We start from the raw sequence: 56,488 nt of genomic DNA on the forward strand, positions 1-56,488 counted from the left end.
TTATTCATCAAAAAAAGTCTGCAAAAAATACTAGTCAAATAGTCTTTACTTAGAGTAACCTAACTATTTATATTAATCGGCTTGTAGGTCAATAAATATCGAATATTAATTAAACTAATCAATTGAATATGTTTTTCTAAAGATTAACTCATAATATTTTTAACTTCTAATAAAAATCAAAAAATCATTATTAGTGTTATTGGAATCATGAAATTGCTCAAACATATTAAGATTTAAAACCGTTAATAGCATCCAAAAAATGATAATTTCATTATTAATAATGGTTCATTTAATATACGTTTTCCCTATTGACCATTTTATATTTCAACACTCTGAAGAAAATCGTTTTCCAACAGGAAACGATTTTTTTATTTTAATTTTAGATAGGTAAAAAGAGCTAAAATAAAATCCCCCTATAGCAGAGCATCTATCCTAATTTACAGATAGGCCTTTTATCTACTATAAGTAGGATATAAAGTATAACTTTCAATTTAGATAATCAGATTCTTTACAAGCAAGAAAATAGAGAAATGAAAAACTTAAGCTTCAATGTAAATACCAAAACCGGCATGTCATTAGAATGCCGGCAGTATGTTGGTTTGTAGAATTGTTTCTACAAAATAACTACAGTTCAAGCTCTCCCATACGAAGAAGCTCAATAACTGCTTGTGATCGCCCCTTAACCCCAAGCTTCTGCATTGCATTTGAAATATGATTTCTCACAGTTTTTTCACTTATAAAAAGTTCTTCAGCAATTTCTCTTGTAGTCTTATCTTGAACAAGAAGCTCGAATACTTCTTTTTCACGCTTTGTGAGTGTGTGCTTTGTTTGATAGTCTCTATCCTTCAACTGTGCTAACCCTCCTTGCTTGACCGAGCTGTTCTTCGGATGGGTATTCATTTAGTCTTTTTATCATATGAACGATAGGTCTTTTAGGTGAATATTTCCAGTAAATTTAGAGCTAGATTTAAATTATTTATTTTTTTCTATTTAGCTTGTTCTAAAAAATGTACAGGCTCGTATAAATAGTAAAAAAGCGTGGGGGGAGTATGGTGATGAAAAAAAGATTGTTAGTAACAGCGGCAGCGGTATGTGGAATTGCAACAATGAGTGGATGTAGTTTACTTCCAACGAAATCTTCAACTGACATTGATCCACCTAAAACGGTAGTTTATAAAAGTGATCAACCTTCAAAAGAAGTAGCAAAGAAAGAGGAAACGGTAAAAAGGGAATTATATTTAATTGACCGTAACGGGTATGTTGTACCACAAACATTCCAATTACCTAAGTCTACTAGCTTGGCTAAACAAGCGTTAGAGTACTTAGTAAAAGATGGTCCTGTTACAGATGAATTACCGAATGGTTTCCAAGCAGTTTTACCTCCGAATACTGAAGTTTTAGGTGTTCAAACTCAAAAGGATGGTACGATTATTGCTGATTTTTCACCAGAATTTAAGCAATACCGTGCTGAAGATGAATTAAAAGTGTTTCAAGCTATTACTTGGACGTTAACTCAATTTGATAATGTGACAAAGGTAAAAATTCGAGTAAACGGAAAAGAGCTTGCATCGATGCCAGTAAATAAAGCTCAAATTGGTGATGGGTTAACAAGAGATGATGGAATTAACTTTGATAAAGGTGACATTGTAGATATTATGAACTCCAGACCTGTTACGCTATATTATGTTTCTCAAGGAGAAATGGGAGACACTTATTATGTACCTGTAACGACTAGGATTTCAAATGCAGAGAAAGATTCATATTCAGCAATCGTAAATGAACTTGTAAAAGGTCCATCTGAATATTCAAATTTAGTATCTGATTTTGGAACTGATACGAAACTAGTTAGTCAACCTGTTTTCAAAGGTGGTAAGCTAGTACTTAATTTTAACGATGGTATCTATGGAAATATTGCAAAAAACATGATCAATAATGATGTACTACAACCACTTGTACTTTCATTAACTGAGCAAAAAGGTGTTAAGTCCATTGAAATTCAAATCAATGGGAAATTAACTGCGCTAGACCAACAAGGCAAGCCTTTAAGTCAACCTGTTTCAAGACCTAAGGATGTAAATACGAAAAAATTGTAAACCTGTGGTTATGAAAAGTTAATAATTTGCCTTTTAATAAAATGGTTTTAATATTAACCTTGTACAAAAATTGTGATGATTTTTGTACAAGGTTTTTAATTTTATCTTTAAATTAAACTTAATAAGTAGAAATGAAATCACATTTTTGTCTATACTAGTATTTGGAAGATTTTGTAGGAGGAACAATCATGACAAGAACAGATGGAAGATTAAATAATGAACTTAGACCAATCGAGATTATTACTCACTATACAAAGCATGCAGAAGGTTCAGTGCTGATCAGTATTGGTGATACGAAGGTAATTTGTAATGCAACAGTTGAAGACCGTGTACCACCATTTTTGAGAAACAGTGGAAAAGGTTGGATTTCAGCTGAATATTCAATGTTACCTAGAGCTACTCAAGAGCGCACAATACGTGAATCATCTAAAGGTAAAGTTACTGGTCGAACAATGGAAATTCAACGATTAATAGGAAGAGCGTTAAGAGCAGTAGTTGATTTAGAGGCACTTGGTGAAAAGACAATTTGGATCGATTGTGATGTAATTCAAGCAGATGGAGGAACACGAACTACTTCAATTACTGGTGCATTTGTTGCAATGATGCTTGCTTTTGATAAGTTAATTAAAATGGATAAATTGAAATCGTATCCTGTAAAAGATTATTTAGCAGCAACTTCAGTTGGTATTTTAGATGACCTTGGACCAGTACTAGATTTATATTATGTAGAAGATTCAGCTGCAAGTGTTGATATGAATATTATTATGACTGGAAAAGGACAGTTTGTTGAACTTCAAGGAACTGGTGAAGAAGCAACATTTTCAAGAGAAGAATTAAATGAGTTACTATCTTTGGGTGAATTAGGCATTAAATCTCTAATTGAAAAACAAAAAGAAGTGTTATTACAAGAAGGTATTAAATTTCAATAATCATTTCGAGGAGAGGCTTTAGGGATGGAAACAATCATTATTGCGACAAATAATAAAGGCAAAGTGAAGGATTTTGAAGCACTTTTTAACCCGATGGGATTTCAAGTTAAGTCTTTAAAAGACTTTCCTGAAATTCAAGAAATTGAAGAAACAGGAACTACCTTTGAAGAAAATGCGGTTTTAAAAGCTGAGTATTTAGCGAGTGAGTTAAATACGCCAGTCATTGCAGATGACTCGGGTTTAATAGTGGATGCACTTGAAGGTAGACCAGGCGTTTATTCTGCTCGATATGCTGGATTACATAAAAGTGACGAAGATAATTTACAAAAAGTATTAAGTGAACTAGAAGGTGTTTTTCCTGGAAAAAGAACTGCGCGATTTTATTGTGCTTTAGCTTTAGCGGTTCCAGGTAAAGAAACAATCACTGTTTATGGTACAGTTGAAGGATATATTGCCAATGAAAAAAGAGGAACAAATGGTTTTGGCTACGATCCAATATTCTTTTTGCCAGAATTAGATAAAACGATGGCTGAATTAACAACAGATGAAAAGGGTGGCTTAAGTCATCGCGCAAATGCAATTAAATCATTAATGAATGTTATAAATAAAGAAGATAAAGATTTTTTATTTAGAGGATCAAATTAATGAAAGTACTAATTGTAAGTGATAGCCATGGATTGACAAAACCATTGCAAGAAATTGCCGAACGATATCGTGACAATGTAGATTTAATGATACACTGTGGAGATTCGGAATTAGAAGTAAATGCTAAGGAACTAAAGGATTATAATGTTGTAAGAGGGAATTGTGATTTCAGAGGAGAATTCCCTGAAGAATTTATTCACCGTGGGAATGAATATACAATCTATGCAACACATGGTCATTTACATGGAATAAAACAGTCATTACAAAAGCTGTATTATCGTTGTAAAGAAGTTGGAGCAACAATTGCTTGCTTCGGTCACTCACATGTATTAGGAGCCGAAGTAATTGATGGTGTGCTTTTTATTAACCCTGGCAGCATTTTATTACCGAGAATGCGAAAAGAAAAGACATATGCTATTCTTGAAACAGTTGATAAGAAAGCTAATGTTACTTTTTATAATACAGATGGAACAGTGCTTACTACTACTTCATTTAAATTATAATGAATTAATGGGGGTTAGTAGCTCATACGCTACTAACCTTATCTAAAACAAAAAAATTCGGAGTACTAAAAGCCGGAAAACCTTAATAAACTAAGGTAATTATACAACTTTAAAATTTCTTCCTTTATTTTGGAAAAAAAGTTTTAAAAAAGTGTTGACTTTAATTTTCATAACGACTATACTAAATTATGTCGACAGGGTGATGTCACAAAGAAACGAAAAAGAAATAACAAATATGCGGGTGTAGTTTAATGGTAAAATAGAAGCCTTCCAAGCTTCGGTCGTGGGTTCGATTCCCATCACCCGCTCCATATGTCCTGGTAGCTCAGCAGGATAGAGCAACGGCCTTCTAAGCCGTCGGTCGGGGGTTCGAATCCCTCTCAGGACGTCCAAAAGACACTTGTTTTACGAAATGTAAAATAAGTGTCTTTTTTTGTATTTTAATTACTTTTAATTAAGGACCTTAGAAATAATATGATGATTTACGCTTACTATATAAATTAGGATGGATTCTTATTAATTAATAGAAGTCTTAGGTCATCATTAAATTTATACTAGTTATGTTATTCTAGTATAAATAAAAGAGTGGAGTGATATAAATGAATGAAAATGAATTTTGGAGCTTAATATCCAAAATGCATATTGTTGAAGAACCGTATGAATGGGTAATAAATCATTTAGCTAAACAATCAGAGGAAGAGATAGCTAGTTTTGAAATTCATTTTGAAACTTATTTTTCCAAAGCGTATACTACAAATCTTTTAGGAGCTGCATGGATCATCATGGATGGCTGTTCTGAGGATTCATTTGCACATTTTAGAGCTTGGTTAATTGGACAAGGAGAACAAGTTTACAAGAAAACGTTAAATGACCCAGATTATTTAGCTGAATACATCTTTCCAATTTATGAAGAAGAAGGACTTACGCCAGAATTGGAAGATATGTTAGATCTAGCTTTACAAGCGTATACAATCAAGCGTAAAGGCGATGATGATTGGGATGATCAATTGTGGAATGAGTTCAATTCCATAATTGAGAGTAAAGGCTATGATTATCCTGAACAACAATTAACGATCGATTGGAAATCAAAAGACGAACTAAAAGCTAAGTTTCCAAAGCTATGGAAAAGATTTGGCAATAAACCGTTAGGGTACTAAAGCTAAAACAGATTCATTCATACACGTATCTTTAATATTTTAAATAATTTTAATTCATGATACACTTTTTCATAACTAGTTTGTGCAGGAAATAACAAATGTTAGGGGAGAGTAACATGGAAGACAATATTGTCTTTTTTCCTAAACTGAAGGATCGGATAATAAATTTAGGCAAAAAAGCATTAGAAGAAAAAAATTTCAGTAAAGCTTTAATGTTATGTAATCAATTAAAAGAAATGAATGAGCATAATTCACAAACAGAGCTTGCTGCAGTCGCGTGTCTTTTAGAAGGAAATCAGGCTAAAGAAGCTAAGGAAAGATGTGAGGATTTAGTTTTCGGGCCTTTTGAGAGTGATGAAGCAATTGAAGTGTACATAAGCATTTTGTTTCAATTAAAAGAATATGAAGAATTACAAAAAAATATAAAAAAATTACTCACTCAAAAACGGATTGATGAAAATCAGATGGATAAGTTTCAAGCGATGCTCTCATTATCAAAGAAAGTAATTTCAGATCGTGAAGGCATTAAGGGTGAAGTTCTTAATTTACATAAAATCGTTGAAAATTCTGAGCCGATTGATAAGCAACTTGAATTAATTAATGAATTAAGAAGTTTAGATTGTAATCTTGTTATCGATCAAATTAGCGAAATATTAAAAAGCACCAAAGCAAATCCATTAATTCAAAGTTTTATTTTGTTTATTTTACAAGAACAATCAATAGATAAAGATTTTGAACTAAACAAAGTAAACCAAAGGATGATTTGGAATACATCGGTTTCAGTCGATGAACATAAAATCTTTGTAGATGCTATATTAAAAAAATTAAGTGACGTATTAGAAAGTGAAGACCCTTCTGCTTTCGAAATCGCAAAAACACACTTCCAACACTTTATAACAATTTACTTTCCGTTTATCCCAATGCCAGCGGATATAAATACATGGGCAGCTTGTTTTTATTGCATCGTCCAACAATTTTTTGATCGTAGTGTAGATCAAGAGGAACTAAAAGACTTATTTAATGTAGAATATTTTCCTGTAATAAGTGCAATTGCTTTAGTAAAACGGTTTGAAGATGAAGGATACTTTAATTTAAAATGAAATAGTTGGAAAAAACATAGATGTTCCATTTGGGCTTCTATGTTTTTTATGTAAAAAAAGGTATTTTAAAGTGATGGAAGCGGAGATAAAACCGATTTTTATTTTTGATCGAATTCGAAGAGGGACTTAGGTCACGCCTTACGGAAAGCGAGCAATAAGGAATGGAAGTCATCGTTTTATTTTTTAAAGGAACTAAACTGATTTAAAATTCAAAATTAAAAAAACCTAATATTTTCTCCTTATAAAAATAGGAAATATTGAAACAAAAAAGGAATGTGTTATAATAGAATGGTTGTAACGACTATTTACTTAATTATACATGCATTTTCTTTATTAAAAATGGACAGGCATGTATAGTACGAAAATACGTAAACACATATATTTTTTTAGATAATTTTGGAGGGAACTAACAATGACTGCTAAATGGGAAAAATTAGAAGCTAACGTTGGTCTATTAACTGTAGAAGTTGAAGCTTCTGAAGTAGATAAAGGTTTAGATGCAGCTTTCAAAAAAGTTGTTAAAACTATCAATGTACCGGGATTCCGTAAAGGTAAATTACCTCGCCCAATTTTCGAACAAAAATTTGGTATTGAAGCACTTTACAATGATGCTTTAGATGTAATTTTACCAGAAGCTTACAGCAAAGCTGTTGTAGAGGTTGGTATTGAGCCAGTTGATCGTCCAGAAGTTGACGTTGAGCAAATGGAAAAAGGTAAAACTTTAATCTTCAAAGCAAAAGTTACTGTAAAACCTGAAGTAAAATTAGGCGAATACAAAGGCTTAGAAGTTGAAGAAATGGATGCTACTGTAACTGACGAAGACGTACAAGCTGAATTAACTACATTACAAGAGCGTCAAGCTGAGTTAGTAGTTAAAGAAGATGGTACTGTTGAAAACGGTAATACAGCTGTAATTGATTTTGAAGGTTTCGTTGATGGCGTAGCTTTCGAAGGTGGAAAAGGTGAAAACTATCCACTAGAAATCGGTTCAGGTTCTTTCATTCCTGGATTTGAAGAAGCGTTAATTGGCGCTAAATCTGGTGTGGAAACTGATGTTAATGTAACATTCCCAGAAGAATACCACAGTGCTGAATTAGCAGGAAAATCTGCTACTTTCAAAGTAACTGTTCATGAAATCAAAGCGAAAGAACTTCCTGAGTTAAACGACGAGTTTGCTAAAGACGTAAATGACGAAGTAGAAACTTTAGAAGATCTTAAAGCTAAAATTAAAAATGACTTAGTTGAATCTAAAAAATCTCAAGCTGAAGGTAGCTTACGTGATGCTTTAGTTCAAAAAGCAGCTGAAAATGCTGAAATCGAAATCCCAGACGTAATGTTCGAAAGCCAAGTTGACCGTATGGTTAAAGACTTTGAACAACGTATTGCACAACAAGGATTAAACTTAGAGCTTTACTACCAATTCACTGGTACTAAAGAAGAAGATCTTCGTGCTCAAATGCGTCAAGATGCTGAAGCTCGTGTAAGAATCGACTTAACAATCGATGCGATCATCGAAGCTGAAAAAATCGATGCAACTGAAGAAGAAATGAACGAAGAATTAGCTCGTTTATCTGAAATGTACAATGTTCCTTCTGAGCAATTAGTAACTATGCTAGGTGGAACTGACGCTGTACGTGATGATATTCAAATCCGTAAAGCTGTTGAATTATTAGTAGATAGCAGAAAAAAATAAGCGTTAAATAAACATATATTGACTTAAACAAGGCGCGAGATTTTTCGTGCCTTGTTTTTAAATAAAGAAATATTTGGTAAAGTGAACTGTTTCCTTTAAAATATACATATACATATGTTAGAATCTGTTATACAGATTTTAAAAAATAATTGTGGCTATACTAAAAATAATTCTTCAAAAGAAGGATTATTAGCTTTAGATTAGAATATATATATTCTAAAAATTTAAACAATTTTAGAGTAGTAATTAATTGCTTTGTTTATTTTGTATGCTATTATATAGCTACAAGATACATATTTTTTTCGATTACATACATATTGAGTGTTTTTAGAAATTTTTAGAGGGAGTGAACATATGTTCAAATTTAACGAAGAAAAAGGACAGCTAAAATGTTCGTTCTGTGGGAAGTCACAGTCTCAGGTTAGAAAATTAGTTGCAGGACCTGGTGTATATATTTGTGACGAGTGTATTGAGCTTTGTACTGAAATTGTTCAAGAAGAGCTAGCAAAAGAAGAGGAAGTAGAGTTTAAAGACGTTCCGAAACCGAAAGAAATTTGCGAAATTCTTGATGAATACGTTATTGGACAGGACAATGCGAAAAAAGCGTTATCTGTTGCTGTATATAATCACTACAAACGTATTAATTCAAATAGCAAAATTGATGAGGTTGAGTTATCAAAAAGTAATATTGCAATGATTGGGCCAACTGGTAGTGGTAAAACATTATTAGCTCAAACTTTAGCACGAATTTTAAATGTACCATTTGCGATTGCAGATGCAACTTCATTAACTGAAGCTGGATATGTTGGGGAAGATGTTGAAAACATTCTTTTAAAATTAATCCAAGCAGCTGATTATGATGTAGAACGCGCTGAAAAAGGTATTATTTATATCGATGAAATTGATAAAGTTGCTCGTAAGTCTGAAAACCCTTCAATTACACGTGATGTGTCAGGTGAAGGTGTTCAGCAAGCACTTTTAAAAATTCTTGAAGGAACAGTTGCAAGCGTACCTCCTCAAGGTGGTCGTAAGCATCCACATCAAGAATTCATTCAAATTGATACGACAAATATTTTATTTATTTGTGGTGGAGCATTTGATGGCATCGAACAAATTATCAAACGCCGTTTAGGTAAAAAGGTAATTGGTTTCAGTGGTGATTCTGAAAAGAGTGATTTAAGCTCAAAAGAAATCTTAAACCACGTATTACCAGAAGACTTATTACGCTTTGGTTTAATTCCGGAGTTCATCGGCCGTTTACCAGTTTTAGCTAATTTAGAGCAACTTGATGAAGCATCATTAGTTGAAATTTTAACTAAACCAAAAAATGCTTTAATTAAGCAATATCAAAAATTACTAGAGCTTGACCAAGTTGAACTTGAGTTTGAGGATAACGCATTAACTGAAATTGCTAAAAAAGCAATTGAGCGTAAAACTGGAGCTCGTGGACTACGTTCGATCATTGAAGGGATTATGTTAGATATTATGTTTGAATTACCTTCACGCGAGGATATTCAAAAATGTATTATCTCAGCAGAAACTGTTAAAACTGGTGCAGCTCCTAAGCTTGTACTAGAAGATGGAACAGAATTAGAGTTAAAGAAAAAAGTAAATAAATTAGCTTAAGTAAAGAACCAAATGCATTTGCATTTGGTTTTTTTTTTTGTCTTTTTTAAGTGATTTTTTTTAAATCTTTCTTAAATGCATAGGAACTTTACTCGGTAAACCTTTTCTTTAATTTTTAAAATTTGGTTTATCCTTCCATTTAGAGGGCGATACTAAAATTAATTTCTACTTCAGTGGAGGGGTAAAGAATGAGTTTAACAACTATTATCTTATTAGCTCAATTAGCATTAGGTACAATCGTTGCATTGTATTTTATTCATTTATTAAAAGGTCAACGAACAACTAAAGTTTCGATTGACAGGGAATCTAAAAAAGAAATGGAGCAGTTACGTAAATTAAAGTCAATCTCATTAACTGTTCCGTTAGCAGAGAGAGTTAGACCAACAACTTTTGATGATATAGTTGGCCAAGAGGATGGAATAAAAGCGTTAAAAGCTTCACTGTGCAGTGCTAATCCTCAGCATGTAATCATTTATGGACCGCCTGGTGTCGGAAAAACGGCAGCGGCTAGACTGGTATTAGAAGAAGCGAAAAAGAGCCCCAATACACCTTTTAAACAAGATGCAGTATTTATAGAATTAGACGCTACAACTGCTCGATTTGATGAAAGAGGAATTGCGGATCCTTTAATTGGTTCAGTTCACGATCCAATCTATCAAGGTGCAGGTGCGATGGGGCAAGCAGGTGTTCCTCAACCTAAAAAGGGAGCAGTAACCGATGCGCATGGAGGGATTTTATTTATTGATGAAATTGGCGAGCTTCATCCAATTCAAATGAATAAAATGCTAAAGGTACTTGAAGACCGTAAAGTAAAATTTGAGAGTGCTTATTACCAAGAAGAAAATCCTTCTATACCAGCACATATTCATGAAATTTTTAAACACGGTTTACCAGCAGATTTCAGATTAGTTGGTGCAACAACAAGATCACCAGAAGATATACCACCGGCAATTCGTTCACGTTGTTTAGAAATATTTTTCAGAGAATTAGAACAGGATGAAATTCAAGCAGTAGCTAAACGATCTGCTGAAAAAATTGAATTGAGCCTATCAGAAAAAGCCTTAGAATTAGTAGGTACATATGCAAAAAATGGTCGTGAAGCGATTAACTTAATTCAGTTAGCTGGCGGAATGGTTTTAACTTCTGGACGAAAAGAATTAGTAGAAGATGATATTGGATGGGTTGTTTCTGTAAGTCGATTATCACCAAGACTTGTTAACAAAATTCCTGAAGCTCCAACAGTAGGATTGGTGAACGGTTTAGCTGTTTATGGAGCAAATATTGGTGCGTTACTACCGATTGAAGTAATTGCAATGAAAGCAAAAGAAATCGGTAAAGGTTCAATTACAATTACTGGAATTGTTGAAGAAGAAAGCTTAGGTAATCAAGCTAAATCCATTCGTAGAAAAAGTATGGCAAAAGGCTCTTTAGAAAATGTTACGACAATCTTACGAAAAATTGGTGTACCAATCGATGACTTTACGATTCACATTAATTTTCCAAGTGGCGCATTAATTGACGGACCATCTGCAGGGATTGCAATGGTAGTTGGTATTTTTTCAGCGGTTAATAATGTTCCAGTATTAAATACAATCGCATTGACTGGTGAAATGAGCATTCAAGGTGAGGTAAAACCAGTTGGCGGTGTTCCAGAAAAAGTAAAGGCAGCTGTTAAAGCAGGAGCAACTAAAATTATTGTTCCAAAAGAGAACGATCAAGCTACATTACATCAATATAAAGATGTAGAAATATTAGCAGTAGATCGCATAGAAAAAGTTCTCCATGAAGTCTTTAAAGATAATTGGAAATTTGAACTACCAGCTGAAACAAAAACTGATTTCCAGCAATTAACATTATTTGAAGAGAATCAATCGCAATCTATGTAGATAAAAATAAGTGTTCGAATCATTTCATTTTGAATAAATAAAGAATACAAACTATTTTTGCATTCTATTTTTCAATGAAGTGATCGAACACTTTTTATTTTGTAGAAATCCATTCTTTATGATTTAATCTTATTACGAGCTTTACTTCGTATCTTTAGTCAAAAATAAGATAATCGGTAAACAGTTGTTGATTGATTATGTCGCTTCTTTATTTTCTTTTAATGCATATCATTGTAAATGATATATATGTTAAGGTAAAATAACTAAATAGAATGAAAAACATGGAGGTGTAACGTAATGAATGTTACAAAAGAAAAAGTTGTACCCCTCCTACCTTTAAGAGGAATTAGTGTATTTCCTGCCACTATTGCACATCTAGATGTAGGAAGAACGAAATCGATAAAAGCTATACAAGAAGCTGATGAGTTAGATCATTTAATTTTTGTTGTTACTCAAATAGATGCAGATACTGAAAATCCAAAGATAGACGAACTGTACCAATTTGGAACTTTAGCTAAATTAACACAAAAAATTACACTTCCAAACGGCACTGTTCGTATTACTGTTGAAGGATTACACAGAGGAAAAATCAAATCAATTATTGATCAAAATGATTTCTTAACTGCAAAGGTAGAAGAATATCCAGATGTAGAAGATGAATCTAAAGAGCTTCGTGCTTTAATGAGAACTTTATTGCAGCATTTTAAACAATACAGTAAATTATCAAAGCGAATTTTGCCAGAGACAATTGCTTCAATTGTTAAGCAAGACCGCCCAGGTAAACTTGCAGATGCAATGATTGATTCAATTCCATTAAGGGAAGAAGAAAAACAAAAAATATTAGCTACAATTGATGTTACTGAACGAATACATATTATCTTAAATTTCCTTCAAGATGAAAAAGAATTACTTAAGCTTGAGGAAAAGATTGGCCTACAAGTTAAGAAAAATATTGATAAAACTCAAAAAGAATATTTCTTAAGAGAGCAATTAAAGGTTATTCAACGCGAACTAGGTGATCGTGAAGGTAAAACTGAAGAAGTTGATAAGTTTTTAACAAAAATCGAAGAGGCAAATATGCCTGAAGAAACAAAGGAAGTAGTACTAAAAGAGTTAGCAAGATATGAGAAACTACCTCCTAATGCCGCAGAAGCAGGTGTAGTTCGTACATATTTAGATTGGATGGTAGCTCTACCATGGTCTAAGCAAACAGAAGACACATTGGATATACATCGTTCCGAAAAGATACTGAATAATGAACATGAAGGTCTTGAAAAAGTAAAAGAGAGAATATTAGAATATCTAGCTGTTCAACAACTTACGAATTCTTTACGTGGTCCAATTTTATGTTTAGCGGGTCCTCCTGGAGTTGGTAAAACATCTTTAGCGAAATCAATCGCAAACGCTTTGTCTAGAAACTTTGTACGTGTTTCTCTAGGTGGCGTAAGAGATGAATCAGAAATAAGAGGACATAGAAGAACATACATCGGTGCAATGCCAGGTCGAATAGTCCAAGGTATGAAGAAAGCAGGAACAAATAACCCTGTATTCTTACTGGATGAAATTGATAAAATGTCGAGCGATTTTAGAGGGGATCCAGCATCAGCAATGTTAGAAGTTTTGGACCCAGAACAAAATCATACATTTAGTGATCATTACATCGAAGAGCCATTTGATTTATCTCAAGTTTTATTTGTCGCAACTGCAAATGATTTATCAACTATTCCAGGTCCATTACGTGATCGAATGGAGATTATTACTTTATCTGGATATACTGAACTTGAAAAAGTTAATATAGCAAAAAAACATTTATTCCCTAAAAAATTAGCGGAGCATGGCTTAAATAAATCTACTGTACAAATTCGCGAAAGTGCATTGAGTGCAATTATTCGTCATTATACACGAGAAGCTGGAGTAAGATCATTAGAGCGAGTTCTAGCGACACTATGTAGAAAAGCTGCTAAGTTGATTGTTTCAAACGAAAGACAAAAAATAATATTTACCGATAAAAATATTGAAGAATTTTTAGGTAAGAAACCATTCTCTTATGGTCAAATGGAAAGTGAAGACCAAATTGGTGTAGCTACTGGTTTAGCGTATACTGCATTTGGTGGAGACACACTTTCTATTGAAGTATCACTATATCCTGGAAAGGGTAAGCTAACTTTAACTGGTAAGCTAGGGGATGTAATGAAGGAGTCAGCACAGGCTGCGTTTAGCTATATTCGCTCAAAAGCAGAGGAGCTAAATATTGACCAAAATTTCCACGAGAAATATGATATTCATATTCATGTTCCAGAAGGTGCGGTTCCAAAAGATGGCCCTTCAGCAGGTATAACGATGGCAACAGCATTGATTTCGGCATTAACAAATAAACCAATCCGTAAAGAGGTTGGAATGACTGGTGAAATCACTTTACGTGGTCGCGTATTACCAATTGGAGGATTAAAAGAAAAAATGCTTAGTGCGCATCGTGCAGGTTTAACGACTGTTATCATACCTAAAGAAAACGAAAAAGATTTAGAAGATGTACCACCAATGGTGAAAGAAGGTTTAACTGTTATACCTGTTTCCCATTTAGATGAAGTGCTTGCGCATGCAATAGTAGGAGTGAAAAAATGAAAGTAACAACAGCGGATATTGTCATTAGTGCAGTCCGACCAAATCAATATCCAGACACACAATTTCCTGAAATCGCTTTGGCAGGTCGTTCAAATGTTGGGAAATCTTCATTTATAAATAAAATGTTAAATCGTAAAGCATTAGCCCGAACATCATCAAAACCTGGAAAAACGCAAACATTAAATTTCTTTCTAATTAATGAACAGCTTTTCTATGTTGACGTGCCAGGTTATGGTTATGCTAAAGTTTCCAAAAAGGAACGAGAAGCATGGGGTAAAATGATCGAAACATATATTACAACTCGTGAGCAATTAAGAGCTGTTATTTTATTAGTTGATCTACGTCATTCACCTACAGAAGATGATGTAATGATGTATGATTTCTTAAAGCATTACCAAATCCCAGTCATTATAGTAGCAACAAAAGCAGATAAAATCCCTAAAGGAAAATGGGATAAACATGCAAAAGTAGTTCGTGAAAAGTTACAGATTGAAGAAGGGGATGAATTAATTTTATTCTCATCTGAAACTGGAATGGGTAAAGAAAAAGCATGGTCAGTAATTGATCGTATGTGTAAATAAAAAACGCTGGTGGCTAAAAGCCACCAGCATTTTTTTGTTCAGGTCTCGTCAACGAAAAGCGAGCACCCTGTTTTATTTTATTTATAACGCTTTTTTAGTTATTTTTTTTAATAAACTTTCTTCGCAATAAATATACAAACAATCAGTAGAATTCAATTTGCATTCTCTTAGTTTTGGAACATTTAACTGCTCATTGATTGCTAACAAAGTTGCTCCTTTTTCAAATAATTGTAGAAAGGCATCTTCATAAGTTTTCCATTCTTTATTAGGCCCTATTACATGTATATTGCTTCCATCAAACTTTGTATTTAAAAAGTGTCTAAATATCGTTGAAGTTCCAGGATGTAAAGTTGTCTTAGCGATTAGACGCGAAACAGATTCATATGATAATACAAAATCATCGACATTTACATGCTTAAAATTAACGATATGGCTTTCTTTCGATATTTCGACAATTGTATGGATAGGCATTTTTTTCATAGTTGATAGTGATTCGACTGCAGAAGCGATTAATAGCGTTTTTCCATCTTTTAAAACACTATCTTCTATTGTAGAATCTGCAAATATACATACCCGTTTTGCCCCAAATATATTTGCATTTAATAAGGTGTTTTCGATTGAAGGGTCTCCTTGAATAAAATGAACTTGTGGATGCTCGTAAGGTGATGTTTCTAGATTTTCTATTAATACAATCTTTGCATTCGGTGAAGAATCGAATAGTTCCTCAATAGCATCTCTTGTTTTTTTAGACCAACCAATATAAATAAAGTGATCATGATCCTTATACACAATTCTTCCCTCCAGCTTTAAACGATGATATTTAGAAAAGGAATCAACAGTTTTAGATACTAGTAAGCCTATAATACCGACCCCAAAAATAAATAAAAACATGCCTAAACATTTTCCTGCAACAGTTTTTGGAAAGAAATCTCCGTAGCCTACTGTCGTCAGAGTAGTCATTGTCCACCACAAACCATCAAATAAAGTTGGAAAGGTTTGTGGCTCTAAAATATGTATAGTTATTGAACCAAAAGAAACAATTAGAATAGATAGAATTAATATTGATACATAATTAAATGATACAAAATTTTTTCCATAGCGCAAGGAAGTATAACAAAGATGTTCCTCCTTTTAAAACTGCTAGTTATGTATAAAAAAGTATGTTTATTTTTTAGAAAATAGAAGATATAAACCGATAACAGCAATCAATATTGGCCAATAGTTCTGGAAATAAGAGACCTGTGATTGGAGCGAACTAAGCATTGTTGCAAGCTTTTCATTAAAAAGGAAAAATAAAGACATAATAAATAATAGCAATCCGGGTAATAACTCACCTTTTCCATTTCGAGATTGTAGTAACATTCCGATTGAAATGATGAGTGTAAGAACGGACCAATGGTTTGGCCAATTTTGAAAATGTTCGATGGCATAAAAATGAATTCCAAATCCAAGAACGACAATACCCGGGAATACATAATGGATTTCTCTACCTTTAAAGGCTTGAACGAGAAGTGCAATACCAGTTATCCAGATCGGAGTCGTCCAATATGTAAAAATCTGTAAAGCTGGGACTTGCCATTTTGAAATAAGATAATAAATGCCAAAGCCAATTAATAAGATTCCAATAAATAATCGATTTTTTTTCATAGCAACTCCTGTTTAACATTATTTGTAATCACTTTTATTTTAAAATTATTGTATAATAAAATTTGTGTACATTTAATAGTATAAATCGGATTAAAAATTCTACAAAATATTACATTTATGATAGCATATTGATGTAGAACATGGATATGATATTTTGCTAAGCAAAGATAGATATAAAACACAAGTTTGTACAAAGTTTTTTAGGGGGGCTTTAGGGCATGCACATTATTACAATAGGGATTAATTATAAAACTGCCCCAGTTGAAGTGCGAGAAAGGGTAGCGTTTGCTCCAAATGAACTACAGGACGCAATGAACTCATTAAAAAAAGAAAAAAGCATTTTAGAAAACATTATTGTTTCTACTTGTAATCGTACGGAGATTTATGCAGTTGTCGATCAAGTTCATACTGGTCAATATTATATGAAACGCTTTTTATTACAACGTTTTGACTTAAAAGACGAGGAATTATCACCATATCTAATCATTAAAACTGGAAATGATGCAATCAACCATTTATTCACTGTAGCAAGTGGTTTAGATTCAATGGTAATTGGTGAGACTCAGATTCTTGGACAAGTAAAAGATAGTTATTTACTTGCTCAAGAGAATCATGTAATTGGTACGATTTTTAATCAATTATTTAAGCAAGCAATTACATTTGCAAAAAAAGTTCACTCAGAAACTGGAATCGGTGAAAATGCTGTATCTGTAAGTTATGCTGCTGTAGAGCTATCAAAAAAGATTTTTAGCAATTTAAAAGGCTGCAATGTACTGATTGTTGGAGCAGGGAAAATGAGTAACTTAGCTTTACAAAACTTGTATTCTCAAGGTGTAGGTAAGGTTACTGTTATTAACAGAACTGTTGAAAATGCTGTTAGACTTGCAGACCAATTCAATGGAATCGGAAAAGGATTAGAATCACTTGAAAATGCTTTAAAAGAAGCAGATATCGTTATCAGTTCAACTGGATCAAAAGAATACGTGATTACGGAAAAAATGATTCGTCGAATTGAAAAATCAAGAAAAGGTAACCCACTATTCTTAGTTGATATCGCTGTTCCAAGAGATATTGAACCATCAATTCATCATATTGATAGTGCATTCTTGTATGATATTGATGATCTTCAAGGGATTGTTGCTGAGAATTTAGCAGAACGTGAACGTGAGGCAGTAAAAATTAAGAAGGCAATCACTGAAGAAATTGATATTTTTCAATCTTGGTTATCAATGCTAGGTGTGGTTCCAGTAATCTCTGCATTACGTGAAAAAGCGTTAGATATTCAAGCAGATACAATGAGTAGTCTAGAAAGAAAACTTCCACATTTATCTGAAAGAGATTTAAAAATTATCCAAAAGCACACAAAAAGTATCGTAAATCAAATTTTAAGAGATCCAATTATGAAAGCAAAAGAAATGGGTACATCTAAACACTCAGAAGCACAAATTGCCCTTTTTAAAGAAATATTTAGTCTAGATGAAATTTTACAAGAATCTAAAGATGAAAAACACATGCAAACTAATCAAGAAAAAGAGACTATTTCTTTAAAACAAAACTTAGGTTTTTTATGAGGTTTAATTAGTGGCGATTTTGGAAAGTAGTTTTATCTATCACTTATTAATCTTATTGTTTGCATGGAGTATCGTTTTTTCTTTTATAGATTTTATAGATACAAATAGGATGGCAAGTCGGGTAGCATTTTATTTGCTAGCAATTGTTTGGGTGTTTTCTTCTGTTTTAATGATTTACACCATTAGCCAATACAGTTTATATTCCTTTTTTACTTCCAGAGAAGGGCTATATATTTATGTATGGATTATCATATCACTATCATTGTTTATTAATTGGGTAGTGAAACTAGAGTATTTAGTTTTCTTTACAAATGTTGTTTCATTTTTAGTATTTTCATTATCAATTTTAATTCCGAAGGCGGGTAAAACAGCTACATTAGTTGATCAGTTGAAATCGGAGTTATTATATATCCATATTGGACTTGCTTTCTTAGCATACGGTGCATTTACCCTGTCCTTTATTTTTTCGGTTATGTACATTTTTCAATATGTTTTATTAAAAAAGAAGAAATGGTCTACTCATTTAAAGAAATTGGGGAGTTTAGGTAAGTTGGAAAAAATGTTTATCACATTTAACTTATTTGGAGTTCCATTAATGCTAACTTCCCTTATTTTAGGTGTTATCTGGGCAAGTATTCGATTACACACATTTGTTTGGTATGATATGAAAGTAATCGGCTCATTTTTCGTTTTAATCATGTATAGTACATTTATGTATTTAAAGGTAAGCAACCGTTTCTATGGCAAATCTCTTTGCATATTTAATATCTGTTGCTTCTTAGTTTTGTTCGGAAATTATGTTGTTTCAAATCTATATTCAAAGTTTCATTTATGGAGTACGTAAGGAGATGTAACAATGCGTAAAATTATTGTTGGTACAAGAAGAAGTAAACTAGCATTAACACAAACTAAATGGTTTGTAGAGAAACTAAAAGAAGTAGCACCCGATTATGAATTTGAGTTAAAGGAAATCGTTACAAAAGGTGATGTAATACTTGATGTAACCCTTTCAAAGGTTGGAGGAAAAGGTTTATTCGTTAAAGAAATTGAACATGCAATGCTAACGAGTGAAATTGATTTAGCTGTACATAGTATGAAGGACATGCCAGCTATTTTACCTGAAGGTTTAATGATTGGATGTACTCCAAAACGCGTTGATCCTAGAGATGCCCTGCTATCAAATAGTGGAAAAGGATTAATGGAACTTGAAGAAGGCTCAATTGTCGGTACTAGTAGTTTAAGAAGAAGTGCTCAAATTAAAGCAGTTCGTCCAGATCTACAAATCAAATGGATTCGTGGAAATATCGATACACGTATTCAAAAGCTAAAGGATAATGAATATGATGCGATTATTCTTGCAGCAGCTGGTTTAACAAGAATGGGTTGGGCTGAAGAAAGTATAACTGAATACATTGACGAAACAATCTGTGTACCAGCAGTAGGTCAAGGTTCACTTGCTATCGAATGTCGTGAAAATGATACAGAAATCCGTGAATTACTAAATAGACTGAATGATGAATTAACATATACAACAGTAGAAGCTGAACGTGTATTTCTTCATAAAATGGAAGGTGGTTGCCAAGTTCCTATTGCTGGATTTGCAACGATCGATGACAAAGATGAAATCTCGTTAACTGCATTAGTAGCTAAACCAGATGGAACAATCATCTTAAAAGAAACTGTTAAAGGTACTGATCCAACTGAAATTGGAGAAAAAGCTGCAAATCTATTAATTGAACGTGGAGCAAAGGATATTATTGATTCTGTCAAAGAGGCAGCGGATGAATAATTCCTTAAATGGAATGAAAATATTAGTGACAAGGGCAGAGCAACAAGCTGATGAATTCAATCAATTAATTCATCAGTTTGGTGGATGTCCTATTAATCTTCCACTTCAAAAAATAGTTAAAAGTGATATTTCAATTAATGATTTGGAAAAATTAGTTCTTGATACAAAATGGATTTTATTCACAAGTGTTAATTCAGTAAATTACTTTGTGCAAAATATTACAAAGGATCTAAAACAAAAAATTCTTCAAAAAAAAATTGGTGCTGTCGGAGAAAAAACAAAGAACCGATTAGTTGATGAAGGGTTTGAAGTAGCTTTCCTTCCAAGTCAATTTACTGGTAAAACATTTGCTTCTGAGTTAAGTTACATAGTAGAAAAAGGAACAAAATTTTTATTTTTACGTGGCTCTTTAGCGAGTGATAACGTACCAAAAATACTAGGAGAAAATGGTCATATAGTTAACTCATTAACTGTTTATGAGACCATAGCAAATCTAGGTGTTAAAAATGAACTGTTAAATCTATTACTAAATAAAAAACTAGATGTGATTACATTTTTGAATCCATTTAGTGTAGAACAGTTTTGTTTTTTGATTGGAAATGCAATTAGTATGGAAGATTTAAAAAACATTCAAATTGCTTGTATTGGTGAAGTAACCGCACAAAAAGCTAGAGAAAAAGGTTTGAATAATATTATTGTTCCTAGTAAATTTACAACAGAGGCCTTAATTAAAAAAATAGTAGATGATCTTGATTAATCAGATCGTCTTTATAAGAAGGAGAAAAAAATGACTTATTCTATTCCGTTTGATCGTCACCGTCGTTTAAGAAGTACACAAGCATTACGCTCTATGGTTAGAGAGACTCATTTGCATAAAGAAGATTTTATTTATCCTCTTTTTGTTGTTGAAGGACAAGGGGTAAAAAATCCTATTAGTTCAATGCCAGGTGTATTTCAATTTTCTTTAGATGAATTAAAAAAAGAAATGGATGAAATTGTATCATTAGGTATAAAATCTGTCATATTCTTTGGTATTCCTGATGTAAAAGACGCAGTAGGTTCTGAAGCGTACTGTGCAACTGGAATCGTTCAACGTGCGATTTCACAAACGAAAGAACAATATCCTGAAATGATTGTTATTGCAGATACATGTTTATGTGAGTATACAGATCATGGACATTGTGGAGTTTTAGAAGATGGGTATGTTAATAATGATGAATCGTTAATACTATTAGCAAAAACAGCAGTAAGTCAAGCACAGGCTGGCGCAGATATTATTGCTCCTTCAAATATGATGGATGGATTCGTAGCAACAATTCGCCATGCTTTAGATGAAGCTGGATTTGATAATATTCCAATTATGTCTTATGCAGTAAAATATGCTTCAGCATTTTATGGACCATTCCGTGAGGCAGCTCAAAGTGCTCCAGGACAAGGTGATCGTAAGGCTTATCAAATGGACCCTGCAAATCGTTTAGAAGCGTTCCGTGAAGCAGAATCAGATACAGTTGAAGGTGCAGATTTCTTAATCATTAAACCAGCTCTTTCATATTTAGATATCATTCGAGATATCAGAAATAACTATCACCAACCAATCGTTGCTTATAATGTTAGTGGAGAATATGCAATGGTTAAAGCTGCTGCATTGAATGGTTGGATTGAAGAAGAAAAAGTTGTAATGGAAAAATTAATTAGTATGAAACGTGCTGGTGCAGATATGATTATGACTTATCATGCTAAAGATGCTTGCAGATGGTTATCAGAAGGGAAGTAATTATAAATGAGATCATATAACAAGTCAATTGAAGCTTTTGAAGAGGCAAAACAAGTACTTCCTGGTGGAGTAAATAGTCCGGTACGTGCATTTAAAAGTGTTAATATGTCACCAATTTTTATGAGTCATGGAAAAGGTTCTAAAATATATGACATAGACGGAAATGAGTATATTGATTATGTATTATCTTGGGGACCTCTAATTTTGGGTCACTCAAATGAGCGTGTAGTTGAAGGCTTAAAGCGAACAGCAGAAACTGGAACTAGCTTTGGAGCACCAACATTAAAAGAAACAGAATTAGCTAAACTTGTAATCGAAAGAGTGCCTTCGATTGAAGTTGTTCGAATGGTTAACTCAGGAACAGAAGCGACAATGAGTGCTTTACGTCTTGCTCGCGGATTTACTGGTCGAAACAAAATCTTAAAATTTGAAGGATGCTACCACGGACATGGTGATTCCTTATTAATTAAAGCAGGATCTGGTGTAGCTACACTTGGATTACCAGATAGCCCTGGTGTACCTGAAGGTGTTGCATCAAATACAATCACTGTTCCTTATAATGATTTAGAAAGTATAAGATATGCTTTTGAACAATTTGGAGATGACCTAGCAGCGGTTATTGTTGAGCCGGTTGCAGGTAATATGGGTGTTGTTCCACCAGTTGAAGGTTTCTTAGAAGGCTTAAGAGAAATTACGACTCAATATGGTACATTATTGATTTTTGACGAAGTTATGACTGGCTTCCGTGTAGGATATAATTGTGCACAAGGTCATTTTGGTGTAACGCCTGATATCACTTGCTTAGGAAAAGTGATCGGTGGAGGTTTACCAGTAGGTGCATATGGTGGTAAAGCTGAAATCATGAATCAAATTGCTCCAAGTGGCCCAATTTATCAAGCTGGAACTCTTTCAGGAAATCCTTTAGCGATGACGGCTGGTTACGAAACATTAAGTCAGCTATCGAAAGAAGATTATGTAGAATTTAACCGTAAAGCTGATTTGCTAGAAGCTGGTTATAAAGCTGCAGCTGAAAAATACAATATTCCACATTGTATTAATCGTGCAGGTTCAATGGTTGGATTCTTCTTCACAAACGAAAAAGTTGAAAATTACGAAGCAGCAAAAACATCTAATTTAGAAATGTTTGCTAAATACTATCAACTAATGGCTGAACAAGGTGTCTTCTTACCACCATCACAATTTGAAGGTTTATTCCTATCAACTTCACATACAGACGAAGATATTCAAAAAACGATTGCAGCTGCTGAATACGCATTTTCGCAATTAGTTTAATTTAAGGTGGTGTCCTATTTTTAGGGCACCTTATTTGTTATAGCAAAAAGAGTTGGTAAAGCTTCAGTAGAACGACTGTATAAAAAAATAGAGAAGTTCAAGCTATAAATAGATAGAGAGGAGAATTGCAAATAAGATGCCGATCTATGTAAAAATAGATGAGGAGAATCTACAAAAAAAGTTAACTGCAAATAAAATCAGGAAATCGCAAATATTATTAGCAAACCTGCAATAAAAATCCAAAGAATTGCAATTAACATGTAAAATTACCCATACCGGTTAATATTGACCTAAAAAACTATACAAAAGTAGATATTTTCAAATATAAACCTTTAAAGATTGTACAATTCAATATCGAAGAAAAATCTATAAATATGGTTAGGCGAATGAAAAACATTCTATAGTTCCTCATCTACTAATTTGTAAAAAATTTCAATGACATAGTTGCTCATTTTTCTCTCCAGTTTTTTCTGATACTATTCGTCCAGTGCTTCTTAAATACCACTTTTGATTTTTCTTTTTCCTACTCCCTTATCACTGTTTTTCTTGAATCCTGCGATTATTAAACCTTTCTTAATATAAAATAACAATCTTTTCTTCATAAATTTTTCGTTTCTTTCATAAAAATGTAATGTCATAGACCAAATTGGACGATGAGAGGAGGACATTAACGTGTCTTCAGAAAATCAAACAAATATTCGCTTTTCATTGAAAGAAACTGTCTGGTTCCAAAAAGGACAGGAAGTTAAAGAGGTAAGGTCACTCTCGTTAAATCCAGACATTACTATACAGCAATTTGAAGAATATGTTCAAGTGAAGGGTGTCTTAACCTTAGAAGGTAATTACACACCTGATTTATCAAATCAAGGTGATTATTACTCATTAAGAGAATTAGCACCTTCAAGAATGATAGAAAATGTAATCGCTCTTGAAGATGGAAGTTGTGAAATGAATCATCAGTTCCCTGTAGATATTTCAATACCATTAACTAGGATTACTGATCTTGAAAATCTATGTGTTTCTGTAGAGACATTTGATTATCAAATAGCTGAAAAAGGTAGTATTCAAATTGCTGCTGATTTATGTATTTCTGGTTTACATGACCATAATAGAGCAGTAGAAACTTATCAAGAACAAAGAGGGTATGAGCAATATAATAGCTACGCATACGAAAACGAATATCGCTCAAGTAATGAAGGAAATGAAGGATATGTGTATCAGGAAGATAGAGAACAAGAAGAACAATTCCAGTTCTTTCATCAACCTACTTTAGAACAGGAAACAAGTGAACAAGATAATCTTTACGGCAGTGATTGGATTCAATCTCTTGAAGAGAATGATGAGCAAGAAGAACAAGACACATATCCTGGGCAGCCTACTTACTTAGAGGTTTTTCAGCCTGAAGAAGTAGTTGAAGATCGAGTCGAAGCAGTTGAAAATGAAGTGGAACATTATTATGAGTTAGAAGAAAGCAATAAACAAAGTTATGAAGAGGAACATTATTATGAGTTAGAAGAAAGCAATGAACAAAGTTATGAAGAGGAACAACAAGTAGAAGAACAATCTAATTTTGAAATTATGGCCCAGTCAGAGCAGTCAGAACAGTTAGAAGAACAATCAGAGGCCCAAGAGGAAGAAGAATATGAAGAAGTATTTAGAGGCTTTAATATATCAGCTGAAGCAATAGAGCCCCAAGCGATGGAACCACAAGCAATGGAACCACAAGCAATGGAACCACAAGCAGTAGATCCAACACCGAGCTTCTTAATGAATAATAATGATGCAGAAGCTAGTCAAAGTGAAAATGATGCACAGGTATCTAACAATGTAAATAATACGTATAATGAGCGACCTAGTTTCTTGAATAATGATTTTAATGTACACAGCTATTTAAACAATTCATTAAATAGTAGACCTAGCTTCTTAGATAATGATTTTAGTAATTTGCAAAATGCTAATAATGAAAACAATGCTCAAAAAGAAATAGAAAAATATGAAGAACTATATAATCGAACTTTAGAGCAAAACTATCAACCTTATGTTAACCAACAATATCAGCAAGCACCATTTGCATATAATCAAAATCAGGAACAACTCTATCAAAATCCCTTCCCTCAAGTAAATCAAGAAAATAATTTTGAGAATCCAAATGATGTTCGTCAAACACCACCATATTATGCGGATTATTATCAAGCTCAAGTGGAGCAGCAAGAAGCACCACCACCTGAATTACCAAAAGTAGAAATAAAAGCTGATCCAGTTGGTAAAAAGGAAGTAAAAGAAGAAGTAAGTGAAGCAAGAAGTGTTAAAAGTGACAATCTACTATCAAGTTTGTTTACTGGCGAAGGAAGAGAAGATTCTTATACTAAATTAAAATTATATTTAGCTCAAAATGGAGATACAATTGAATCTGTAGCTAAAAAATATAACCTACAAACTCAGCAGTTGAATCGGGTTAATAACTTGAATGATGAATTTTTATCGGAAGGGCAAATCATTTATATTCCTGTAACTGCTATAAAACAATAACCATATGGTGAGAGCTTTGTATTAGTTAAGACACTTGTCTACTAATACAAGGCTTTTACGCATTTAGAAAGTGAGAGTGACGCATCTTGTATAGAAAACCTAAAGATGAAATAAGCGTCATTTTAGCACAGTATCACATTGTACCAAATTATTTTGAAACTGTTGGTAAGGTCGTTAAGATTTATACGAATCAAGGTGTATTCGCACTAAAAGAAGCAAATGTGAATCGAGTTTATCGAAATAATTTGATTGAAAATGTTCGTTCTTTACAAGATAAAGGCTTTCGAAATGTTGTACCAATATATCATACCCAGAGTGGAGATTATATTGTTGAATTTAATACGAAGCATTACTATTTAATGCCGTGGATTGAAAGTGTTGATGAAAAGTCAGATGAGAATTTACATTTTCAACGAATGTTTACTTCACTAGGTAAGATGCACAACAGTACACAGAAAGAGAAAAAGGTAGATAAAGATCAATTACAAATCCATTATGATACGTTAACTAAAAGGTGGAGTAAAGATAAAGATGTATTGGAAAATTTCATTGAGGCTGCAGAAGGTAATTGGTATATGTCACCTTATGAACTAAGCTATTGTACGTATTTTCATAAAATATTAAGTGCACATCAATTTGCTAAGGGACAGTTAGATGAATGGTTTAAAAAAATGAAGGAAACTGAAAATACTAGAGTTGTCATGAACCATGGGAATTTATCTATTTCTCACTTTCTTGTAAATAAAAGAGGTGAAGGTGTCTTTATCAATCTAGAAAATGCACAAGAAACTACACCAATTCAAGATTTAACGAACTATTATAAGAATTCTTTTAAAACATATCCTATTCAGCAATCTGATCGTAATAATTGGCTTAAAATGTATGAAAAGAATTTTTCATTAAGAGAAGAGGAAAGAATGTTATTTTTAAGTTATATGGCATATCCAACTCAGTTTTCTTCCAAAATTTCTAACTATTTAAAGCGATCCGGGGTTAATAATGAAAAAGACAATGTAAGAGATTTATTAAATGCTTACTGGCATATGATTAATATTGAATATTTTGTCTCAAAAATACAAGAGGATATTGAAGCAGAGAAATCTATAGATGGTTTATAAGTTCAATTTGCATTATTAAGAGAGAAAATAAAAACATCTATCCAAAAAATGTATCACTAAATGTTAGCAACATGGATAGATGTTTTTTATGTTTATTATTTTACATGACGTTTAATTGCATTTACTACACTTTTACGTACAAAATCCTTGTCCGTAATATGATCCTTTGAAAAAGAGATTCGAACATTATTTTCATCAGAGCCAAATAATTTAGAAAATTTACTAGTTGTTTCTTTTTGATTTTGATTAAGTTGAAGGATTAAGTCGACTGTTTTGTCAAAGCTTAAATAGTTAACTTCAACCTCTTCTAATTTTCCTCTGAATTCGCCATTCATTGGGTAAAATTCAAATTCTTGAATAATTTTCCCATATTTCTTTTTGTTTTCACTATCTCTTAATACAAATCCTTCTTCTTGAAGTGCCTGGATTACCGTTTTTAAGCCGACTGAAGGCACTACTTGAACGCCATCAGCATCATATTGGTCAACAGCTTTTTCTATTTCTAAATGAGTTTTAATCCAAATATGGGATTTGTGAAGTGATACTGGTGTATTTTCAGATAAGGTGAAAAAGAAAGGAATAACAACTTCTTCATTTGCATTTATTATACGATCAACTGATACGATAAATTTTTGTAAAGTACCATTCTTATTAATAATCTTATCATTTGATTCAACTTGATATTCAGTCATTACATGTAAAAAGACGGAATCTAGTTCTTGTTTAACTCGACCACCTTTTATATATAATTCACCTTTTACTCGTTCACCAGCTTGATATTCTTTTTTTTCAAGCTTTGTATCGATTCTCGTTCCACCGATTCCGAGAACACGAGCTAATGTATTTTTAAATAAACCCATGAATATCCCCCTAAAAATTATATCTACATACTATATAATTATCTCATAATTAAATAAGTACTAGTATACCAGAATGTTAAATAATCATTACAATTATTTGTCGTATTTTTTTTATGTATTAAAAAATGTGGTACGATATTGACACATATTGAATAATCTAGAAAGAAATTAGAAATAATGTTGACTAAGCTTAAGTAAATTTTGTAGACTATTACATATATTCATAATGAAATGCAATGATAGGGAAGAGTACAACGAACTAGTTCTTCAGAGAGGAAACCATTTGGTGGGAGGTTTCTAGAAAATAGAGTTGGAATGTCGCCCTTGAGCAGTGACTTCGAAAGCTTTTTGTGATTAGAAGTTACCGGATGATCCGTTATCTTTTTTAAGTGTGTCAGTTAAACACAAGTTTTTTCTGACAAAAAAAGGTGGTACCGCGAATTCAACTCCATTCGTCCTTTTCAAGGATGAGTGGAGTTTTTTTATTTTTCAATAATTATTAGAGGAGATGAATCCGAATGGAAACAACAAAAAAATCATTACCAACAAAATATGATCCGAATTTAGTTGAAAAAGATCGTTACCAATTTTGGTTAGATGGGAAATTCTTTGAAGCACAAGTGGAATCAGAAAAGCCGAAATATACAATCGTAATTCCTCCACCAAACGTAACTGGAAAATTACACTTAGGTCATGCTTGGGATACAACATTACAAGATATCTTAACTCGTACTAAACGAATGCAAGGTTATGACGTACTTTATTTACCTGGTATGGACCATGCTGGTATTGCTACACAAGCAAAAGTAGAGGCGAAATTACGAGAAGAAGGCTTATCAAGATATGATTTAGGACGTGAAAAATTCCTAGAAAAAGCTTGGGAGTGGAAAGAAGAATATGCTTCTCACATTCGTTCTCAATGGGAAAAAATTGGTTTAGGTCTAGATTACTCTCGTGAAAGATTCACATTAGATGAGGGTCTATCTGATGCAGTAAAAGAAGTATTCGTTAAGCTATACAACAAAGGATTAATCTATCGTGGTGAATATATCATCAACTGGGATCCAGCAACAAAAACAGCTTTATCAGATATCGAAGTTATTTATAAGGATGTTCAAGGTGCATTCTACCATATGCAATATCCATTAACAGACGGAACTGGAAAAATTCAAATTGCAACTACTCGTCCTGAAACAATGCTTGGGGATACTGCAATTGCGGTTCACCCAGAAGACGAAAGATATAAATCAATGGTTGGTAAAACTGTTACACTTCCTATCGTAAATCGTGAAATTCCAATCATTGCTGACGATTATGTTGATATGGAATTTGGTACTGGAGTTGTAAAAATTACTCCTGCCCATGACCCGAATGATTTTGAAGTTGGAAACCGTCATGACTTACCTCGCATTCTTGTAATGAATGAAGATGGTACAATGAATGAAAAAGCAGGAAAATACAATGGTATGGATCGCTTTGAATGCCGTAAACAAATTGTTAAAGATTTACAAGAGATGGGTGTTCTTGTTGAAATCGAAGAACATATGCATTCTGTAGGTCATAGTGAACGTAGCGGAGCGGTTGTTGAGCCATATTTATCAACACAATGGTTTGTTAAAATGCAACCACTAGCGGATGCTGCAGTAGCATTACAAAATTCTGATGATAGCGTAAAATTTGTACCGGATCGTTTTGAAAAAACGTATCTACGTTGGATGGAAAATATCCGTGACTGGTGTATTTCACGTCAATTATGGTGGGGACACCGTATTCCGGCTTGGTACCATAAAGAAACTGGTGAGATTTATGTAAATCAAGAGCCACCAGCTGATATTGAAAATTGGAATCAAGATAACGACGTTTTAGATACTTGGTTCAGTTCAGCATTATGGCCATTCTCAACTTTAGGTTGGCCAAATGAAGAAAGTAAGGATTTCCAAGCTTACTTCCCAACAAATGTATTAGTAACTGGTTATGATATTATTTTCTTCTGGGTATCACGAATGATTTTCCAAGGAATTGAATTTACTGGTAAACGTCCATTTAACGATGTTTTAATTCATGGCTTAGTACGTGACGAGCAAGGACGTAAAATGAGTAAATCACTTGGTAATGGTGTTGACCCAATGGATGTTATTGAGAAATATGGAGCAGATTCATTACGTTACTTCTTAACAACAGGAAGTTCACCAGGCCAAGATTTACGTTTCAGTATTGAAAAAGTTGAAGCTACTTGGAACTTTGTAAACAAAATTTGGAATGCTTCTCGTTTTGCTTTAATGAATATGGAAGGCTTCACATATGAAAATATCGATTTAACGAAAGAAAAATCTGTTGCTGATGAATGGATTTTAACTCGTTTAAATGAAACAATTGAAAGTGTAACAGCTTTAATCGATCGTTATGAATTTGGTGAAGTTGGCCGTGTACTTTATAACTTCATTTGGGACGATGTTTGTGACTGGTATATTGAAATGGCAAAGATTCCTTTATACGGTGAAAATGAAGATGCAAAAAATATGACTCGTTCAGTTCTTGCACACGTATTAGAAAGTACAATGAAGCTTTTACATCCATTTATGCCTTTCGTTACTGAAGAAATTTGGCAATCTCTACCACACCAAGGGGGGTCTATTACAGTTTCTGCTTGGCCGACAGTTAGAGAGGAATTAACAAATAAAGAAGCTTCTGAAACGATGAAAATATTAGTTGAGTTAATTCGTTCAGTTCGTAATATTCGTGCAGAAGTAAACACGCCAATGAGCAAAAAAGTTCAACTAATGATCTCTGCAAAGGATGAAACGATTGCAGCTGCATTAGAAGAAAATCGTTCATATATCGAGCGCTTCTGTAATCCAGAAGAATTAACAATTTCTACTAACTTAACTGCACCAGAAAAATCGATGTCTGCAGTAATTAGTGGAGCTGAGCTTTATCTTCCTCTAGAAGGTTTAATTAATCTTGAAGAAGAGAAAAAACGTTTAGAGAAAGAATTAGAAAAATGGACTAGTGAAGTTGAACGAGTTCAAAAGAAATTAAGTAACCAAGGATTTGTAGCGAAAGCTCCTGCAGCAGTTATTGAAGAAGAGCGTCGTAAAGAAAAAGATTATCTTGAAAAACAAGAATCTGTAAGAGCTCGAATTGCAGAACTAAGTAAATAAGTAGTTTAAGCAGGCGAGCTAATCGACTGTAATAAAAGTTAGTAAAATAAAAACGACGAATTGAGTTAAGAATTCGTCGTTTTTTACTATAAAGGTAGGGTTAAGATGGTTAATACATATGAGCAAGCACTGAAATGGATGTATAACAGAACAAAATTTGGCATTGTACCTGGACTACAAAGAATGGAAGAAATGCTAGTTAGATTAGGAAATCCTCAGCTTAGTGTCAAAGCAATTCATGTCGCAGGAACGAATGGAAAAGGCTCTACAATTACTTTCCTTCAAAGTATTTTATTAGATGCAGGGTATACTGTAGGAACTTTTACATCACCATATATATTAGATTATCGTGAACAAATCATGTTTTGCGGTGAAATGATTAGTGAACAAGAATTTATTCAACTAGTAAACTGTATGATGCCAGTTGTTGAAGAAGTTGAACAGTTGCCTTGTGGTGCTCCAACTGAATTTGAAATCATTACAACAATGGCTTTTTACTTTTTCGGTAAAATAAAAGAACATGACATATTTTTAGTAGAAGCTGGTTTAGGTGGGTTAGAGGATTGCACAAATGTAATGACACCTTTAATTAGTATTATTACGAGTATTGGCCATGATCATCAACAAATTCTTGGTGAAACAATAGAAGAAATCACTAAGCATAAGGCAGGAATTATTAAAAAGGGAATTCCAATTGTTACAGCAGAATTGAAAGAAAAAGCTTTAACGATTATTCAAAATGCCGCAATCAAAAATGAAGCTGATTATTTTGAATATGGTAAGCATTTTTTTGCTTCTCCTTTGAAAGATTCACTTTATGAAAAGTTTAATTACATGGGCAATGAATTGCTAATTGAAAATATTGAGTTATCGATGCTTGGGCACCATCAAATTAGGAATGCTTCATGCGCAATCTGTGTTGTTCAATTATTACAAAATAAATATGGAATGAAGTTTAGTGAAGATCATATCAAAAGAGGATTAAAAATAGCTCAAAAAGCAGGTAGATTAGAACGAATAGCTTCTAATCCTGTCATTTATATTGATGGAGCACATAATGTTGAAGGAATTAAAAGTTTAGTGGAGACGATGAATAACCATTTTCTTGATAAGGAAATAAAGATTCTATTCTCTGCCTTGAAAGATAAAAATATTGAAGAGATGTTAAAAGAATTACGAGGTATAACAAATAATATTGTAATGACAACTTTTGATTTTCCTAGAGCGATGAATAACGACGAATTAATTTCGAATGCTAATACACTTAATATAAAATATGAAAGTGATTTATCTATTGCAATCGATAAGAGTATAAAGGATATACAGGAAGACGAGATATTATTAATAACCGGTTCATTATATTTTATCTCGGTAGTAAGAAGATATTTGCTAAAAAAATTCGCTTAGAATTGTAAAGGAGGGCCCATAATCTTGATTAGTAAGCATAGTAATAGGTTGATTTGGATCGCATGGATTGTTCTAATGCCTATCATATTTTATTATGCTAATATGGTTAGCCCTCTTAGACATATAGATCGTTCAAATTTTTTAATTATAATTGCGTTATTTCTAATTGTAGCGAATATGCCAATTAAAATTAATGATGCTACATTATCTTTTATTTTCGGAATCTCAATATTAGTTTTTTTATCGTATGGTTTAGTTGCAGAACTTTTAATAAGTCAATTAGCCTATTCGATTTTGTATATAAGATTGAGTATTACAAAAAAAACTCTCTACCGAATGCCACTTAATTCGTTAATGTTTGCATTATGTTCTATTGGTAGTGCGTTACTTTATTATTTAGTTGGGGGAAAGATTGAACCTACTGGGACTAAAGAAATATTGAATAGCTTAATTCCAATCCTCATTTACACTCTTGTATCTTTTTGGATTAATCAAATCGTTATTTATTTTATTACGATTTACTTGTATAAAAGAGAAATGAAATTGATTAATAGGGAATTTAAGTGGGATTTGTTTATCTATTTATTAATGTATCCAATCGGAATAAGTCTTTATTTAATGTTAGAGAAAAAAGGATATATTACGATAATTTACATAACTATTTACTATATTATTTTAATGATTATTTTAAACTCTTTATCCTCTGCTTTAAATATGAACAAATATTTAAAGAAAACGATGAAAATAAGTCAAAAACTGTCTCAAAGAATGGAAGAAGAAGAAGTAATCGATGAGTTTTTTGAACAACTTACTACTTTAATTCCAGTTTCATACGGAAATTTATTTATAGTTGAAGATAAATCGCTTAAATTAAAAAGATATTTTCAAAATAAATGTGATGAAAAAATATTTAGTTGTCCTTACTTTGATACGCTTGAAGGTTCAATATCTAAAAAAGTTTTTTTTGAAAAAAGAAGATATAGTTTTAGCAGACGTTCACAATGGTACACTAATGATCATTTAAAATTTTCAGAAGCAGAAAGTTTATTATCAATCCCAATTATAAAAAATCAAGAAGTAGTTGGTGTACTTACAATTGCATCAGAACAAAAAAATGCTTTTAAAAAATACCAAGTAGTTCTGATCGAAATACTTGCATTATATCTCGCAATTGCGGTTGAAAATGCAAGGTTTTACTTACAAACAAAAATCAGAAGTGAAACTGATTCTTTAACCGGCTTATATAATTTTGAATATCTCGAATCTAAAATTAAAGATGAATTTGAACAGTTGAAATCATTCAAGATAAAGTCAATTTCATTACTTTTAATTGATTTGGATTATTTTAAAAGAGTGAATGACGAATACGGTCATCAAGCAGGTAATGAAGTATTATTTGAAGTTGCAAGACGGATTAAAATGGTAGTGAAGCAAAGTGGTTTAGTTGCTCGCTTTGGTGGAGAGGAATTTTCAGTACTACTTGTAAATCATAGTGAAAGAGAAACATATAATTTAGCAGAAGAAATTAGAAAATCACTTGAAATTATTCCATTTTACATTACAAATCATATGACTAACGAAGATCAGCAGATTAAATTAACAGTAACAGCAAGTATAGGAGCAGCAGTTGCACCATTTGTGGCGACAGAACCGTCAGACTTAATTCGATGTGCAGACAGAGCTATGTATTCAAAAGCAAAAAATGCTGGAAGAAATAAAGTGGCAATGTATAGCAAATAATCACCGGGAATCCTACGGTGGTTATTTATTTATGTAGATAAAAAATGGGCAAGTTTTTGTAATTTTTTGTTGCACGATACCTGTTTGTCCTCGACAAATGTCGGCGTGTTTTTCTGGAATTATATGTTAGTATTTTTTTACGTTTTAAAATAAAGTAGTAGGAGGATTCATATGGACAAGTCCTCAAAGATATCAATTAAAATTAATGGCGAGGAAAAAGCATTTGAAGAAGGTGCCGTGACTTCTCAAGATCAGGTAGAGGAGAAGAACGGGGAATTTGGATGGGTTTTACCAACTCCTGATGGGTTAGGCAAAAAAGTAATCGTTTTAGATGATGTTAAAAAGAAGAAAAAGATTAAGCCAGAGCAAAAGGTGAAAGAGAAAAAGAAAAAGAAGATTTCTTTTTTCACAAAGAAGTCACCTTCGAAAAGTATTATTATTTCTATTATAGGTGCAAGTTTAATAGGACTATGTTTTGGGTTTGTATTTTTAGGCATATTTAAACAATCAAAGCCAGATGCACTTAACCCAACAAAAAATAGTGTATCGGTTTCTGGTACAGCAACAAATCAAGTACAAATGAAGATTCCAGCAGTGAAGTTTGATCTCGCACAAGTTGGAATGTATAAAAGTATGGAATCAGCTAAGAAAAATGAAAAAGAAGTATCTACAAATGGCTTTACCCCTGTCATTTATGAAAAAAATAATAATTTTTTCGTCGTTATTGCTTTGAGCGGGAAAGATAGCACGTTTTTAGCAGATGAAGTTAAGAAAAAATTAAAAAGTACTTATTTAAAAGAAGAAACAGTTGGTGGGCAAGAATACAAAGGCCCAAAACAATCAGTAGATATGTATAAAGCTGAAGTGGAAACATTTAATTTTATGTTATCGTACTTAACAGATAAAAACTTTAATAACGAAAAACAGCTTGAACAAATAAGCTCAACCATGTTAATTTTGTCTAAACAAAAAGATTATATTAAAAATAAGCAATTACTAAGTGGACTTAAGCATTTACAAAACATCGAAAAAGTAATGTCCTCAAACACTAAACAAAATCTAAATAAAGTAACCCAATCAGTCCAATATGACATGTTATCCTTATTTAAAATATTAAAAGAACAAAAAAATACACTAACAAATTAAATTTTGTTAGTGTATTTTTAGTTTGTTGAAATATAAAAGTCAATCAGTTGAACATTATTGATGTTAAAATTCATATTTTGAAGACCTATTAAGATTTTAGTTGTTAATGTGTTTAAACAATTTTAATAAAACAACAAGCTATAGTAATTGTTTTATAGAAGAGTTAAAAATTAAGAGTAAATATTAGACAAATTCTAATGATTAGTTTATAAGTTGATGTTTGATCTCAATTGACATACAAACAAATGAAAAACTGTTTTTTTTATGCTAAGTAAAGGACATTAAATTAGCATTTAATCCAGAGTGCTGAAATATAAAATAGTCAATAGAGAAAACGGACATTAAATGAACATTTATTAATGATGAAATTATTACTTTTTGGATGATTTATTAATGGTTTTAAGTTACTCTAAGTTAAAGCTATTAGATTAGTATTTATTGTAGACTTTTTTGATTGAAAAAGTTGATTGGAACGAAAGGGGTGCTCGACTCCTATGGGATAAGCGGGAANNAAAGAATCTCGCCCCATGGAAAGCGAGCACCCCGTAGTGGAAATCAACATCACTATACTCCTTTTACGAAAATTTGATAATTTATTGACATTTTCAACAACGCGATTACACTGGCAAATTACTTTCGTTAGTGTATTTTATATTACAAATAAAATGAAAGAAATTAATATTTAACATTAAAAACTTCTTCTAGAAATTTATATCTATTCAAATTTTAAGCAAATTTTACTCCGAAAAGACTGGGTTTGGACATAAAATATTTAAAAATGAAATTTTATTATTAGTGTATTTTAATACTTAACAAAACTTTCATTTTTATTACATTTTAATAACGAATAGACAACGAAAAGTGTTTTTTACTAATTTGTGTTATAGTGATTACTTGGGTAGGATAATCTTGTATCCTTCCTTTAAAATTAAATAATAGGTGAATGAAAATGAAAAAACTTATATTAGCCTCTGCATCTCCTCGAAGAAAAGAACTTCTTAGCATGTTAAATATCCCTTTTATCATTGAAACTAGTGATGTTGAAGAAGTAATGGAGCAGAACTTGCAGTCTTCTGAGATTGTAATGAAATTGGCGGAAGAAAAAGCTATAGATGTATCCAATAAATTTCCAAATGCAGTAGTAATCGGTGCTGATACGATCGTTACTTATAATGATAAAAAACTAGGTAAGCCTACCTCAAAAGAAGATGCATTTGCAATGTTAAAAATGCTATCTGGAAAAACACACGAGGTTTTTACTGGAGTTTCAATTATTAATGAAGGTAAAAGTAGTAGCTTTTATCAATGTACAAAAATTACCTTTAGTGAACTAAGTGATCAAGAAATAATGGATTATATCAATACTAATGAACCGATGGATAAAGCTGGTTCTTACGGCATACAAGGATTTGGCGGAACATTTGTAGAGAAAATAGACGGCGACTATTATTCTGTTGTTGGACTTCCGATCAATAAAGTTAAGAAAAAACTAAGAGAACTAAATTTTTAACTTTTGATTTGAGGTGATATTTTGTCAAATTCGGTTCTCATTAAAGATTTTCCGAAAGATGAAAGGCCAAGAGAGCGATTGTTAAAATTTGGTCCCGGTAGTTTGTCTAATCAAGATTTACTTGCGATCTTATTAAGGACTGGGACAAAAAATGAATCGGTTTTAAAAGTTTCAAACGAACTTTTATTGAAATTTGATGGACTAAGATTATTAATGAATGCGTCTGTTGAAGAAATATCAAATATTAAAGGGATCGGTGAAGCGAAAGCTGTACAGTTAATTGCTGCCTTTGAATTAGGAAAAAGGATTAACCGTCTTCAATATGACGAAAGATTTAGTATTAAAAGTCCAGATGATTGTGCTAAATTTATGATGGATGAAATGCGATTTCTTGAACAAGAGCATTTTGTATGTTTATACTTAAATACGAAAAATCAAGTTATTGCCCGCGAAACTATTTTTAAAGGTAGTTTAAATGCTTCGATCGTCCATCCTCGTGAAGTTTTTAAAGAAGCTTTTCGTAGATCTGCAAGCTCGATTATTTGTTTACACAATCATCCAAGTGGGGATCCAACTCCAAGTCGAGAAGATATCGAAGTAACAAAACGATTAGTTGAATGTGGAAAAATAATTGGAATTGAATTACTAGACCATATCATAATTGGTGAACATAAGTATGTCAGTTTAAAAGAAAAAGGTTACGTTTAAGGGTGTTCATTAGTAGCTAATTGTTTTATAATGTAAGTTATGGATAAAAACCTGTTATTTACTAACGATAAGAGAATATAGTATAGATACTTTAAATATGAATTTAAGTTGTACGTTTTAGAAAGGAAGATACATATGTTTGGATTAGGTGGATTTACTCGTGATTTAGGAATAGACTTAGGTACTGCGAATACTTTAGTCTTTGTAAAAGGAAAAGGAATAGTAGTTAGAGAACCTTCTGTAGTTGCTTTAAGGACGGATACGAAACAAATTGTTGCTGTAGGTAATTCAGCAAAATTAATGATCGGTCGTACTCCAGGAAATGTTGTTGCAACTAGACCAATGAAAGATGGTGTAATTGCTGATTTTGAAACAACAGCAACAATGATGAAGCACTATATTGATCAAGCTCAAAAGAGTAACGGATTTTTCTCACGTAAACCTTACGTAATGGTATGTGTACCATCAGGTATTACTGCTGTTGAAAAAAGAGCTGTTATCGATGCAACAAGACAAGCTGGTGCACGTGATGCATTCTTAATTGAAGAACCTTTTGCTGCTGCAATTGGTGCTAATTTACCAGTTATGGAACCAACTGGTAGTATGGTTGTTGATATTGGTGGAGGAACAACTGAAGTTGCAATTATCTCATTAGGTGGAATCGTTACAAGTCAATCGATTCGTACTGCTGGTGATGATATGGACGAAGCGATCATTCAATATATTAAAAAGAACTATAACTTATCAATTGGTGAACGAACTGCCGAACAGTTAAAGCTTGAAATTGGTTCAGCTATTAAAACTGAATCAGATGAACAAATGGATATTCGTGGTCGTGATTTAATTTCTGGTTTACCTAAAACAATTACAATCCATGGAGAAGAAATTGCAACAGCATTAAGTGATACAGTTGCCGCAATTGTTGAATCAGTAAAAAATACTTTAGAGAAAACGCCACCTGAATTAGCAGCAGACATTATTGATCGTGGAATCGTTCTTACAGGCGGTGGAGCACTTCTTCGTAATATTGACAAAGTAATTGCTCAAGAAACAAACATGCCTGTAATAGTTGCAGAAGACCCTCTTGATTGTGTTGCAATGGGGACAGGTAAAGCATTAGATAATATCGATATTTTCAAAAAGAATTTTGGTGCAAATTCAAGTCAATATCGATAAAATTGAATGGAAAATGTATTGAAAAATAAGCTAGTTTTCTAAAAGGTTGAACTACTAAATAAGTTCTTTAATAAGAAGATTAGTTAAAATTTGTAATCCTCACTACAATTAGTGAGGATTACATTCATGAAATCGTTAGAACAAAAAGTTGAATTGTTATAAGAGGGTGTAAGAATGCCACAATTTTTTCAAAATAAACGTTTAATGATTGTCTTAGCTGCTATTATCTTACTAGTGGCACTTCTAGGTTATTCTTTAAGAAGTAATAGAAACCTTTCAATTCCTGAGCAGTTTATTAAAGATACAGTAAGTTTGACTGAAAAAGTATTTAATAAGCCCGCACAACTTATTGCGGGTTTATTTAATAATATGGCGGACTTAAAAGATACATATGAAGAAAATCAAGTTTTGAAAAGTAAGCTCGATAAATATGTTGAATTATCTGTACGTGAGAAAGCATTAGAAAAAGAAAATAAAGAATTAAAAGACACGATTGGAATCAAAAAAAGTTTAAGTGATTATGATACATTTCAAGCTACAGTAACAATAAGAGATCCTGATAAATGGCAACAAATCATTACAATTGATAAAGGATCGATAAGTGGAATTGAAAAAGAAATGGCAGTTATCACTTCTAAGGGCTTAATTGGTAAAGTTAGAAATGTTTCTAAATTTTCATCAACTGTACAATTATTAAGTTCTTCAGATCGAACAAATCGAATTTCTGCAAAAATTCAGCAAAAAGATACGGTTTTTGGTTTGATAGAAGGTTATGATGTTGAGAAACAAGCTTTATTATTCAAACGAATTCCTTCAAATGCAAAAGTAAAAAAAGGACAAACAGTCGTGACTTCAGGTCTTGGTGGTGTTTTTCCAGCTAATCTAGTGATAGGAAAAGTTGAGGAAGTTGTTCCAGATGAACATGGGCTAACTCAAACAGCTTATATTAAACCGCAAGCAGATTTTAATGACATAAATCATGTACTAGCTGTTAAGCGTTCAATTGATCAGCCACAGAAAGGAGAGTAATTAGTAAATGAGTAAGTATGGTTTACCTCTCCTTTTAACATTTCTGTTTATTTTAGAAAATATTTTTGTATCAACTGTATCGCCAAACATTCTTGGTCACAATGCGATAATTGTTCCACATTTTTTATTTTTTGGTTTATTATTTATTACATTATATTACAATCCGAAGAAGGCGCTTATTTATGGTGTTATCTTTGGATTCATTTATGATATTGTTTATACAGAGATTATAGGTATATATTTAGCTGCTTTTCCGTTATTTATCTTTTTAATAAGTCAAGCAATTAAAATACTTTACGCGAATTTATTCGTTCGAAGTATTCTTGTTTTAATATGGACAGCAGCCTTAGAATATTTAGTATACGGATTAAATGCGTTGTTCGGATTTACTAATATGAATAATACATACTTTTTGAATCATCGATTATTACCGACATTATTACTGAATGCACTATTTATATTAATTTTTGCATATCCTTTCTCATCATTATTAAGAACGATTAGTGAAAATAATGAGGAAAAATAAAGGATTTTTCTGGTGCATGTCGAATTATACAATCGGGGTGAACACTTATCATGGAACAGAGGCAACAATATGTTACAATAAAAGGAACGAAAGATGGTCTAACACTGCACCTCGATGATACATGTTCTTTTCAAATTTTAGTAGATGAAATTGAAGAAAGACTGTCTACCCACTTGTTTGAGAGCAATGATCGTCCCTTACTTGCAGTTCGTTTAAAAATAGGAAATCGTTTTTTATCTCCCGAACAAGATGAAATTATTCGTTCAATTGTTCGTAAAAAGAATAATCTTGTGGTTGAAACAATCGAAAGTAATGTGATTTCGAAGCAAGAAGCTATTGAATGGATGAAAAGGGAGGAAATTGTACCTATTTGTAGAATGGTAAGATCCGGTCAGATTCTCCAAGTGAAAGGTGATTTACTGTTAATCGGTGATGTTAACCCAGGTGGAACTGTTATTGCGGGTGGAAATATCTTTATTATGGGTGCACTAAGAGGTACTGCTCATGCCGGTTTTAATGGTAATAAGGAGGCAGTTATTGCGGCATCAATAATGAGACCAATGCAGTTGAGAATTTGCAGCATAATGAACAGAGCACCGGATCATTATGGTGATGAAGGCAATGAGATGGAATGCGCGTATATAAACGAAGACAGCCAAATCATTGTCGATCGCATACAATTTCTGACTCATCTTAGACCTAGTTTGACAAGGTTAGAAAGGGGCATGATGTAACTGTGGGAGAGGCTATAGTAATTACATCTGGTAAAGGTGGAGTTGGTAAAACAACTACATCGGCAAATTTAGGAACAGCATTAGCGATGTTTGGAAAAAAAGTGTGCTTAATTGACACTGATATCGGCCTACGTAACTTAGACGTTGTCATGGGATTAGAAAACCGCATCGTCTATGATTTAGTGGACGTTGTTGAAGGTCGCTGTAAAACGCATCAGGCATTAATAAAGGATAAGCGTTTTGAGTGCTTATATTTATTACCTGCTGCTCAAACAAGCGATAAAACTGCTGTTTCTCCTGAACAAATGAGAGAGCTTGTTGATGAATTAAAAAAAGACTATGATTATATATTAATAGACTGCCCTGCTGGAATTGAGCAAGGATATAAAAATGCAGTAGCAGGTGCAGATAAAGCGATCGTTGTCACAACTCCTGAAGTTTCTTCAATTCGTGATGCAGATCGTATTATTGGACTATTAGATCAAGAGGATATTGAGCCTCCTAAACTAGTAATCAATCGTATTAGAAGTCATATGATGGAAAATAGAGATAGCTTAGATGTTGATGAAATTACTTCAATGTTAGCTGTAGATTTAATTGGTATTGTTCAAGATGATGAAAGCGTTATTAAGGCAACTAATAGTGGTGAACCTGTAGCAATGAATCCAAATTCAAAAGCTTCTATTGCATATAGAAATATTGCAAGAAGAGTGCTAGGGGAATCCGTACCATTACAATCATTAGAAACTGAAAAGAGTATTTTCTTTAAAGTGAAAAAATTATTTGGTATCCGATAACACTTCGTAAAAAGCGAAGTGTTTTTCTTTTTCTATTTTTCAAAAGTCCTCTTTAATCTCTTCCAAAATACTGCCTAATAGCTTTATCCACTTTTCAAATTATCTACTCATAAGTTGTCCTATTGATTCATATAAATTAATTAACTAGTTTGCGAGGAGAGGTGACACTTTGAGTAAGCGCGTAGATGATATAAGAAAGCGGATCGCTAAACGGCGTGAACAAGAAGAAAAATGGGGAAACCCGAATCCGAATCAAATGATGAGCAAATTTCCGGTAAAAGAAGTGCAAAATACTGAGGGCGGATACACTTATACTTATGATGATTTGGTAGAAGAGCAAGGTAAGAAAATAATGAATAACTCTAACTTTATGTTTAGAAGTTTATTATGCGCGATTATTGTACTAGCTTTAGCCATCATCTTAAAAAGTAACTCACCTATGGCATCTCAAGTTCGGCATGGTCTATCACAAGTTTATGAAAGTGAATTTCAGTTTGCTTCATTACAGAAATGGTATGAAGATCGGTTTGGAAGTCCTATTGCTTTTTTACCGCAATTAAATGATCAAAAAGACAATGCTGGAAATGATAATTATGCTGTTCCTGCAAGTGGTAAAGTACTGCAAAGTTTTAAAACGGACGGCCAAGGTATATTGATTCAAACTGAAGCTAACCAAAAAGTAGAGTCAATCAAAAAAGGTCGAGTACTTTTTGTAGGAAAGAAAGATAATTTAGGAAATACGGTCATTATTCAACACGCCGATGGTTCAGAATCTTGGTACGGAAAATTAGGAACAACTAACGTAAAAGTTTATGACGAAGTGGATAGTAAAAAGGTTATCGGAACGGTATCATCTAATGATGAAGGGAATCTAGGGACTTATTATTTCGCAATTAAAATGGGGGAAAAATTTATAGATCCGAAACAGGTGATTCCATTTGAATAAATGGCTAACTCTTCCTTCCAAAATTTCTGTTCATCCACTGTATTTATTAATTGCGTGTATTGGTATTATGACAGCTAATTTTTGGTCAGTATTGTTTGTATCAATTATTATTTTCTGCCACGAATTAGGTCACGCCTTTGCTGCTACTTCATTTAATTGGAGAATAAATAAAATTACGCTACTTCCCTTTGGGGGGGTTGTAGATCTTGATGAACATGGAAATCGACCAACCTACGAGGAGTTTATTGTTACAATCTCTGGCCCCATTCAACATTTAACTTTATATATAATCGCTAACTTCCTATTTCAAATGAATTTAATGCCTGAAAACCTTTATACGCTTTTTATCAATTACAATCTTAGTATTCTTTGTTTTAATTTATTACCAATATGGCCATTAGACGGTGGGAAATTAATCTATCAGTTATTTTCATTGATCTTTCCGTTCGTTAAAGCTCATATATATAGCTTGTACTCATCATTTGTATTTTTATTGTTATCCTCATTACTTACAATCATCATACAGCCTATGAATATTACAATTTGGGTTTGTCTATTATTTTTAATCGTTTCCTTATGGGGAGAATGGAAAAATAGGCATTTTGTTGTTATACGATTTTTAATGGAACGGTTTTATGGAAATGAACAATATATCCAAAAAATTAAATCGATCTCCTTGAATAAAGAAACAAAATTATTTCAAGTTTTTTCTAACTTTCAAAAAGGATATAAATACAACGTCGTCTTTTCTCTTGATAAAAAAAATCAACAAATGTTAGATGAAAATGAATTATTACATGCTTACTTTACTGAGAAGAAAGCAACCTACTCGCTTGAAGAGTTAATTAGTTAGATTTCAATTATTTAATACATTTTCTATAAACTCAAGATGGCTTGATATGAAGCCATCTTTATAGTGTTGAAAATTAAAATAAGCATTCCAATAGCAAACAAAAAAAGATGGTCTCTAGGTGAGGCCATTTTTTAATTAATTTTATTCAATTATTACTATACATACCACGAGGAGTCTTTTGGAATATAGTCATAGTAATACAGTATAGAAGGGATCCTTTTTTGAATTATTATATCGTTTGAAACTCGTCTGCCCCATTCATCGTCTTCTCCAAAACTAATATTAAGAAATTTATGTGCCGAGGCAATCTTTTTTGAATAGCACATTAAATGATTTGGTTTTCGATAATAATAATTTTTATCTTCCCCATGTGCAAACTCTTTCCCATATTTACAAACTTTAGAAAATTGGTTATTAAAATTTACTAAAACGTCAAATACAATACAGTCAACATTTGGCGTTTCATTGATTGCTGAGCACAATAATTCGATATAATTTGGTTCTATCCGATCATCGTCATCTATAAAAACTACATAATCTCCTTTTGCTTGCTCAATTAGAACATTTCTCTTTTCACCAATGCTTCTTTTTTTATTTTCTAAAAGTACTAATATTTCAACTGGATATGCTTTACTCTGTTTATCTAATTCATTAATAATATTATTTAGATACCCCATTCTTTCGGGGACAGTTGGAATAAGAATTGATAGAATTATATCCATATAATCGCTCCAATCTAAATCAGGATTAAGTAAAAGAAAGGGTAATACAGGAAAAGAAAAGGGGAAAATGTAAGTGAAATCTTAATATAATATTCAATTTCTACTATTCATGTGAGTAGACGAACTAATTAGATTGTATTAACTAGCTTTTTTCTACTTAAATGAATAAAATGTGATAGATACTATACATAGTTAGGAAGATGAATTTGAAGAAAGTTATTATGAATGTAAAACATTCAGAGAAAAGAATTGCTGTAACTGAAAATGAACAGCTAGTTGAATGGTTTTCTTCTGCAGACCAAAATACATATGTAGGAAATATATATGTAGGACAAATCCAAGAAGTAATGCCGAAATTAAATGCAATTTTTGTAAATATTGGTTTAAATAAAAATGGCTTCATGAGATTCGAAGATACAGTCGAGGGTAAAGAATCTGAAATCAATAAAGACGAATTAATAAGAAAAAAGTTCCAAAAAGGACAATATATTTTGGTTCAAGTCATAAAGGATGCGTTTGATGAGAAAGGTCCTAAGCTTACAAATAATCTTGAGTTCTCTGGTGATTACGTTGTATATTTCCCTCTTACAAAACAAGTTGCTGTTTCAAATAAAATAAAAAAAGAATCGAAACGAAATAAATTATACTCATTAGGCCGAGATTACACTAGTGAGAATGAGGGGCTAATTTTCAGATCTTCATGTGAAAATGCTGAATCAGGTGTGATTTTAAATGAGTTAAAAGGCTTTCAAACATTTTATGATTCATTAAAAAATCAAAGTTTTAAAAAAATAACATGTGTATGGGAAGCGAATTCCTTGTTTACTAAGTTTTTTAAATTACATCCTAAAGATACAATCAGTGAATTAATCATTGATGATTTAGCTGCTTATAAAAATTATTTGCCTGAAGATCTTCAAATAATTAGTTATAGAGGAAATGAAAATATTTTCGTGGCATTTAAAATTGAAGAACAAATAGAGAAATCTTTTAAACAAATTGTATGGTTAAAAAATGGTTCATTTCTTCTAATCGAACAAACTGAAGCTATGACAGTGATCGATGTAAATACAGGTAAATTTAGCGGGAAAAATAATCGTGAAGAAACTGTTTATCATACAAATCAATTAGCTGCAAATGAGATTGTTCGCCAATTAAGACTTCGTGATATTGGTGGCATGATTATTATTGATTTTATAAATATGAAGTCCGTTGAACAGCAAAAAAGTATAGGGGATCAATTAAAGGAAGCCTTTAAAAATGATCGAGCATATACAAAGCTATTTGGATTTTCTGACCTTGGTTTATTTGAACTTACACGCAAAAGAACAGCTCATTCACATATCGAAGCAACACATCAAAAGTGCCCTGAGTGTAATGGTAGTGGGCTTGTAAAAAACACAGTTCAGACAGTTTTTGAACTAGAACGAGCGCTTTGGGAGCTCTCAACAAGTCGTGATATTGAGGCTTTACTTGTTGAATGTAGTGAGGATGTCGCAATAGCGTTAAATGGAGATCAAAATAATCATGTACAAAGACTAGAAAAAGCAATGTTTATAAAAATATGTTTAAAAATTTTATCTTCAAAAACACCTTTTTATAATATAGTTCGAACTGGTACGACCAAGGAAATCACCAGCTATATAGAAACAGTCATTAACTGAAGAAGTTGTTGACATTCGACATGCGCCATGGTAACATCATAATGTTATTGTTTGTAGCGCACCCGTGCTACAACCGCGCATAATAGGTATTAAATTGCTATTTTTAGCATGCCTATTGGTGGCGAGTCTTAGACTATTGAGGAGGTGCAATTATGTACGCAATTATTGAAACTGGTGGTAAACAAATCAAAGTTGAAGAAGGTCAAGCAATCTACATCGAAAAACTTGATACTAACGCAGGTGAAACTGTAACATTCGACAAAGTTTTATTCGTAGGTGGCGAAAACATCAAAGTTGGTAGCCCAACTGTTGAAGGAGCTACTGTAACTGCAAAAGTTGAAAAGAACGGTAAAGCTAAAAAGATTCTTGTATTCAAATACAAATCTAAAAAGAACTACCGTCGTAAGCAAGGTCATCGTCAACCTTACACTAAAGTTGTTATCGAAAAAATCAACGCTTAATTTTAAGTAATGACTAAAATAACAATTGAACGTTTAAAAGATGGACGTATAGGTTCCTTTAAAATAAGTGGACATGCATTTTTTTCTGATGCCGGAACTGACATTGTTTGTGCCGGTATATCAGCAGTTTCAGTAGGAACTGTAAATGCTTTGGAAGCAATTTGCCGTATAGATTCGGAATTAAATACAGTGATTGATGAAAAGAAAGGTTTCTTGAAGTATCAATTACCGATTGATTTAAATGAAGAAAATATGCAAAAAGCGCAACTTATCCTTGAAGCGATGATCGTATCTTTACAAACTATCGCTGCAAGTTACGGTGACTATGTCACTATAAACGAGTAAAACAGGAGGTGTAACCATGTTAAAATTAAATCTTCAGTTATTTGCTTCTAAAAAGGGAGTAGGTTCTACAAAAAACGGTCGTGACTCAATGTCAAAACGTCTTGGCGCTAAACGTGCTGATGGACAATTCGTAACTGGTGGTTCAATTCTTTACCGTCAACGCGGCACTAAGATTTATCCAGGTGTAAACGTTGGTCGTGGTGGAGATGACACATTATTTGCGAAGGTTGATGGCGTAGTTAAATTCGAACGTTTAGGCCGTGACCGCAAACAAGTAAGTGTATACCCTGTAGCTCAAGAAGCTTAAGAAACTAACTTAGAAACTCTAACCTTTTAGGTTAGAGTTTTTCTGTACTTAAGACATTTTTATTTATAATAAATTGCTATTCAACATGAAAATAGGTGTTGTTATAGCAACCTCTCAAACAATATGCTCCAAAGACTCGGCATTTTACAAGCTACACACTAGTTTGAGACTTTCAATATGATCAATGAATTGCCGAGTCTAACTTTTTTATTACCTTCATAAATACCAAAAATGTAAACCTATAGGAGAATACAATGCAGGAGAAATGGGACGTTCTAGAGGTATTAAGACATTCACGTCATGATTGGTTAAATCGAATTCAATTAATAAAAGGATACATGGCCACAGGTCAATCTGACCAGCTAGAAGAAACGATAACAAAAATTGTTGCTGATTCTTTGAATGAAGCTAAAATTTGTTCGTTACAAATTCCAGAGTTTGCAGAATTTATCATTACCTATAACTGGAAGCCTCGTACAATTGTACTAGATTATGAAATTTTAGGGGAACCATGTTCGCTTAAAAATTTAGACGAAGTGATGACAGAATGGATTCAAAATTTTTTAGAAAAACTAGAATCTTGGGTACATATTTATGAGGAAAATTTTGTTAGTTTAACAATTGAAATAAATGATAAAACAGTTAGTTTCTTTTTTGACTTCAGAGGTAAACTAACAAAGAAAGAAGATATGTTGAAGTGGATTGCTTCATCATCAAATGACAGCTCAAAAATTAGAATGATGTCATATTTTTGTGAGACAGAAGAGTGCAGTATCGAATTTAAAATGGAAAAATAAAAGAGTGGTGGATTTATGTTTATTGATCAAGTCAAGATATATGTAAAAGGTGGAGACGGTGGAAACGGTATGGTAGCCTTCCGTCGTGAAAAATATGTTCCAAAAGGTGGCCCTGCTGGTGGAGACGGTGGTAGGGGAGCTAATGTTGTATTTAAAGTAGATGAAGGCTTAAGAACATTAATGGATTTCCGTTATAAACGTCATTTTAAAGCAGATCGTGGTCAACATGGTATGTCTAAAAATCAACATGGTAAAAATGCAGAAGATATGATTGTAAAAGTACCACCTGGGACGATTGTAACAGATGCTGATTCAGGTGAATTAATAGCTGACCTTACAATGGATGGTCAAACAGCTATTATTGCAAGAGGAGGTCGTGGAGGCCGTGGAAATAGTCGGTTTGCATCGCCTGCAAATCCGGCTCCAGAAATAGCTGAAAATGGTGAGCCAGGTAAGGAAAGAAACATTAAACTAGAACTTAAAGTTTTAGCTGACGTTGGATTAGTTGGTTTCCCAAGTGTTGGTAAATCAACATTACTATCTGTTGTAAGTTCTGCTAGACCAAAAATCGCTGATTATCATTTTACAACAATTGTTCCTAATTTAGGTGTTGTAGAAACAGAAGATAATCGAAGTTTTGTAATGGCCGATTTACCAGGGTTAATTGAAGGAGCACATCAAGGCGTTGGACTTGGGCATCAATTCCTACGTCATATTGAAAGAACACGTGTAATTGTTCATGTAATTGATATGTCAGGTCTTGAAGGCAGAGACCCGTATGAAGATTACTTAACAATTAATCAAGAGCTAAAAGAATATAATTTACGTTTAACTGAACGACCTCAAGTAGTCGTTGCAAATAAAATGGATATTCCAGAAGCTGAAGAAAACTTAATTAAGTTTAAAGAACAAGTTGGAGATGAAGTTCAAATTTTCCCAATTTCTGCGGTAACACGTCAAGGTTTACGTGATTTATTATTTACAGTTGCAGATTTAGTTGAAACAACTCCAGAATTCCCACTTCATGACGAAGAGGAAGATAAACCATTACGAGTTCTTTATAAATATCAAAAAGAAGAACCTACTTTTGAGATTACTCGTGAAAGTGATGGAACGTTCGTCGTTAAAGGTGAAGAGCTTGAAAAACTATTCAAAATGACTAACTTTGAACGTGAAGAGTCAATTCGTCGATTTGCACGTCAAATGCGTGGAATGGGGATTGATGAAGCACTACGTCAACGTGGCGCGAAAAACGGAGATATCGTTAAAATTTCTGAATACGAATTCGAATTTATCGATTAATAATTCCTGTATAAAAAGAGGGTGTCCAAATTTTGGACACCCTCTTTCTTATTTATTCATAAATAGGTAACTAAATAGCGAACTGCAAATAAATTTGGAGAATCGCAATTAACATTGTTAAAATAGCAATTAAAATTCGAGAATCGCAATTAAACTTGGCAAAACAGCAAATAAATTTCCAATAATCGCAAATAAGATAAAGTTTTACCCATACTAGTAAAGGTATTTTGACTTCACATTGTACAAAAATAAGACCCTTTTAAAGGGAAAGAAGCAATTTTACTCCTATTTCGACTTGAAAATTGATTAAAGCTTGCTGAAATGACCATCAACAAAATCGAAAACTTCAACTACAATTTAAAGTCTAACTAAGATACCCCTGCTCAAAATAAAAAAAGGATGCCCATATGTCCATTTCCTTGACATATGAGACACTCCTTATTGTTCACTTATGGCATGTCTACCAAAAAACCTTCAGTTTTTAATTGTAAGATTGCACTTTCAAGCTGCTGTTCACTATCTGCCTCTATCGTATGAAGATGTGTTCCATTTGTTAAATTTGACAGTGGGACAGAGCTCGTTTCTCCCATTTTTTGAAGGAATAAGCTTATATCATAACGGTTCGCAATTTGTAATTGGGCTGTGATATATCCATAGACGGGATGTTCAACCATTACATCCTTAACAGTAACACCGTGATCGACTAATATTTCTAGTTCTTTTTGAGTGTCTTCAGCTGTATGGTGACAAATGATTACTTTTCTAATTTTGTCGGTTTCCTTATTAGGATGTATATAAATATAGCCTTGTGCAGTTGCTAGTATAGGCTCATTTTTCGCTTTTAAAAGTGTAATATCACCTACGACAACTTGTCGACTAACATTTGCTCTTTTAGCTAAGGAATTGCCTGATAAGGGCGACTCAGACTCCTTTAACCATTGTAAAACTTTCTTTCTTCTTTCTTCCCCTAAAAGTTTTTTATTCATTTTAATTTCCTCGATTAAAAATTTTGATTAATGATTAATTTTAACACAGACGAAAATTTGACTAAGTCTTCTTCTGTTGTATGTTTTCCGATTGAAACTCTGAAGAATTGTTTTGCCTCATGGGGGTCTCTTCCAATTGCTAACATTGTTTCTGAAGGTTTCTGCATACCAATTGCACAAGCACTTCCCGTTGAAATGGCAAATTGATGTCGATTACATTCAAGCATAACAAACTGACCTTCAAGTCCAATGATCCTCATTCCAATTATATTTGGAATACACTCTCCATCAGAACCTTCAAATTTTACAAGATGTTGAACATCTTGTAATTGTGATTTTAAAACATTTTTTAAATAGAGACATCTCTTTTGCTCTTCATCTTGATTTTTTATTATATGACCAGCTGCTGTTACAAATGATGCAATTGCTGGGACATTAACAGTACCGGGGCGAATCCCACTTTCATGAGATGTACCGGGATAGATTGGTTGACAAGTTAATTTAGGATTTAAATAAAGGGCTCCGATCCCTTTTGGTCCATATAATTTATGACCTGAAATACTCAGACTAGAAATTTCATATTTTGAGACATCAATTGTTATTTTTCCAAATGATTGTACACAATCGCAATGAAGTAAAATATTTGATGAATTAAATAAATTTGCAATCTCGTTAATCGGTTGAATAGCTCCAATTTCAGAATTTACATGTTGAAAAATGCCCAATACAGTATCTTCACGAATTGCATTTTCAATTACTTCTAAAGAGATAATCCCGCTATTTGTAACTGGCAAATAAGAAACTTCATATCCTTGTTCTTCCAGTACTTTTAAATAATTACTTATTGAAGAATGCTCTAATGCTGTGGTTAGTATGTGATTTCCGACTTTTTTTGTACTCTTCAAGAGGGTTTGAATAGCAATTAAATTTGATTCAGTTCCTCCACTTGTAAAGTAAATTGAAGCGGGGCTAGCATTTATAAATCCTGCTAATTGCTTGCGGCATGCTTCAAGTAACAGTGATGCCTTTGAGCCAATATCATGTAAACTTCGCTCATTTCCAAAGTAATTTTTAGAGGCGGTGACGAATGTCTCAATGGCTTCTTCACTCATTGGAGTTGTTGCAGCATAGTCTAAATAAATCAAATTAAAGTCTCCTTTTTTACTCATTAAAAAAAATTTCTTGTCATTAGTTTAAATATATGTAAATATAGGTGTCAAGACAGCTTTTTTATCTATAAGATAAAATTTAAATAGATGTACTGTAAATGGAGGGGGCAACTATGCGAACTGCAGACGTTGTCATTATTGGCAGTGGGATTGCTGCTTTAATGGCTGCTGAGGAAATTTGTCAGTCTAAAAATGTGATTCTATTCACAAAGAAAAAAATTTGGGACAGCAATTCGATGCTTGCACAAGGTGGAATTGCAGCTGTAATGTCTGATGATGATTCTTGGGAACTTCATAAACAAGATACGCTCGAAGCGGGTTGTAATGTAAATAATATAGAAGCAGTAGAAGAACTAGTAAAGAACGGAACAACGTCTATGAAGGATCTTGTTTCTATTGGCATGGAGTTTGATAAAGATGAATTAGGTCAATTTCATCTTGGTAGAGAAGGAGCGCATCGGAAAAATAGAATTTTACATTCTGGCGGAGATGCCACTGGAAAGTATTTAGTTGAAACTATCTATGCTCGGTTAAAAGATAAAATAACGATTATAGAACATGAAATGGTAATTGATTTAATCATACAAGATGGAATATGTAAGGGTGTATATATACTTAATGAAAATGGGGAATTAGAATCCTGTTTTGCAAACACAACACTTTTGGCAACTGGTGGTATTGGGGCAATGTATCAATTTAGTTCCAATAATAGGGCCATAACCGGAGATGGAATTGCGATGGCATTTCGAGCAGGTTGTGAGATGGCAGATTTGGAGTTTATTCAATTTCATCCAACCATGCTTTACATTAATGGGGCATGTAAAGGTCTAGTATCAGAAGCTGTTAGAGGCGAAGGAGCTTTTTTGGTTACGAAAACTGGTCGTCGCATTATGAAAGGAATTCATCCTTTTGAAGATTTAGCACCAAGAGATGTTGTTAGTAGGGCGATTTTTAATGAAATGCAAAACGGGGAAGAAATCTATTTATCGATTGAGATGATTGATGGATTTGAACAACGTTTTCCAACAATTACTGCCAATCTTATTAATAATGGAATTGATCTAGAAAAAGGATTGATTCCTGTTGTTCCAGGCGCACATTTCCACATGGGTGGGGTAAAGACATCTGCAAATGGAGAAACGACAATACCTGGATTATATGCAGTAGGAGAGGTTGCTTGTACAGGTGTGCATGGTGCAAATCGACTTGCAAGTAATTCTTTATTGGAAGGGATTGTGTTTGGTAAAAAGGTTGCGAAATTTATTGCTGACCTTCCTTTAGCTAAAATAAATGAGAATCTGCCAAAATACATGATACCAAGATTTAGAACATTACCTACAAAAGATGAAATTAAAGAAATAATGATGAAGTATATCGGTATTGTAAGAAATGTAGACGATTTATCGAAAGCAATCACCTATTTTTCTTACTTCTTAGAATCTAAAACAGTTGATACACACCCGATGAACAAAGAGGAAATAGAAAGATACAATATGCTAATTACTGGAAAACTAATAGCAGAAGCTGCATTAAGAAGAAAAGAAAGCATCGGCTCACATTTTATAGAATATATCGATCAACCAGCTAATATTTGAGGAGAGAAATGCATGAATACATTAAAAGCTAAAAAAATGATTGAGCAATTTTTATTAGAGGATATTGGAGAAGGAGATCTATCCTCAATTCATATTTTTCCAATGCATGAAAGAACAACTGGAAAAGTACTTGCAAAAGCAGATGGAGTAATTGCTGGTACTGATTTAATCGAAATAACTTATAAATTACTTCATGAAAATATAAAAGTAACACTGCACGTTAAAGATGGTGAAACTGTTCAGGCAGGGCAGCTCCTTGCGGAAGTAGAAGGACCAGTTCAAGTGTTATTATCAGGTGAAAGAGTTATGCTTAATCTTTTACAACGAATGAGTGGGATTGCAACACTTACTTCAAAAGCAGTTGAAACATTAAACGACGAGAAAATCAAACTTGTTGATACAAGAAAAACGATGCCAGGTTTACGTTTGTTTGATAAGTATGCAGTTACTTGTGGTGGAGGATCAAACCATCGTTTCGGCTTATATGATGCAGTGATGCTGAAAGATAATCATATTGCTTACGCAGGTTCAATTAAAAATGCAGTAGATTCATTACGTAATAAATTAGGTCATATGGTCAAAATTGAAGTCGAGACAGAAAACAAAGATCAAGTTCTTCAAGCTATTGAAGCTGGTGCAGATGTCATTATGTTTGATAATCGTACTCCAGATGAAATAAAAGAATTCGTTAAGCTTGTTCCAGAAACGATTGTAACAGAAGCTTCTGGTGGAATTACTTTAGATAATTTAGCAAATTTTCAAAACTGTGGTGTAAATGTTATTTCTTTAGGCTGTTTAACACATTCGGCAAAAGCATTAGATATAAGCTTCTACTTGTAATAAAGAGGGATTGGAGTGGGGACAATGAACGTTTTAGATATGATACAAAAAAATGAAGGATATCAAATTCCTGATGAATACTATACATTATCAACTGAGGAAATGGAAAAAAGAGTAAAAGATATAAAAGAGAGATTAGGTGATGCTCTTTTCATTCCAGGTCATCATTATCAAAAGGAAGAAGTTGTAGTTTTTTCAGATTCGACTGGAGATTCTCTACAACTTGCTCAAGTTGCTGCTAATAATAAAAAAGCGAAATATATCGTATTCTGTGGTGTACATTTTATGGCAGAGACCGCAGATATTTTAACAGAAGACGAACAGATTGTTATTTTACCTGATATGAGAGCAGGCTGTTCAATGGCAGATATGGCAGATCACCATCAAACTGATCGTGCATGGGTAGAGTTACAGAAGCTTTTCGGAGACACAATTTTACCGTTAACATATGTTAATTCAACTGCTGCTATTAAAGCGTTTGTCGGTAGAAATGATGGAGCAACCGTAACATCATCTAATGCTAAAAAAGTTGTTTCGTGGGCTTTTACACAAAAGGAACGTATTTTGTTCCTACCTGATCAACATTTAGGTAGAAACACAGCATTTGAATTAGGTGTACCGTTAGAGCATATGGCGATTTGGAATCCAATAACGGACACTTTAGAATATGAGGGTGATGATCTAAATAACATCAAAGTAATACTTTGGAAAGGTCACTGCTCTGTTCATGAGAATTTTACAGTGAAAAATATTGAGAATGTACGAAAAAATCATCCAGATATGAGAATTATTGTGCATCCAGAGTGTTCTAGAGAAGTTGTAGCAGCAAGTGATGACAATGGATCTACTAAATATATTATTGACCAAATTGAAGCAGCTCCTGCAGGAAGTAAATGGGCAATTGGAACTGAAATGAACCTAGTTCAAAGAATTATTAAAAATCATCCTGATAAGGAGATCATTTCATTAAATCCGTTTATGTGTCCTTGCTTAACGATGAATCGTATCGATTTACCACATTTATTATGGTCTTTAGAAAATATCGAAAAAGGTAACATTCAAAATATAATTACAGTAGATAAACAAACTGCAAAAGATGCAGTTAAAGCATTAGATAAAATGCTTGAGCTTGCTTAAAAATTAAATAGCAAAAAAATTAAAATCATTTAGTTCATTCTGAGCTAAATGATTTTTTTATAGAAAAAACAAGAATAAAGTAAATACTTATACAAGCTTACTCGTCATAAATTAAAATACCTTCTATCATAAATACAAATATTCAGACATACATTGTTGTGAGGTACTAATGTACAATCCAACGTAGAGGCAATTGGTCAGGAGGGGAAAAGGTGAGAATTCACATAGTAATAAAGGGCGATACCCTTAAGAGCATTGCTCAAAAATATAACATCGACTACGAAGAGATAGTTAAATTAAATGCCCAACTAAGTAATCCAGATATGATCTATCCTGGCATGAAAATAAAAGTGCCAGAAAGGGGAGAAAAACCAGCCCCATTAGGTTCTAAAAAGGAGGTACAGCAACCTAAACCAAGTGTTGCTTTGGAGGTAGAAGAAGGAAATGTTCAACCTGTAGCACAGACACAACCTGCTGTCATGCCGAATTCAAAGCCAGTTGATAATAATTTGAATATTAATGTAGAGGTTACACCGACAGTAAAACCTGTAATTCAGGTACCTATTCCACCTGCGAAACCGACTGTATCACCTGCGACAAATAATGCGAATCAACAAGTATCTCCTGTTCAAACTGGAAAACCAAATGCGAACATACCGCAAGTTGTTTCGCCAGTGGCAGTTAAAAATCCGATAAATGATAATAAATCAAATGTGAACACCAAGGGAGGACAAAGCATGTCAGAGAAAAAGAACTACTTCCCAGGATCATTAGTTTCTCCGTCAACACCAACTCCGCAAGTATCGCCAGCGGAAACAGGAAAACCAAATCAACAAGTATCGCCTGTATCAACAGGAAAACCAAATCAACAAGTATCACCGGTATCAACAGGAAAACCAAATGTGCAAGTATCACCAGTATCAACAGGAAAACCAAATGTGCAAGTATCACCAGTAGCAACAGGAAAACCAAAAGAGCAAGTATTACCTGTAGCAACAGGAAAACCGAATATGCAAGTATCACCAGTATCAACAGGAAAACCAAACATGCAAGTATCACCAGTATCAACAGGAAAACCAAATATGCAAGTATCACCAGTATCAACAGGAAAACCAAATATGCAAGTGTCACCAGTATCAACAGGAAAACCAAATATGCAAGTATCACCAGTATCAACAGGAAAACCGAATATGCAAGTATCGCCAGTGGCAACAGGAAAGCCAAATGCGCAAGTATCACCAGTAGCTACTAATAAAGCCCAAACATTACCAGCGTATATGGGACCAAATAATGCACCACAAACATTGCCAGCGTATATGGGACCGAATGCACCACAAACACTTCCAGCATACGCAGGACCGAATGCACCGCAAACACTTCCAGCATACGCAGGACCGAATGTACCGCAAACATTACCAGCGTATGTAGGACCAAATCCAAACGCAGCTCAAACGCTACCAGCATATGTAGGACCGAATCCAAACGCAGCCCAAACATTACCAGCATATATGGGACCAAATCCAAACGTAGCCCAAACATTACCAGCATATGTAGGACCAAACCCAAACGCAGCCCAAACGTTACCAGCATATATGGGACCAAATGAAAACTTCCCACAAACATTGCCGGCATATATGGGACCAAACGCAAATTTCCCACAAACATTACCAGCATATATGGGACCAAATGCTGGATACCCATATTATCCACGTGGAGAAGGAGGGGCATTACCAACATTACCGAGTTTTGGAGCTATGCCGATGTTGCCAGGATCTGGAGAAGCACCAGGAGCGACTGGAGGAGCACCAGTAGCACCAGTTCCGCCAACTGCGATGCCAATGCCATTACCAGCGCCAATGCCAGGAAATACTGGGCAAACAATGCCATCGTATATGGGACCAAATCCAAATACAGGGCAAACACTACCAGCATATATGGGACCGAATCCAAATTTAGCCCAAACATTACCGGCATACATGGGACCGAACGGAAATTTCCCACAAACATTACCAGC

General features: G+C 33.1%; 49 protein-coding genes, 2 tRNA genes and 2 other annotated features. Of the genes, 44 read left to right on the top strand and 7 right to left on the bottom strand.

From position 1 onward, the window contains the following. Positions 1-624 precede the first annotated feature (624 nt). A complete protein-coding gene (locus COJ46_RS20530; protein ID WP_056472461.1) occupies positions 625-849 on the bottom strand; it encodes a helix-turn-helix domain-containing protein in 225 nt (74 codons plus the stop codon). Between the two features lie 200 nt (positions 850-1,049). On the opposite strand from COJ46_RS20530, the gene COJ46_RS20535 reads away from it, so the two are divergent. The 13 genes from COJ46_RS20535 to yihA all read left to right on the top strand — a co-directional run bounded on the left by COJ46_RS20535 (position 1,050) and on the right by yihA (position 14,835). Continuing rightward, positions 1,050-2,093, top strand: a complete 1,044-nt coding sequence (locus COJ46_RS20535) for a GerMN domain-containing protein (protein ID WP_097978401.1) — start codon at positions 1,050-1,052, stop codon at positions 2,091-2,093. 188 nt (positions 2,094-2,281) lie between these two features. Beyond that, positions 2,282-3,022 (top strand): ribonuclease PH, encoded by a 741-nt coding sequence (gene rph, locus COJ46_RS20540; protein ID WP_098231844.1) that lies wholly within the window; start codon positions 2,282-2,284, stop codon positions 3,020-3,022. Positions 3,023-3,046: 24 nt separating this feature from the next. After that, on the top strand, positions 3,047-3,667 hold the full coding sequence (locus COJ46_RS20545) for an XTP/dITP diphosphatase (RefSeq protein ID WP_097978403.1): 621 nt from the start codon (positions 3,047-3,049) through the stop codon (positions 3,665-3,667). Further along, positions 3,667-4,170, top strand: coding sequence for a YfcE family phosphodiesterase (locus COJ46_RS20550; protein ID WP_097978404.1), 504 nt, complete (start codon positions 3,667-3,669; stop codon positions 4,168-4,170). The genes COJ46_RS20545 and COJ46_RS20550 overlap by 1 nt, the downstream gene beginning before the upstream one ends. Positions 4,171-4,407: 237 nt before the next feature. Further along, a tRNA-Gly gene (locus tag COJ46_RS20555) sits at positions 4,408-4,481 on the top strand. Positions 4,482-4,484: 3 nt separating this feature from the next. Further along, positions 4,485-4,558 (top strand) — tRNA-Arg (locus COJ46_RS20560). Between the two features lie 211 nt (positions 4,559-4,769). Continuing rightward, entirely contained in the window at positions 4,770-5,327 is a 558-nt protein-coding gene (locus COJ46_RS20565) for a DUF4240 domain-containing protein (protein WP_097978405.1), read from the top strand. A 116-nt stretch (positions 5,328-5,443) separates the two neighbouring features. Further along, a complete protein-coding gene (locus COJ46_RS20570) occupies positions 5,444-6,427 on the top strand; it encodes a hypothetical protein (protein ID WP_098566248.1) in 984 nt (327 codons plus the stop codon). Positions 6,428-6,839: 412 nt separating this feature from the next. Next, a complete protein-coding gene (gene tig, locus COJ46_RS20575) occupies positions 6,840-8,120 on the top strand; it encodes a trigger factor (protein ID WP_097978407.1) in 1,281 nt (426 codons plus the stop codon). Positions 8,121-8,474: 354 nt separating this feature from the next. Next, positions 8,475-9,746, top strand: a complete 1,272-nt coding sequence (clpX, locus tag COJ46_RS20580) for an ATP-dependent protease ATP-binding subunit ClpX (protein ID WP_097978408.1) — start codon at positions 8,475-8,477, stop codon at positions 9,744-9,746. 188 nt (positions 9,747-9,934) lie between these two features. Continuing rightward, complete coding sequence (lonB, locus tag COJ46_RS20585; protein ID WP_097978409.1) at positions 9,935-11,632, top strand: ATP-dependent protease LonB; 1,698 nt, start codon at positions 9,935-9,937, stop codon at positions 11,630-11,632. A 297-nt stretch (positions 11,633-11,929) separates the two neighbouring features. Beyond that, positions 11,930-14,254 (top strand): endopeptidase La, encoded by a 2,325-nt coding sequence (lon, locus tag COJ46_RS20590; protein ID WP_097978410.1) that lies wholly within the window; start codon positions 11,930-11,932, stop codon positions 14,252-14,254. Continuing rightward, complete coding sequence (gene yihA / locus COJ46_RS20595) at positions 14,251-14,835, top strand: ribosome biogenesis GTP-binding protein YihA/YsxC (protein WP_069035199.1); 585 nt, start codon at positions 14,251-14,253, stop codon at positions 14,833-14,835. The genes lon and yihA overlap by 4 nt, the downstream gene beginning before the upstream one ends. An 81-nt stretch (positions 14,836-14,916) precedes the next feature. Here the strand turns inward: yihA and COJ46_RS20600 are convergent, their stop codons facing one another. Both COJ46_RS20600 and COJ46_RS20605 read right to left on the bottom strand, forming a co-directional pair. After that, positions 14,917-15,939 (bottom strand): ion channel, encoded by a 1,023-nt coding sequence (locus COJ46_RS20600; protein WP_098566249.1) that lies wholly within the window; start codon positions 15,937-15,939, stop codon positions 14,917-14,919. A gap of 60 nt (positions 15,940-15,999) precedes the next feature. Further along, entirely contained in the window at positions 16,000-16,482 is a 483-nt protein-coding gene (locus COJ46_RS20605; RefSeq protein WP_097978412.1) for a hypothetical protein, read from the bottom strand. A 218-nt stretch (positions 16,483-16,700) separates the two neighbouring features. Between COJ46_RS20605 and hemA the strand changes: the two genes are divergently transcribed. The 8 genes from hemA (at position 16,701) to ysxE (ending at position 26,556) form a co-directional block, all read left to right on the top strand. Continuing rightward, complete coding sequence (gene hemA, locus COJ46_RS20610) at positions 16,701-18,053, top strand: glutamyl-tRNA reductase (RefSeq protein ID WP_097978413.1); 1,353 nt, start codon at positions 16,701-16,703, stop codon at positions 18,051-18,053. 10 nt (positions 18,054-18,063) lie between these two features. Continuing rightward, positions 18,064-18,897 carry a cytochrome c biogenesis protein CcsA gene (ccsA, locus tag COJ46_RS20615; protein ID WP_097978414.1) on the top strand — a complete coding sequence of 278 codons (834 nt, stop codon included), beginning with the start codon at positions 18,064-18,066 and terminating at the stop codon, positions 18,895-18,897. Between the two features lie 12 nt (positions 18,898-18,909). Next, complete coding sequence (hemC, locus tag COJ46_RS20620) at positions 18,910-19,842, top strand: hydroxymethylbilane synthase (protein ID WP_097978415.1); 933 nt, start codon at positions 18,910-18,912, stop codon at positions 19,840-19,842. Then, the gene (locus COJ46_RS20625; RefSeq protein WP_097978416.1) at positions 19,835-20,599 is read left to right on the top strand and encodes a uroporphyrinogen-III synthase; all 765 of its coding nucleotides are present in this window, start codon (positions 19,835-19,837) and stop codon (positions 20,597-20,599) included. Before hemC ends, COJ46_RS20625 begins: the two co-directional genes overlap by 8 nt. A gap of 30 nt (positions 20,600-20,629) precedes the next feature. After that, positions 20,630-21,616, top strand: a complete 987-nt coding sequence (gene hemB / locus COJ46_RS20630; RefSeq protein ID WP_097978417.1) for a porphobilinogen synthase — start codon at positions 20,630-20,632, stop codon at positions 21,614-21,616. A gap of 6 nt (positions 21,617-21,622) precedes the next feature. Continuing rightward, entirely contained in the window at positions 21,623-22,909 is a 1,287-nt protein-coding gene (gene hemL, locus COJ46_RS20635) for a glutamate-1-semialdehyde 2,1-aminomutase (protein ID WP_097978418.1), read from the top strand. A 672-nt stretch (positions 22,910-23,581) separates the two neighbouring features. Next, on the top strand, positions 23,582-25,438 hold the full coding sequence (locus tag COJ46_RS20640) for a LysM peptidoglycan-binding domain-containing protein (protein WP_097978419.1): 1,857 nt from the start codon (positions 23,582-23,584) through the stop codon (positions 25,436-25,438). Between the two features lie 86 nt (positions 25,439-25,524). Further along, the gene (gene ysxE / locus COJ46_RS20645) at positions 25,525-26,556 is read left to right on the top strand and encodes a spore coat protein YsxE (protein WP_176522644.1); all 1,032 of its coding nucleotides are present in this window, start codon (positions 25,525-25,527) and stop codon (positions 26,554-26,556) included. Between the two features lie 95 nt (positions 26,557-26,651). Here the strand turns inward: ysxE and COJ46_RS20650 are convergent, their stop codons facing one another. After that, positions 26,652-27,416 (bottom strand): sporulation protein, encoded by a 765-nt coding sequence (locus COJ46_RS20650; protein ID WP_097978421.1) that lies wholly within the window; start codon positions 27,414-27,416, stop codon positions 26,652-26,654. A gap of 227 nt (positions 27,417-27,643) precedes the next feature. Then, positions 27,644-27,879, top strand: a binding site (T-box leader). Between the two features lie 55 nt (positions 27,880-27,934). Here COJ46_RS20650 and COJ46_RS20655 point away from each other — a divergent pair. From COJ46_RS20655 to COJ46_RS20715, 13 genes are all read left to right on the top strand, one after another. Beyond that, the gene (locus tag COJ46_RS20655) at positions 27,935-30,577 is read left to right on the top strand and encodes a valine--tRNA ligase (RefSeq protein ID WP_097978422.1); all 2,643 of its coding nucleotides are present in this window, start codon (positions 27,935-27,937) and stop codon (positions 30,575-30,577) included. Between the two features lie 105 nt (positions 30,578-30,682). Next, entirely contained in the window at positions 30,683-31,984 is a 1,302-nt protein-coding gene (locus tag COJ46_RS20660; RefSeq protein ID WP_097978423.1) for a bifunctional folylpolyglutamate synthase/dihydrofolate synthase, read from the top strand. A gap of 24 nt (positions 31,985-32,008) precedes the next feature. Then, on the top strand, positions 32,009-33,724 hold the full coding sequence (locus tag COJ46_RS20665; RefSeq protein WP_097978424.1) for a sensor domain-containing diguanylate cyclase: 1,716 nt from the start codon (positions 32,009-32,011) through the stop codon (positions 33,722-33,724). A gap of 171 nt (positions 33,725-33,895) precedes the next feature. After that, positions 33,896-34,870: a hypothetical protein gene (locus tag COJ46_RS20670; RefSeq protein ID WP_097978425.1), complete on the top strand. Its 975-nt coding sequence runs from the start codon at positions 33,896-33,898 to the stop codon at positions 34,868-34,870. A gap of 949 nt (positions 34,871-35,819) precedes the next feature. After that, a complete protein-coding gene (locus COJ46_RS20675) occupies positions 35,820-36,380 on the top strand; it encodes a Maf family protein (RefSeq protein WP_097978920.1) in 561 nt (186 codons plus the stop codon). A gap of 21 nt (positions 36,381-36,401) precedes the next feature. Then, positions 36,402-37,088, top strand: coding sequence for a RadC family protein (gene radC, locus COJ46_RS20680; protein WP_420488112.1), 687 nt, complete (start codon positions 36,402-36,404; stop codon positions 37,086-37,088). A gap of 135 nt (positions 37,089-37,223) precedes the next feature. Next, positions 37,224-38,264, top strand: a complete 1,041-nt coding sequence (locus tag COJ46_RS20685) for a rod shape-determining protein (RefSeq protein WP_097978918.1) — start codon at positions 37,224-37,226, stop codon at positions 38,262-38,264. A 174-nt stretch (positions 38,265-38,438) separates the two neighbouring features. Then, entirely contained in the window at positions 38,439-39,293 is an 855-nt protein-coding gene (gene mreC / locus COJ46_RS20690; protein ID WP_097978917.1) for a rod shape-determining protein MreC, read from the top strand. 7 nt (positions 39,294-39,300) lie between these two features. Further along, positions 39,301-39,819: a rod shape-determining protein MreD gene (gene mreD / locus COJ46_RS20695; protein WP_097978916.1), complete on the top strand. Its 519-nt coding sequence runs from the start codon at positions 39,301-39,303 to the stop codon at positions 39,817-39,819. A gap of 47 nt (positions 39,820-39,866) precedes the next feature. Continuing rightward, positions 39,867-40,553 carry a septum site-determining protein MinC gene (minC, locus tag COJ46_RS20700; protein ID WP_088014420.1) on the top strand — a complete coding sequence of 229 codons (687 nt, stop codon included), beginning with the start codon at positions 39,867-39,869 and terminating at the stop codon, positions 40,551-40,553. 2 nt (positions 40,554-40,555) lie between these two features. After that, complete coding sequence (gene minD, locus COJ46_RS20705) at positions 40,556-41,350, top strand: septum site-determining protein MinD (RefSeq protein ID WP_097978915.1); 795 nt, start codon at positions 40,556-40,558, stop codon at positions 41,348-41,350. Positions 41,351-41,519: 169 nt separating this feature from the next. Next, positions 41,520-42,296, top strand: coding sequence for a M23 family metallopeptidase (locus tag COJ46_RS20710; RefSeq protein ID WP_286133681.1), 777 nt, complete (start codon positions 41,520-41,522; stop codon positions 42,294-42,296). Next, complete coding sequence (locus tag COJ46_RS20715) at positions 42,289-43,149, top strand: site-2 protease family protein (RefSeq protein WP_097978914.1); 861 nt, start codon at positions 42,289-42,291, stop codon at positions 43,147-43,149. Before COJ46_RS20710 ends, COJ46_RS20715 begins: the two co-directional genes overlap by 8 nt. A 155-nt stretch (positions 43,150-43,304) precedes the next feature. Here the strand turns inward: COJ46_RS20715 and COJ46_RS20720 are convergent, their stop codons facing one another. Continuing rightward, positions 43,305-43,871, bottom strand: coding sequence for a glycosyltransferase family A protein (locus tag COJ46_RS20720; protein WP_097978913.1), 567 nt, complete (start codon positions 43,869-43,871; stop codon positions 43,305-43,307). Positions 43,872-44,077: 206 nt separating this feature from the next. On the opposite strand from COJ46_RS20720, the gene COJ46_RS20725 reads away from it, so the two are divergent. The 6 genes from COJ46_RS20725 (at position 44,078) to obgE (ending at position 48,747) form a co-directional block, all read left to right on the top strand. After that, positions 44,078-45,535, top strand: coding sequence for an Rne/Rng family ribonuclease (locus tag COJ46_RS20725; RefSeq protein WP_176522671.1), 1,458 nt, complete (start codon positions 44,078-44,080; stop codon positions 45,533-45,535). A gap of 61 nt (positions 45,536-45,596) precedes the next feature. After that, positions 45,597-45,674, top strand: a sequence feature (ribosomal protein L21 leader region). Positions 45,675-45,687: 13 nt separating this feature from the next. Further along, positions 45,688-45,996 (top strand): 50S ribosomal protein L21, encoded by a 309-nt coding sequence (gene rplU, locus COJ46_RS20730; protein WP_025672164.1) that lies wholly within the window; start codon positions 45,688-45,690, stop codon positions 45,994-45,996. A gap of 9 nt (positions 45,997-46,005) precedes the next feature. Then, positions 46,006-46,341, top strand: a complete 336-nt coding sequence (locus COJ46_RS20735; protein WP_097978911.1) for a ribosomal-processing cysteine protease Prp — start codon at positions 46,006-46,008, stop codon at positions 46,339-46,341. A 16-nt stretch (positions 46,342-46,357) separates the two neighbouring features. Next, the gene (gene rpmA / locus COJ46_RS20740) at positions 46,358-46,648 is read left to right on the top strand and encodes a 50S ribosomal protein L27 (RefSeq protein ID WP_025672162.1); all 291 of its coding nucleotides are present in this window, start codon (positions 46,358-46,360) and stop codon (positions 46,646-46,648) included. A 254-nt stretch (positions 46,649-46,902) separates the two neighbouring features. Continuing rightward, positions 46,903-47,445: a Spo0B C-terminal domain-containing protein gene (locus tag COJ46_RS20745; RefSeq protein WP_097978910.1), complete on the top strand. Its 543-nt coding sequence runs from the start codon at positions 46,903-46,905 to the stop codon at positions 47,443-47,445. Between the two features lie 15 nt (positions 47,446-47,460). After that, the gene (gene obgE, locus COJ46_RS20750; RefSeq protein WP_097978909.1) at positions 47,461-48,747 is read left to right on the top strand and encodes a GTPase ObgE; all 1,287 of its coding nucleotides are present in this window, start codon (positions 47,461-47,463) and stop codon (positions 48,745-48,747) included. Between the two features lie 449 nt (positions 48,748-49,196). Here the strand turns inward: obgE and COJ46_RS20755 are convergent, their stop codons facing one another. Beyond that, positions 49,197-49,739, bottom strand: a complete 543-nt coding sequence (locus tag COJ46_RS20755; RefSeq protein WP_097978908.1) for a transcription repressor NadR — start codon at positions 49,737-49,739, stop codon at positions 49,197-49,199. An 8-nt stretch (positions 49,740-49,747) separates the two neighbouring features. Continuing rightward, positions 49,748-50,902 (bottom strand): IscS subfamily cysteine desulfurase, encoded by a 1,155-nt coding sequence (locus COJ46_RS20760; protein ID WP_420488113.1) that lies wholly within the window; start codon positions 50,900-50,902, stop codon positions 49,748-49,750. A gap of 113 nt (positions 50,903-51,015) precedes the next feature. Here COJ46_RS20760 and nadB point away from each other — a divergent pair, with 113 nt between their 5' ends. The 4 genes from nadB to COJ46_RS20780 all read left to right on the top strand — a co-directional run. Continuing rightward, positions 51,016-52,497, top strand: coding sequence for an L-aspartate oxidase (gene nadB / locus COJ46_RS20765; protein WP_097978906.1), 1,482 nt, complete (start codon positions 51,016-51,018; stop codon positions 52,495-52,497). Positions 52,498-52,509: 12 nt separating this feature from the next. Further along, a complete protein-coding gene (gene nadC, locus COJ46_RS20770) occupies positions 52,510-53,337 on the top strand; it encodes a carboxylating nicotinate-nucleotide diphosphorylase (protein ID WP_097978905.1) in 828 nt (275 codons plus the stop codon). A 24-nt stretch (positions 53,338-53,361) separates the two neighbouring features. Next, a complete protein-coding gene (gene nadA, locus COJ46_RS20775; RefSeq protein WP_097978924.1) occupies positions 53,362-54,474 on the top strand; it encodes a quinolinate synthase NadA in 1,113 nt (370 codons plus the stop codon). A gap of 212 nt (positions 54,475-54,686) precedes the next feature. Further along, positions 54,687-56,488, top strand: a 1,802-nt coding sequence (locus COJ46_RS20780) for a LysM peptidoglycan-binding domain-containing protein (protein ID WP_141540914.1), incomplete at its 3' end; no start/stop codon positions are given.

Source organism: Bacillus sp. AFS077874, assembly GCF_002566505.1.
GTDB lineage: Bacteria > Bacillota > Bacilli > Bacillales > Bacillaceae_G > Gottfriedia.

What these genes read in the sequence shown, in the direction of transcription:
- COJ46_RS20535 (WP_097978401.1), top strand. Translation starts at nt 1,050, where the DNA reads ATGGTGATGAAAAAAAGATTGTTAGTAACAGCGGCAGCGGTATGTGGA.
- rph (WP_098231844.1), top strand. Translation starts at nt 2,282, where the DNA reads ATGACAAGAACAGATGGAAGATTAAATAATGAACTTAGACCAATCGAG.
- COJ46_RS20545 (WP_097978403.1), top strand. Translation starts at nt 3,047, where the DNA reads ATGGAAACAATCATTATTGCGACAAATAATAAAGGCAAAGTGAAGGAT.
- COJ46_RS20550 (WP_097978404.1), top strand. Translation starts at nt 3,667, where the DNA reads ATGAAAGTACTAATTGTAAGTGATAGCCATGGATTGACAAAACCATTG.
- COJ46_RS20565 (WP_097978405.1), top strand. Translation starts at nt 4,770, where the DNA reads ATGAATGAAAATGAATTTTGGAGCTTAATATCCAAAATGCATATTGTT.
- COJ46_RS20570 (WP_098566248.1), top strand. Translation starts at nt 5,444, where the DNA reads ATGGAAGACAATATTGTCTTTTTTCCTAAACTGAAGGATCGGATAATA.
- tig (WP_097978407.1), top strand. Translation starts at nt 6,840, where the DNA reads ATGACTGCTAAATGGGAAAAATTAGAAGCTAACGTTGGTCTATTAACT.
- clpX (WP_097978408.1), top strand. Translation starts at nt 8,475, where the DNA reads ATGTTCAAATTTAACGAAGAAAAAGGACAGCTAAAATGTTCGTTCTGT.
- lonB (WP_097978409.1), top strand. Translation starts at nt 9,935, where the DNA reads ATGAGTTTAACAACTATTATCTTATTAGCTCAATTAGCATTAGGTACA.
- lon (WP_097978410.1), top strand. Translation starts at nt 11,930, where the DNA reads ATGAATGTTACAAAAGAAAAAGTTGTACCCCTCCTACCTTTAAGAGGA.
- yihA (WP_069035199.1), top strand. Translation starts at nt 14,251, where the DNA reads ATGAAAGTAACAACAGCGGATATTGTCATTAGTGCAGTCCGACCAAAT.
- COJ46_RS20605 (WP_097978412.1), bottom strand. Translation starts at nt 16,482, where the DNA reads ATGAAAAAAAATCGATTATTTATTGGAATCTTATTAATTGGCTTTGGC.
- hemA (WP_097978413.1), top strand. Translation starts at nt 16,701, where the DNA reads ATGCACATTATTACAATAGGGATTAATTATAAAACTGCCCCAGTTGAA.
- hemC (WP_097978415.1), top strand. Translation starts at nt 18,910, where the DNA reads ATGCGTAAAATTATTGTTGGTACAAGAAGAAGTAAACTAGCATTAACA.
- COJ46_RS20625 (WP_097978416.1), top strand. Translation starts at nt 19,835, where the DNA reads ATGAATAATTCCTTAAATGGAATGAAAATATTAGTGACAAGGGCAGAG.
- hemB (WP_097978417.1), top strand. Translation starts at nt 20,630, where the DNA reads ATGACTTATTCTATTCCGTTTGATCGTCACCGTCGTTTAAGAAGTACA.
- hemL (WP_097978418.1), top strand. Translation starts at nt 21,623, where the DNA reads ATGAGATCATATAACAAGTCAATTGAAGCTTTTGAAGAGGCAAAACAA.
- COJ46_RS20650 (WP_097978421.1), bottom strand. Translation starts at nt 27,416, where the DNA reads ATGGGTTTATTTAAAAATACATTAGCTCGTGTTCTCGGAATCGGTGGA.
- COJ46_RS20655 (WP_097978422.1), top strand. Translation starts at nt 27,935, where the DNA reads ATGGAAACAACAAAAAAATCATTACCAACAAAATATGATCCGAATTTA.
- COJ46_RS20660 (WP_097978423.1), top strand. Translation starts at nt 30,683, where the DNA reads ATGGTTAATACATATGAGCAAGCACTGAAATGGATGTATAACAGAACA.
- COJ46_RS20670 (WP_097978425.1), top strand. Translation starts at nt 33,896, where the DNA reads ATGGACAAGTCCTCAAAGATATCAATTAAAATTAATGGCGAGGAAAAA.
- COJ46_RS20675 (WP_097978920.1), top strand. Translation starts at nt 35,820, where the DNA reads ATGAAAAAACTTATATTAGCCTCTGCATCTCCTCGAAGAAAAGAACTT.
- COJ46_RS20685 (WP_097978918.1), top strand. Translation starts at nt 37,224, where the DNA reads ATGTTTGGATTAGGTGGATTTACTCGTGATTTAGGAATAGACTTAGGT.
- mreC (WP_097978917.1), top strand. Translation starts at nt 38,439, where the DNA reads ATGCCACAATTTTTTCAAAATAAACGTTTAATGATTGTCTTAGCTGCT.
- mreD (WP_097978916.1), top strand. Translation starts at nt 39,301, where the DNA reads ATGAGTAAGTATGGTTTACCTCTCCTTTTAACATTTCTGTTTATTTTA.
- COJ46_RS20720 (WP_097978913.1), bottom strand. Translation starts at nt 43,871, where the DNA reads ATGGATATAATTCTATCAATTCTTATTCCAACTGTCCCCGAAAGAATG.
- rplU (WP_025672164.1), top strand. Translation starts at nt 45,688, where the DNA reads ATGTACGCAATTATTGAAACTGGTGGTAAACAAATCAAAGTTGAAGAA.
- COJ46_RS20735 (WP_097978911.1), top strand. Translation starts at nt 46,006, where the DNA reads ATGACTAAAATAACAATTGAACGTTTAAAAGATGGACGTATAGGTTCC.
- rpmA (WP_025672162.1), top strand. Translation starts at nt 46,358, where the DNA reads ATGTTAAAATTAAATCTTCAGTTATTTGCTTCTAAAAAGGGAGTAGGT.
- COJ46_RS20745 (WP_097978910.1), top strand. Translation starts at nt 46,903, where the DNA reads ATGCAGGAGAAATGGGACGTTCTAGAGGTATTAAGACATTCACGTCAT.
- obgE (WP_097978909.1), top strand. Translation starts at nt 47,461, where the DNA reads ATGTTTATTGATCAAGTCAAGATATATGTAAAAGGTGGAGACGGTGGA.
- COJ46_RS20760 (WP_420488113.1), bottom strand. Translation starts at nt 50,902, where the DNA reads ATGAGTAAAAAAGGAGACTTTAATTTGATTTATTTAGACTATGCTGCA.
- nadB (WP_097978906.1), top strand. Translation starts at nt 51,016, where the DNA reads ATGCGAACTGCAGACGTTGTCATTATTGGCAGTGGGATTGCTGCTTTA.
- nadC (WP_097978905.1), top strand. Translation starts at nt 52,510, where the DNA reads ATGAATACATTAAAAGCTAAAAAAATGATTGAGCAATTTTTATTAGAG.
- nadA (WP_097978924.1), top strand. Translation starts at nt 53,362, where the DNA reads ATGAACGTTTTAGATATGATACAAAAAAATGAAGGATATCAAATTCCT.